General features: G+C 71.2%; 52 protein-coding genes and 1 pseudogene (2 of these 53 cut by a window edge). 17 read left to right on the top strand and 36 right to left on the bottom strand.

Annotated elements, in window-relative coordinates; genetic code table 11:
• The 4 genes from CGL27_RS44095 to CGL27_RS44080 all read right to left on the bottom strand — a co-directional run.
• Positions 1–632, bottom strand: partial view of an NUDIX hydrolase gene (locus CGL27_RS44095; RefSeq protein ID WP_078645681.1) — the 5' portion only. The gene continues 403 nt to the left of window position 1, outside the view; only the first 632 of its 1,035 coding nucleotides appear in the window; its start codon is at positions 630–632; the stop codon falls past the left edge of the window.
• A 207-nt stretch (positions 633–839) separates the two neighbouring features.
• Positions 840–1,757 carry a carbohydrate ABC transporter permease gene (locus CGL27_RS44090; protein ID WP_119993222.1) on the bottom strand — a complete coding sequence of 306 codons (918 nt, stop codon included), beginning with the start codon at positions 1,755–1,757 and terminating at the stop codon, positions 840–842.
• Positions 1,754–2,668, bottom strand: a complete 915-nt coding sequence (locus CGL27_RS44085; protein WP_119993220.1) for a sugar ABC transporter permease — start codon at positions 2,666–2,668, stop codon at positions 1,754–1,756. Before CGL27_RS44085 ends, CGL27_RS44090 begins: the two co-directional genes overlap by 4 nt.
• 12 nt (positions 2,669–2,680) lie before the next feature.
• Positions 2,681–3,964 (bottom strand): ABC transporter substrate-binding protein, encoded by a 1,284-nt coding sequence (locus CGL27_RS44080; protein ID WP_203348590.1) that lies wholly within the window; start codon positions 3,962–3,964, stop codon positions 2,681–2,683.
• A gap of 213 nt (positions 3,965–4,177) precedes the next feature.
• Here CGL27_RS44080 and CGL27_RS44075 point away from each other — a divergent pair, with 213 nt between their 5' ends.
• On the top strand, positions 4,178–6,235 hold the full coding sequence (locus CGL27_RS44075; RefSeq protein WP_119993218.1) for an NPCBM/NEW2 domain-containing protein: 2,058 nt from the start codon (positions 4,178–4,180) through the stop codon (positions 6,233–6,235).
• Between the two features lie 69 nt (positions 6,236–6,304).
• Here CGL27_RS44075 and CGL27_RS44070 read toward each other — a convergent pair.
• Positions 6,305–7,892: pseudogene (locus tag CGL27_RS44070) on the bottom strand (protein kinase).
• A 120-nt stretch (positions 7,893–8,012) separates the two neighbouring features.
• Positions 8,013–8,990 (bottom strand): ROK family protein, encoded by a 978-nt coding sequence (locus CGL27_RS44065; RefSeq protein WP_119993216.1) that lies wholly within the window; start codon positions 8,988–8,990, stop codon positions 8,013–8,015.
• Positions 8,991–9,135: 145 nt separating this feature from the next.
• On the opposite strand from CGL27_RS44065, the gene CGL27_RS44060 reads away from it, so the two are divergent.
• Both CGL27_RS44060 and CGL27_RS44055 read left to right on the top strand, forming a co-directional pair.
• Positions 9,136–10,197: a LacI family DNA-binding transcriptional regulator gene (locus tag CGL27_RS44060; protein WP_078645673.1), complete on the top strand. Its 1,062-nt coding sequence runs from the start codon at positions 9,136–9,138 to the stop codon at positions 10,195–10,197.
• A gap of 186 nt (positions 10,198–10,383) precedes the next feature.
• A complete protein-coding gene (locus CGL27_RS44055; protein ID WP_119993214.1) occupies positions 10,384–10,836 on the top strand; it encodes a hypothetical protein in 453 nt (150 codons plus the stop codon).
• A 23-nt stretch (positions 10,837–10,859) separates the two neighbouring features.
• Here CGL27_RS44055 and CGL27_RS44050 read toward each other — a convergent pair whose 3' ends face one another.
• Positions 10,860–11,243, bottom strand: coding sequence for an SHOCT domain-containing protein (locus CGL27_RS44050; protein WP_119994849.1), 384 nt, complete (start codon positions 11,241–11,243; stop codon positions 10,860–10,862).
• A 175-nt stretch (positions 11,244–11,418) separates the two neighbouring features.
• On the opposite strand from CGL27_RS44050, the gene CGL27_RS44045 reads away from it, so the two are divergent.
• Positions 11,419–12,051: a GAP family protein gene (locus tag CGL27_RS44045; RefSeq protein WP_119993212.1), complete on the top strand. Its 633-nt coding sequence runs from the start codon at positions 11,419–11,421 to the stop codon at positions 12,049–12,051.
• 44 nt (positions 12,052–12,095) lie between these two features.
• On the opposite strand, the gene CGL27_RS44040 is transcribed toward CGL27_RS44045, so the two are convergent.
• From CGL27_RS44040 to CGL27_RS44015, 6 genes are all read right to left on the bottom strand, one after another.
• The gene (locus CGL27_RS44040) at positions 12,096–13,307 is read right to left on the bottom strand and encodes a hypothetical protein (protein ID WP_119993211.1); all 1,212 of its coding nucleotides are present in this window, start codon (positions 13,305–13,307) and stop codon (positions 12,096–12,098) included.
• Positions 13,308–13,657: 350 nt separating this feature from the next.
• Positions 13,658–14,947 carry an aldolase/citrate lyase family protein gene (locus CGL27_RS44035; RefSeq protein ID WP_119993209.1) on the bottom strand — a complete coding sequence of 430 codons (1,290 nt, stop codon included), beginning with the start codon at positions 14,945–14,947 and terminating at the stop codon, positions 13,658–13,660.
• A 181-nt stretch (positions 14,948–15,128) separates the two neighbouring features.
• Positions 15,129–16,091, bottom strand: a complete 963-nt coding sequence (locus CGL27_RS44030) for an electron transfer flavoprotein subunit alpha/FixB family protein (protein ID WP_119992546.1) — start codon at positions 16,089–16,091, stop codon at positions 15,129–15,131.
• A 57-nt stretch (positions 16,092–16,148) separates the two neighbouring features.
• Positions 16,149–16,934, bottom strand: a complete 786-nt coding sequence (locus tag CGL27_RS44025; protein WP_119992545.1) for an electron transfer flavoprotein subunit beta/FixA family protein — start codon at positions 16,932–16,934, stop codon at positions 16,149–16,151.
• A gap of 239 nt (positions 16,935–17,173) precedes the next feature.
• Positions 17,174–17,680: a flavin reductase family protein gene (locus CGL27_RS44020; protein WP_078645661.1), complete on the bottom strand. Its 507-nt coding sequence runs from the start codon at positions 17,678–17,680 to the stop codon at positions 17,174–17,176.
• Positions 17,681–17,874: 194 nt separating this feature from the next.
• On the bottom strand, positions 17,875–18,234 hold the full coding sequence (locus CGL27_RS44015; RefSeq protein ID WP_237300037.1) for a thioredoxin family protein: 360 nt from the start codon (positions 18,232–18,234) through the stop codon (positions 17,875–17,877).
• A 182-nt stretch (positions 18,235–18,416) separates the two neighbouring features.
• Here CGL27_RS44015 and CGL27_RS44010 point away from each other — a divergent pair, with 182 nt between their 5' ends.
• Positions 18,417–19,148, top strand: coding sequence for a lysophospholipid acyltransferase family protein (locus CGL27_RS44010; protein ID WP_078645659.1), 732 nt, complete (start codon positions 18,417–18,419; stop codon positions 19,146–19,148).
• Between the two features lie 52 nt (positions 19,149–19,200).
• On the opposite strand, the gene CGL27_RS44005 is transcribed toward CGL27_RS44010, so the two are convergent.
• Genes CGL27_RS44005 through CGL27_RS43995 form a run of 3 tightly spaced genes read right to left on the bottom strand, consistent with a single transcriptional unit; the run spans position 19,201 to position 22,492 of the window.
• On the bottom strand, positions 19,201–20,262 hold the full coding sequence (locus CGL27_RS44005; RefSeq protein WP_203348781.1) for a low specificity L-threonine aldolase: 1,062 nt from the start codon (positions 20,260–20,262) through the stop codon (positions 19,201–19,203).
• The gene (locus tag CGL27_RS44000) at positions 20,259–21,041 is read right to left on the bottom strand and encodes an SDR family NAD(P)-dependent oxidoreductase (RefSeq protein ID WP_107439181.1); all 783 of its coding nucleotides are present in this window, start codon (positions 21,039–21,041) and stop codon (positions 20,259–20,261) included. Before CGL27_RS44000 ends, CGL27_RS44005 begins: the two co-directional genes overlap by 4 nt.
• 53 nt (positions 21,042–21,094) lie before the next feature.
• Positions 21,095–22,492, bottom strand: coding sequence for a DUF6421 family protein (locus tag CGL27_RS43995; RefSeq protein ID WP_078645653.1), 1,398 nt, complete (start codon positions 22,490–22,492; stop codon positions 21,095–21,097).
• A gap of 308 nt (positions 22,493–22,800) precedes the next feature.
• On the opposite strand from CGL27_RS43995, the gene CGL27_RS43990 reads away from it, so the two are divergent.
• On the top strand, positions 22,801–23,484 hold the full coding sequence (locus CGL27_RS43990; protein WP_078645651.1) for a glycerophosphodiester phosphodiesterase family protein: 684 nt from the start codon (positions 22,801–22,803) through the stop codon (positions 23,482–23,484).
• A 42-nt stretch (positions 23,485–23,526) separates the two neighbouring features.
• Here the strand turns inward: CGL27_RS43990 and CGL27_RS43985 are convergent, their stop codons facing one another.
• A complete protein-coding gene (locus tag CGL27_RS43985) occupies positions 23,527–24,084 on the bottom strand; it encodes a GNAT family N-acetyltransferase (RefSeq protein WP_119993207.1) in 558 nt (185 codons plus the stop codon).
• 109 nt (positions 24,085–24,193) lie between these two features.
• Between CGL27_RS43985 and CGL27_RS43980 the strand changes: the two genes are divergently transcribed.
• Positions 24,194–24,586: a VOC family protein gene (locus CGL27_RS43980; RefSeq protein WP_078645648.1), complete on the top strand. Its 393-nt coding sequence runs from the start codon at positions 24,194–24,196 to the stop codon at positions 24,584–24,586.
• A gap of 143 nt (positions 24,587–24,729) precedes the next feature.
• Here CGL27_RS43980 and CGL27_RS43975 read toward each other — a convergent pair whose 3' ends face one another.
• Positions 24,730–25,149: a PPOX class F420-dependent oxidoreductase gene (locus tag CGL27_RS43975; RefSeq protein WP_078645646.1), complete on the bottom strand. Its 420-nt coding sequence runs from the start codon at positions 25,147–25,149 to the stop codon at positions 24,730–24,732.
• Positions 25,150–25,363: 214 nt separating this feature from the next.
• Between CGL27_RS43975 and CGL27_RS43970 the strand changes: the two genes are divergently transcribed.
• From CGL27_RS43970 to CGL27_RS43960, 3 genes are all read left to right on the top strand, one after another.
• The gene (locus CGL27_RS43970) at positions 25,364–26,011 is read left to right on the top strand and encodes a DUF5134 domain-containing protein (protein WP_119993206.1); all 648 of its coding nucleotides are present in this window, start codon (positions 25,364–25,366) and stop codon (positions 26,009–26,011) included.
• A gap of 109 nt (positions 26,012–26,120) precedes the next feature.
• Positions 26,121–27,056 (top strand): M56 family metallopeptidase, encoded by a 936-nt coding sequence (locus tag CGL27_RS43965; RefSeq protein ID WP_078647815.1) that lies wholly within the window; start codon positions 26,121–26,123, stop codon positions 27,054–27,056.
• A 110-nt stretch (positions 27,057–27,166) separates the two neighbouring features.
• A complete protein-coding gene (locus tag CGL27_RS43960; protein ID WP_078645642.1) occupies positions 27,167–27,856 on the top strand; it encodes a phosphatase PAP2 family protein in 690 nt (229 codons plus the stop codon).
• A 48-nt stretch (positions 27,857–27,904) separates the two neighbouring features.
• Here the strand turns inward: CGL27_RS43960 and CGL27_RS43955 are convergent, their stop codons facing one another.
• Positions 27,905–28,582: a class I SAM-dependent methyltransferase gene (locus CGL27_RS43955; protein WP_078645641.1), complete on the bottom strand. Its 678-nt coding sequence runs from the start codon at positions 28,580–28,582 to the stop codon at positions 27,905–27,907.
• A 122-nt stretch (positions 28,583–28,704) separates the two neighbouring features.
• On the opposite strand from CGL27_RS43955, the gene CGL27_RS43950 reads away from it, so the two are divergent.
• Positions 28,705–29,673, top strand: a complete 969-nt coding sequence (locus CGL27_RS43950; RefSeq protein ID WP_119993204.1) for a pirin family protein — start codon at positions 28,705–28,707, stop codon at positions 29,671–29,673.
• A 200-nt stretch (positions 29,674–29,873) separates the two neighbouring features.
• Here CGL27_RS43950 and CGL27_RS43945 read toward each other — a convergent pair whose 3' ends face one another.
• Positions 29,874–30,950, bottom strand: coding sequence for a lysylphosphatidylglycerol synthase transmembrane domain-containing protein (locus CGL27_RS43945; protein ID WP_240450845.1), 1,077 nt, complete (start codon positions 30,948–30,950; stop codon positions 29,874–29,876).
• Between the two features lie 256 nt (positions 30,951–31,206).
• Between CGL27_RS43945 and CGL27_RS43940 the strand changes: the two genes are divergently transcribed.
• On the top strand, positions 31,207–33,969 hold the full coding sequence (locus tag CGL27_RS43940) for a cation-transporting P-type ATPase (protein ID WP_119993202.1): 2,763 nt from the start codon (positions 31,207–31,209) through the stop codon (positions 33,967–33,969).
• A 225-nt stretch (positions 33,970–34,194) separates the two neighbouring features.
• On the opposite strand, the gene CGL27_RS50515 is transcribed toward CGL27_RS43940, so the two are convergent.
• The 3 genes from CGL27_RS50515 to CGL27_RS43920 form a co-directional block, all read right to left on the bottom strand.
• Positions 34,195–34,977: a hypothetical protein gene (locus tag CGL27_RS50515; protein ID WP_162953207.1), complete on the bottom strand. Its 783-nt coding sequence runs from the start codon at positions 34,975–34,977 to the stop codon at positions 34,195–34,197.
• 384 nt (positions 34,978–35,361) lie between these two features.
• Positions 35,362–36,828 carry a HAMP domain-containing sensor histidine kinase gene (locus CGL27_RS43925; RefSeq protein ID WP_119993201.1) on the bottom strand — a complete coding sequence of 489 codons (1,467 nt, stop codon included), beginning with the start codon at positions 36,826–36,828 and terminating at the stop codon, positions 35,362–35,364.
• A complete protein-coding gene (locus CGL27_RS43920) occupies positions 36,825–37,559 on the bottom strand; it encodes a response regulator transcription factor (protein WP_078645636.1) in 735 nt (244 codons plus the stop codon). Before CGL27_RS43920 ends, CGL27_RS43925 begins: the two co-directional genes overlap by 4 nt.
• 149 nt (positions 37,560–37,708) lie before the next feature.
• Between CGL27_RS43920 and CGL27_RS43915 the strand changes: the two genes are divergently transcribed.
• Genes CGL27_RS43915 through CGL27_RS43905 form a run of 3 tightly spaced genes read left to right on the top strand, consistent with a single transcriptional unit; the run spans position 37,709 to position 40,347 of the window.
• Entirely contained in the window at positions 37,709–39,073 is a 1,365-nt protein-coding gene (locus tag CGL27_RS43915) for a ferredoxin reductase family protein (RefSeq protein ID WP_078645634.1), read from the top strand.
• 34 nt (positions 39,074–39,107) lie between these two features.
• Positions 39,108–39,569, top strand: coding sequence for an FMN-binding protein (locus CGL27_RS43910; RefSeq protein WP_119993199.1), 462 nt, complete (start codon positions 39,108–39,110; stop codon positions 39,567–39,569).
• A gap of 40 nt (positions 39,570–39,609) precedes the next feature.
• Positions 39,610–40,347 carry an FAD:protein FMN transferase gene (locus CGL27_RS43905; RefSeq protein ID WP_119993197.1) on the top strand — a complete coding sequence of 246 codons (738 nt, stop codon included), beginning with the start codon at positions 39,610–39,612 and terminating at the stop codon, positions 40,345–40,347.
• A gap of 244 nt (positions 40,348–40,591) precedes the next feature.
• Here the strand turns inward: CGL27_RS43905 and CGL27_RS43900 are convergent, their stop codons facing one another.
• Positions 40,592–41,266, bottom strand: coding sequence for a CBS domain-containing protein (locus tag CGL27_RS43900; protein WP_119993196.1), 675 nt, complete (start codon positions 41,264–41,266; stop codon positions 40,592–40,594).
• 233 nt (positions 41,267–41,499) lie between these two features.
• Here CGL27_RS43900 and CGL27_RS43895 point away from each other — a divergent pair, with 233 nt between their 5' ends.
• Positions 41,500–42,732 carry a DUF1918 domain-containing protein gene (locus CGL27_RS43895; RefSeq protein ID WP_346345772.1) on the top strand — a complete coding sequence of 411 codons (1,233 nt, stop codon included), beginning with the start codon at positions 41,500–41,502 and terminating at the stop codon, positions 42,730–42,732.
• A gap of 28 nt (positions 42,733–42,760) precedes the next feature.
• On the opposite strand, the gene CGL27_RS43890 is transcribed toward CGL27_RS43895, so the two are convergent.
• Positions 42,761–43,429: a CBS domain-containing protein gene (locus CGL27_RS43890; RefSeq protein WP_078645626.1), complete on the bottom strand. Its 669-nt coding sequence runs from the start codon at positions 43,427–43,429 to the stop codon at positions 42,761–42,763.
• Between the two features lie 302 nt (positions 43,430–43,731).
• Positions 43,732–45,222, bottom strand: a complete 1,491-nt coding sequence (locus tag CGL27_RS43880) for a SulP family inorganic anion transporter (protein ID WP_078645622.1) — start codon at positions 45,220–45,222, stop codon at positions 43,732–43,734.
• Between the two features lie 274 nt (positions 45,223–45,496).
• On the opposite strand from CGL27_RS43880, the gene CGL27_RS43875 reads away from it, so the two are divergent.
• Positions 45,497–45,886: a MerR family transcriptional regulator gene (locus CGL27_RS43875; protein WP_078647813.1), complete on the top strand. Its 390-nt coding sequence runs from the start codon at positions 45,497–45,499 to the stop codon at positions 45,884–45,886.
• Between the two features lie 25 nt (positions 45,887–45,911).
• On the opposite strand, the gene CGL27_RS53680 is transcribed toward CGL27_RS43875, so the two are convergent.
• The 10 genes from CGL27_RS53680 to CGL27_RS43825 all read right to left on the bottom strand — a co-directional run.
• Entirely contained in the window at positions 45,912–46,178 is a 267-nt protein-coding gene (locus tag CGL27_RS53680) for a hypothetical protein (RefSeq protein ID WP_205587848.1), read from the bottom strand.
• Between the two features lie 64 nt (positions 46,179–46,242).
• A complete protein-coding gene (locus tag CGL27_RS43865) occupies positions 46,243–46,755 on the bottom strand; it encodes a copper chaperone PCu(A)C (protein ID WP_119993191.1) in 513 nt (170 codons plus the stop codon).
• A 70-nt stretch (positions 46,756–46,825) separates the two neighbouring features.
• Complete coding sequence (locus CGL27_RS43860; RefSeq protein ID WP_119993189.1) at positions 46,826–49,114, bottom strand: heavy metal translocating P-type ATPase; 2,289 nt, start codon at positions 49,112–49,114, stop codon at positions 46,826–46,828.
• Positions 49,114–49,386, bottom strand: a complete 273-nt coding sequence (locus tag CGL27_RS43855; RefSeq protein ID WP_119993187.1) for a hypothetical protein — start codon at positions 49,384–49,386, stop codon at positions 49,114–49,116. The genes CGL27_RS43860 and CGL27_RS43855 overlap by 1 nt, the downstream gene beginning before the upstream one ends.
• 145 nt (positions 49,387–49,531) lie before the next feature.
• Positions 49,532–50,467, bottom strand: a complete 936-nt coding sequence (locus CGL27_RS43850) for an isocyanide synthase family protein (RefSeq protein WP_119993186.1) — start codon at positions 50,465–50,467, stop codon at positions 49,532–49,534.
• A 51-nt stretch (positions 50,468–50,518) separates the two neighbouring features.
• Complete coding sequence (locus CGL27_RS43845) at positions 50,519–51,775, bottom strand: cytochrome P450 (RefSeq protein WP_119993184.1); 1,257 nt, start codon at positions 51,773–51,775, stop codon at positions 50,519–50,521.
• Between the two features lie 12 nt (positions 51,776–51,787).
• A complete protein-coding gene (asnB, locus tag CGL27_RS43840; protein WP_119993182.1) occupies positions 51,788–53,614 on the bottom strand; it encodes an asparagine synthase (glutamine-hydrolyzing) in 1,827 nt (608 codons plus the stop codon).
• A gap of 34 nt (positions 53,615–53,648) precedes the next feature.
• Positions 53,649–55,079: an MFS transporter gene (locus CGL27_RS43835; RefSeq protein WP_205587847.1), complete on the bottom strand. Its 1,431-nt coding sequence runs from the start codon at positions 55,077–55,079 to the stop codon at positions 53,649–53,651.
• Between the two features lie 105 nt (positions 55,080–55,184).
• Positions 55,185–55,955, bottom strand: coding sequence for an ABC transporter ATP-binding protein (locus CGL27_RS43830; protein WP_119993181.1), 771 nt, complete (start codon positions 55,953–55,955; stop codon positions 55,185–55,187).
• Positions 55,952–56,541 carry the 3' portion of an iron ABC transporter permease gene (locus CGL27_RS43825; RefSeq protein ID WP_119993179.1) on the bottom strand. It continues 493 nt past the right edge of the window, so 590 of the gene's 1,083 nt are visible here — the last part of the coding sequence; the start codon falls outside the window, past its right edge; its stop codon occupies positions 55,952–55,954. Before CGL27_RS43825 ends, CGL27_RS43830 begins: the two co-directional genes overlap by 4 nt.

Raw genomic sequence — 56,541 nt, 5'->3', positions numbered from 1 at the left:
TCCTCCTCGTCGAAGAGCAGCACCCCGGCGGCCAGCGTCTCCGCCGTCGGCTCCGGAGTCTGCACGATGTCGCAGCTCCCGGCGCCGTCGCGGACGGCGTCGGCGATGTGCTGGGCGGTCTGGCGCGGGGTGATGCCGGTGGTGTCCACGACATGGGCATCGGCGGTCAGCCAGGGCAGGGCCGCCCGGTAGGGGGCGAGATGGGCCAGGCACCACTGACGTACGGACTCGTTCGCCTCCGGGTCCCCGGGTATCTCCTCGCGCCCGGCTATCCGCTCGCGAAGGATCGTTTCATCGGTGTGGAGCAGAACATGCCGCACGGGGATGCGACGGGCCGCGAAACCACCGAAGATCTCATCCCGGTACTCCTGTCTGAGGACCGTCATCGCCACCACGAGCGGACCGCCGACCTCCGCGATCAGCGCCGCTCCGGTGTCCACGACCAGCCGGCGCCAGGAGGGCAGATCCTGGTAGTCGGACACCTGTTCAAGACGTTTACGCGGAAGCATCATCCGCAGACCGTTGCCGACCAGCTCCGGGTCGTAGAACGTGCTGCCGGGCATGAAGTCCACCAACTCACGGGCCGTGGCGGTTTTACCCGCACCGAACGCACCGTTCAGCCAGACGATCACATTTCCCCCTATTCCATCGCCTCCTGACAGTTGCCCGCATCACCCTGCCACGGAAACGCCCGAAGACGACCGAGTGACGGATCGCGCCCCTCCGGACCGTATGGGCGCATGACGCGGGGTGGTGCGGTGAGGCGCGGCCGGGGGTCGTGGGGCCCTTGTGCCACAGGGGTCACCGCGGCCACATGGACCGCGGTGACCCCTGCCGTATCAGCCTTTGCTGGCGCCGAGGGTGAGTCCGGCGATGAAGTGGCGCTGCAACAGCAGGAAGACCAGCACCGTGGGCAGCGCCACGATCACCGAGCCCGCCGCGAGCAGGTTGTAGTCGGTGAAGAACTGGCCGCGCAGATTGTTGAGCGCGGAGGTGATGGGCAGCTTGTCACCGTCGGAGATGAAGACGAGCGCCCACAGGAAATCGTTGTACATCCAGGTGAATTGCAATGTGGCGAGCGCGGCGAGCGCCGGCCGACACAACGGAAGCGTGATGTTCCAGTACTGCGTCCACACCCCCGCGCCATCCACCCGCGCCGCTTCCGTGATCTCCTCGGGAAGGGTGCGCATGAAGTTGGCGAGGACGAAGACGCAGAAACCCACCTGGAAGGCGACCTGGACGGCGAGCACGGCCCAGTAGGAGTCGTACATCGTCATCGAGTCCGACATCCAGTAGGGCAGATTGATCTTGGTGAAGAGCACATAGAGCGGGGTGACGATGACCTGCTGCGGCAGCAGATTGCCCGCCGTGAACACCATCAGCAGCACGAGCCCGCCGCGCATTCTCAGCCGGGTCACGCAGAAAGCGACGAACGAGGCGAGAAACAGCGTCAACAGCACTCCGGGCACCGCGATGATGAGCGAGTTGATGAAGTACTTGCCCATTCCGGAGTCGTTGAACGCCTGCGCGTAGTAGTCGAACGACAGATGGCGCGGCAGCGAGAAATAGCCGTATTTGGCGGTCTCCTCGTAGGGCCGCAGCGAGGCGTAGATGGCGAGCAGCAGCGGGGCGAGAAAGGCGAGCGACACGGTCATCAAGAACGCGTGCAGCCCGAGCCGTCCACGGCTCACCCGGCGCTTGCCGGTGCCGGTCACCGGCGCCACGGTCCGTACGGGGGCGGTCCGGGTGATGGTCATCCCTTCTTCCCCCCTCGCAGTTCCTGCACCAGATAGGTCACGATGAATCCCATGGACACGGCCAGCAGGACGACGGCGATCGCGGAGCCGAAGCCGATCCGGCTGGCCTCGCCGATGATGTTGTCGGTGACCAGCACCGAGAGCAGTTCGAGCCCGTTACGGCCATGGTTGATGGCGTAGACGATGTCGAACGCGCGCAATGCCTCGATCACGGTGATGACACCGACGATGACATTGACCGGCCGCAGAGTGGGCAGCACGACCCGGAAGAAGGTCTGGGTCTCGCTGGCGCCGTCGATCGCGGCCGCTTCCTTGAGCGAGGGATCGACGGATTTCAGCCCGGCCAGATAGAGGATCATCACATACCCGGTGTGCCGCCAGGCGGCTGCCAGCAGCACCATCCAGATATTGAGCTCCGGGTCTCCCAGCCAGTCCACCGGGTTGTCCTTGTTGGCCAGAATCGCGTTCAGCGCGCCCTGGTCACGGGAGAAGATCAGCTGCGCGATGAAGCCGACGATGGCGAGGGAGAGCACCACCGGCATATAGAGGGTGGACTGGTAGAACCGGCTGAACCGGACGCCCTTGTCCAGCAGCACGGCCAGCAGCAGTCCGAAGGGGGTCGCGACACAGCCGAGGAAGGCCACCCAGAGCAGATTGTTGCGGACGGCGGGCCAGAACGGCGGATAGTCGGTGAAGAGGGTTTTGTAGTTGTCGATGCCGACCCATTGGATATCGCCGATCCCGTCCCAGTTGGTGAAGGACAGGCCGATGGAGGCGAGGGTCGGGCCCCAGACCAGGGCCAGGTCGAGCAGGATGGGTATACCCAGCAGCACGCCGATAACGGCGAGGTCGCGGGAGGTGAACCTCCGTGGACCCCGCCGTTTGGCACGCCGCGCGTTGATGAGCGGCACGGCGCGAATCTCCTAGTTGCCGGCGAAGATGGTCTTCTTCTGGGACTCGATATCCTTGGTCAGGGAGTCAATGTCGTCCGGCTTGTTGATGAACTGCTGAATGGCCCGGATCATCACCTGTGACGCGAAGTCCGGCCGGGTGTCGCGGTCCATGAACTGGGATATCTGCTTGGCGTTCGAAATGAGGTCGACGGCCTTCTTCTGCAGCGCGTTGTACGAGGAGGTGGACGCGCCGTCGTTGACCGCGATGTTGTTCGGGTCCCGCTTCAGGTAGATCTCCTCGGCGGCAGGTGTGGCGAGGTACTTGAGCAGCTCCTTGCCCTCCTTCTGCCGCTTGGACTTCTTCGCCAGCAGAAAGCCGTCGATGGGCGCCTCGACCGCGTCCTGGCCATAGGCGGAGTCGATCTCGGGGAACGCGAAGAAGTCCAGATCGTCGCGGTCGGCGTCGGGGAACTGCTGTCCGGGGTGGGGCAGTCCGAAGACCGCCATACCGGACTTCTTCTGCGCCAGGCTCTGGGCGGCCTCCTGCCAGGTCCGTCCGTTGGCGCCCTTCTGGTGGTAAGGCATCAGACCGCGCCACAGGTCAAAGACGTGCTTGACCCGGGGATCGGTCCAGGACTCCTTGCCGCCCATCAGGGAGACATGGAAGTCGTAGCCGTTGGCCCGCATATTGAGATAGTCGAAGGTCCCCATGGCGGGCCAGCCGTCCTTGTCACCGAAGGCGATGGCGTCGAGCCCGTCCTTGTCCATGCGCTTGGCGAGGGCCCGGAACTCGTCGAAGGTCTTCGGGATCTCATAGCCGCGCTGGGCGAAGACGCTCTTCCGGTAGAAGACCGCCCAGGGGTAGTAGTAGTACGGCACGAGGTACTGCTTGCCGTCCTTGCCGGTGGACTGCGCCTTGAGCGCGTCGGAGAAGCCGTCGAAGCCCTTCCACAGATCGCTGATCTCGGCGAGCTGACCCTGTTCGGCGAAGAACTGCATGCGGTACCCGGCGAACCACATGAAGACGTCGTCGGGGGTGCCCTTCAGATAGCGGTTGATGCCTTCCTGAAAGGCTTCGTGGTTGACGGTGTTGACCTTGACCTTCTTGTCCGACTTCTTCTCGTACGCGTTGAACACCTCGGCGAACGCCTTCCGGGGCACTGCGTCGGAGGCGTTGGAGCCGATCTTCACTTCGTTGCCCGGACCACCGCAGGCGGTCAGCAGCGTCGGGAGGGTGACCGCGCCCGCTCCGGCCGCGGTACCTCGTAGCAGCGCACGGCGGGAGATCCGATGTCCTGACAATGACGGTGCCATGTGCCCCTCCACAGAGGTCCAATCAAACACAACCGAACGCGAGTGAGGGGATCTCACCCGGCACCCAGGCGGAACGTCAAGGGTTTTGACGAGATATCGAACAACTGTTATCGCATCTCTTCCAACAGACTTCAACAGGGTCTACCGTAAACGCTCGCATGTGACGCAGCCATGACACTGCGTCACCCCCGTTGAGAACGGAGGACCCGCATCGTGCGCCACCGCTTTTTTCGCCCCTCGAAGCGAAGAGTCATCGGAGCATTGAGCGCCGGCCTGCTGGCAACCGCCGGTCTGGCCCTCCCGGCCGTCGCCCAGCCGTCGCACCCCGCCGAGGTCACCACACCGGCCTCCGGGCCGGGCGCCGCGCCCGCTGACGGGCTCGCCCTCACCCCTCCGATGGGCTTCAACAACTGGAACTCCACCCACTGCCGCGCCGAGTTCAACGAGGCGATGGTCAAGGGCATCGCCGATATCTTCGTGGCGAAGGGGCTGAAGGACGCCGGATACCAGTACGTCAACCTCGACGACTGCTGGGCGCTGCCGCAGCGCGACGCGGACGGCAAGCTGGTCCCCGACCCGGTCCGCTTTCCGAACGGCATCAAGGCCGTCGCCGACTATGTCCACTCCAAGGGACTGAAGATCGGCATCTACACCAGCGCGGGCACCAAGACCTGCAACAGCGCCGGCTTCCCCGGGGCGCTCGGCCATGAGAAGTCCGACGCCCAGCAGTTCGCCGACTGGGGCATCGACTACCTCAAGTACGACAACTGCAATAACCAGGGTGTCGACGCCAAGCAGCGCTACCGCGCCATGCGCGACGCGCTGAAGGCCGCGTCCGAGTCCACCGGCCACCCCATCGTCTACAGCATCTGCGAATGGGGCGAGAACAAGCCATGGGAGTGGGCCGGTGAATTCGGCCAACTGTGGCGGACGACGGGCGACATCAGCGACAGCTGGGGCAGCATGCTGTCGATCGCCAAGCAGAACCTGCCGCTCGCGCAGTACGCCGGACCCGGCCGCTGGAACGACCCCGACATGCTGGAGGTCGGCAACGGCGGGATGACGGACACCGAGTACCGCAGCCACTTCTCGCTGTGGTCGATCATGGCCGCACCGCTGCTGATCGGCACCGATCTGCGCAAGGCCACCGACGAGACCTATGAGATCCTCGGCAATCGCGAGGTCATCGGCGTCGATCAGGACCCGCTCGGCAAGCAGGGCACCGTGGTCTCCTCCGAGGGCGGGCGCTGGGTCATCGCCAAGGAGATGGCGGACGGCAGCCGCGCCGTCGCGCTGTTCAACGAGACCGACCGGCCGCAGCACATCGCCACAACGGCGACCGGGGCCGGGCTGCCGAAGGCGACCGCGTACCGGCTGCGCGACCTGTGGTCGCACAAGGACTACAACACCGCCGGAGCCATTTCGGCCACCGTCCCGGCCCATGGCACCGTGCTCTACCGGGCCTCGGCCGACGCGCGCTGGGCCTCTTACCCGCCCCTCGCCGAACTCGGCATCGACGGCACCGCGCTGACCGAGGCCGGAGACACCGCCCAGGTCGTCACCGCCCTCACCGACCTCGGCCGCACCCCGGCCCATCAGGTCTCGGTCCGCCTCACCGGCCCCGACGGCTGGCGGATCAAGGCCACCTCGCCGACCCGGGCCGCCTCGCTGCCCACCGGCTCGAAGCTGGCCACACGCTGGCAGGTCACCGCGCCCGCCGGGGCCACACCCGGTGCGTACGATCTGACGGTCGCCGCCGACTACCGCTCACCGAAGGGCGCCAAGGCCGCCGCGCGGCTGGTCTCGGCGGTCCATGTGGTGGTCGCACCGCCCTCCGGCAGCTCGTACGCGAGCGATCTGTCCTGGCTGAGCGCGCTCAACGGCTGGGGCCCGGTGGAGAAGAACACCAGCGTCGGCGAGAGCGGGGCGGGTGACGGCCATCCGCTCACCCTCGGCGGCACCACGTACGACAAGGGCCTGGGCGTGCACGCGCCCAGCGAGGTCACCTACTACACCGGGGGCCGGTGCTCGCGCTTCACCGCACAGGTCGGCGTGGACGACGAAGAGGGCACCGAGGGATCGGTGGCCTTCGAGGTCTGGGCGGGCGACACCAAGGTGGCGTCGTCCAAGACGCTGACGAACGCCGATCCGGCCACCGCTCTTACGGCCGCCATCGGCGAGGCGAACACGGTCCGGCTCGTCGTCACCGACGGCGGGGACGGGGTCACCAGCGACCACGGGGACTGGGCCGACGCGTCCTTCACCTGCTGAGATCTCTCCACCCCAGGCTGAAACCTCATCACCCCACGGAGATCCGCCCCTTCCCGCGGCCGCCCGGGCTCAGCACTCGGGCAGCCCGGGGAGGGGCTCGTCGTTGTTCCCGCCCTTGACGTAGACGACGCTCACATAGACATCGCGATGGCCGTTGTCGTCGTCGGTCCTGGCCCACCACACGTTCGACCACTTGCCGTAGGTCTCCCGGCGGCCCAGGTTCTCCTGGCAGAAGAAGTAGTTCACGCCGTGCTCGAGAGTGCCGACCGGCTCACCGCCATGGGTGTACGAGGTCGCGTCCCGCCACACCTCGCAGTCTTACCGCCCGCCGCCACTGCCGTGGCAGACGGGCGCGGCCTCCGAGGGCGGGGCCGATGAAGCCGCCGGGCCGCCCCGGTCGCCGTTGCCGCCGTCCGGGGTGCGGGACCCGGACGGTGAGGCCGTGTCACCCGGCTGGGCGCCATCCTGCCCGGTCGTGCCGCTCACCCTTCCGCCGCCCGGTGAGGCGGTCTTCCCAGGCCCCGCCGGGTCGCTCGGCAGGTCCTTGCCCGGCTCCGACCCCGGATCCTTCGTCGGCCCCGACGCTGTGGTGTGGTCATCCCCTGCGACCAGCCCGCCGGCGATGAGCACGACGGTGGCGGCGGCAGCCGCGATGAGCGCTCCGCGGGGCCTGCGCCTTGCGCCCCGCACATCGGCCCCGTCCCCCGCGCCCGGCTCCCCGCTCACCAGCGGCTCCACGGCGGGCGGCGGGCCGAAGCCCGGCGACGGGACGGCCGCAGCGTCCGGTGTGGACGGGGGCCGCACGCCCTGGGGCGTCCGCCCGGCGGCCACGTCCGCCAGCATCCGGCGCGCCTCGGCGGCGGACGGCCGCCCCCGCGGATCCTTGTCCATCAGCGCGTGCAACACGGGCGCCAGCGGCCCGGCCAGCCGCGGCTCGGGCATCGGTTCGGTGACGATCGCGGTGAGCGTCGACCATACGGAGGTGCGGCGGAACGGCGACGAGCCCTCCACCGCCGCGTACAGCGTCATCCCCAGCGCCCAGATGTCCGAGGCCGGGCTCGGGTCCTGCCCCTGGGCGCGCTCCGGTGCGAGGTAGTCCAGGGAGCCGATCAGCTCGCCGCTGCGGGTCAGCTTGGTGGTCGCGCCGTCCTCGGGCGCCTCCAGGCTCGCGATGCCGAAGTCCGTAAGGACGACACGGCCCGCGCCGGTCCAGCAGCACATTGCCGGGCTTCACATCCCGGTGCAGCACCCCGGCGTCATGGGCCGCGCCGAGCGCGTCCGCGACCTCGGCGCCGATCCCCGCGGCCTCCCGGGGGTCGATGGCGCCCCGTTCGTCGATCACATCGTCGAGCGACGGGCCGTCGATCAGCTCCATGACGATGAGCGGCAGCCCGTCCTCCTCGGCCACATCGTGGACCGTGATCACCCCGGGGTGCCGGATCCGGGCCGCTGCCCGCGCCTCCCGCTGCATCCGGGTGCGCAGATCGGCCAGTTCGGCACTGGACGCGTCGGTATGGGCGCGCAGCACCTTGACCGCGACCTCCCGGCCGAGCACCGCGTCCGCTGCCCTGCAGACCACGCCCATGCCGCCCCGGCCGAGCCGGCCCGTCACCCGGTACCGCCCGCCCAGGAGCCTGCCGGACAGATCGCCGCCCATGTCCACCGGTGCCACCGCTCCGCTCCCCCTCGCGCTCTCCTCGGCCCCGTCTGGCCGCTGCCGGGCTTCAGGGCTTCGGGCTGAGGGCGAACAGCTTAGGGGGAGACGGTGACAGCGGGCTCAATCGCCGGTCGGATGCGTGCCCGCCACCGGGCCGAACCCCTCCAGGCTCGCCTCCTGCGCCGCCGCGGCGGCCGCGCCCACCAGCCCCGCGTCGGTACCCATCTGTGCCGGGACGACCTCCAGTCCCTGGACGAACGACAGGGTCGCGTAGTCGCGCAGGGCGCGCCGCAGGGGCGTGAAGAGCACGTCCCCGGCGCCCGCCACCCCGCCGCCGATGACCGCCACCTCGATCTCGACGAGCGCGGCGGTCGCGGCGATTCCGGCGGCCAGGGCCTGGGCGGCCCGTTCGAAGGAGGCCCGCGCGACCGGGTCGCCGTTCCGCGCCGAGGCGGCGACGGCCTGGGCGCTGGTGTCGCCGTCCGGACCCGGGCGCCAGCCCCCGTCCAGGGCGCGGCGGGCGATGTTGGGACCGCTGGCGATCCGCTCCACGCAGCCGCGTCCGCCACAGGGACACAGGTCGCCGTTCAGCTCCACGCTGATGTGGCCGATGTGCCCGGCGTTGCCGGTCGGACCCGGGTGCAGCCGACCGCCCAGAACCAGCCCGCCGCCGACGCCGGTGGAGACCACCATGCACAGCGCGTTCTTACGGCCGCGCGCCGCGCCCTGCCAGTGCTCGGCGGCCGTCATCGCCGGCCCGTCGCCGACCAGCGACAGCGGCAGTGCGCCGGTGGTCTCCCGGACCCCGGCGACCAGCGGGAAGTCACGCCAGCCGGGGATGTTGACGGGGCTGACGGTGCCCACGGAGGCGTCCACCGGGCCCGCGCTGCCGATGCCGACGGCGGCGACCCGTGACCAGTGCGCGGTGGCCGCGAGCTCCTTGAGCACGGCGGTGACCTGCCGCATGACCGTCGCGCCGGCTTCCTGGGCTCGGGTGGCGCGGCGGGCCCGTACGACCAGTTTTCCGCTCCCGTCCACCAGAGCGCCCGCGATCTTGGTCCCGCCGATGTCCAGTGCGGCGATGAGGTCACGTGGCATAGGTGTCGACTCTCCTGGTGGGCACGCTGGTGGGCATGGACGTGTTCGGTGTGCGACAACAGTCTTCCCGCCGCTGACAACGTTGTCCAGGGGCTATGCTCGTCACTCCCTCCCCCACGACGACCAGCGACGGGACGAGCGCACTGTGACCGACACCGCCCCGGGCACCGCCACACGCCGTTACGGCACCCGGCCCACTATGAAGGACGTCGCCGCACGGGCCGGGGTCGGTCTCAAAACCGTCTCCAGAGTGGTCAACGGCGAACCGGGCGTCACCCCCGACACCGAGCGCCGCGTCCAGGAGGCCATCACCGCACTCGGCTTCCGCCGCAACGACAGCGCCCGCATCCTGCGCAAGGGCCGTACGGCGAGCATCGGACTGGTCCTGGAAGATCTGGCCGACCCCTTCTACGGTCCGCTGAGCCGCGCCGTCGAGGAGATCGCCCGGGCCCATGGCGCACTGCTGATCAACGGCTCCAGCGCGGAGGACCCCGAGCGCGAGCAGGAACTGGTGCTCGCCCTGTGCGCGCGCCGGGTCGACGGCCTCGTCATCATCCCGGCCGGCCATGACCACCGCTATCTGGCCCCCGAGATGGCAGCCGGGGTCGCCACCGTCTTCGTCGACCGGCCGGCGGGCCGTGTCGACGCCGACGCCGTCCTCTCCGACAGCTTCGGCGGTTCCCGCGACGCCGTCGCCCATCTCATCGCCCACGGCCACCGCCGGATCGGCTTCCTCGGCGACCTGCCGGGCATCCACACCGCCGCCGAGCGGCTGCGCGGCTACCACGCGGCGATGAGCGAGGCCGGGCTGCCGGTCCATGACGCCTGGGTCTCGCCCGGCGCCACCGATCCGGAGCGGGTCCGGGCCGCGGCCACCGCGATGCTGAACGCCACTGAGCCGGTCACCGCGCTCTTCGCGGGCAACAACCGGGTCACGGTCACAGTCGTACGGGTCCTGGCCGAGCGCCCCACGCCCGCAGCGCCGGTGGCCCTCGTCGGCTTCGACGACTTCGAGCTCGCCGATCTGCTCTCCCCCGGGATCACCGTCATAGCCCAGGACTCGGCCCAGCTCGGCCGTACCGCCGCCGATCTGCTCTTCCGCCGCCTCGACGGCGCGGGCGGGGACCCCCAGCGGGTCGTCCTGCCGACCCGGCTGATCCCGCGCGGCTCGGGCGAACTGCCCCCGCCCGCGACATCCACACCCTGACCGGCCGACCCCGTACGGCCTGCTTTCGCGAACGGCCGCGCTTTCCCGCGCGGCTGAGCCCATCCCCGAACGGCCCGTTTCCCCCGGACGCCTGAACGGCCCCGCTCCGGTTGCCCCGGCCCCCCACCGCCCCGAGGGTGGATGCGGAGGGCCCGGGACCCCGGCCGGCGGAACGAGGGAGATGCGATGAGCGGGCGCCGAACGCGGACGATCTGCGCGGTGAGCCTCATGGCCGTGCTGGCGCCGGCCGCCGTCGGCTGTTCGGACGACGGGGGCACCCCGTCGTCCGAAGTGTCCCGGGCCTCCGCCGCGATCGCCTCCGCGAGGTCGTCGGCCCAGGCCCAGCTGGACAAGATCAAGGGCGGCTCCCAGGCCAAGCGCGAGGTGAGGGCCGGCCGGGTGACCCGCAACGGCGCGGGACGGTCCGTGGCACCGCTGACCGTGACCAACGGGGGCAAGCACACGGCCAACTACGCCATTGAGGTCAACTTCCGCAACGCGGGCGGGGACTTGGTCGACGCCGTCGTCCTGCATCTGTCCAAGGTGCCCCCGCACCAGCCCACCAAGGCCACCGCCCACAGCCACCGCAAGCTCACCGGCCACATCACGGCACAGGTGGGCACCGCGGTGCGGTACTGATCACCGCGGTGCCGATGGTTCGTTCAAGCGGCCAGGACCTTGGCCTTGGCCCGCTCGTACTCCTCGGGCGTGAGGTCGCCGTGGTTCTTGAGCTCCACGAGGTGCTCGAGCTCCTCCGCCCGGCCGGTGGTGGCGGTCGTGCGCACGTACTCCCGGAAGTCCTTCTCCGCCTGCTCGGCACGCTTCATCTCGCGCATGCCCATCCCCCGCCCCCGCGCCACCAGGTACACGAAGACCCCGAGGAACGGCAGCACGAGGGCGAAGACGGTCCAGCCCGCCTTGGCCCAGCCGCTCAGCGAGTCGTCACGGAAGAGGTCGGTGAAGACACGGAACAGAAGCGCCAGCCAGAGGATCCAGAGAAAGACCCACATCGTGGTCAGGAAAACATTCAGCAGTGGGTAGTCCATCGTCAGCCTCCCGTCGGCCACGCCCGGCGCGGCCTTGAGCGCCCCGCCGGAGCCCACACCTTCAGCTTACGGCGCCACGGTCGGCGCAGCACCGGATGCCGTGGCGGCGGGCCGTGCGTAAAAAGGGGAGTCGGGAGGGTGATCGGGCGACGCGGGCGGGAAGGGGCAGGCGGCCATGGATCTCCAGATTCTCCCCCTGGCCGTCACCATGATGGCCGGCCCTCAGATCGTGGCCGCGGTCATCCTGGTGACCACCGCGCGGCCGGTGCGGGTGTCCCTGGCGTTTCTGCTCGGGGTGGCGGTCGCGACCGCGGCGGGAGTCGCTCTCGCCCGGGGGCTGTGCGGGCTGCTGGGGCAGGTGGTCGCGCCGGGCAGCCCGGACGATCGGGGATCGGCCGCGTCGGTCGTACAGCTCGTGCTGGTGGGGCTGTTGGCACTGGTCGCCGTCAAGAACGTGGTGAAGCGGCGGACGGTCGAGCCGCCGAAGTGGCTGGGCGCGCTGATGGAAGCCGATGCCCGTAAGGCGCTCACGACCGGGTTTCTGATCATCCTGTTCATGCCGTCCGACATCGTGGTCATGCTGACCGTAGGGGCGAATCTGGAGCAGCACCAGGCGGGGCTGGCGGCGGCGCTGCCGTTCATCGCCGCCACCGTACTGATCGCGGCGCTGCCGCTGCTGGTCTACCTCCTCCTCGGCGACCGGGCGCAACGCGCGATGCCCCGGCTCCGGGAGTGGCTCGCCACCCATAGCTGGGTGGTCAATGTCGCCGCATGCCTGATCTTCATCGTGCTCATCCTGACCCCCTGACGGCCTGGCACTCTGGCCCTCTGCCCCCTGACAGCCTGTGGCCCCTAACGGCCCCTGCCGTGCGCCCCCGTGCGGCCCGTGGCGGACAGGAGGGCGATCACCGCGAGGGCGGCCAGCAGGATCAGCACCAGGAAGAGCACCGTCAGCACGGTGGGGTGGTTCCACAGGGCGAACACCGCGACCGGCACCAGCAGGGCCGCCGTCGTCAGCCCCCGCCGGTGGTCCGCGGTCCAGATACCGGCCCGGCCGGTACGCATCCCGTGGGACGCGCCCCAGCGGGCCGCGCTGTCGGCGAGGACCTCGGCCGTGCCGCGTACCGTGCTCGGCAGCCGCCCCGGGCCGGTCAGATAGGCGCCGAGCGCGACCACGACGCCGAGCACCAGCACGGTGAGCACGGTGACCCGCAGAAAGCGCACCACCGTGTCGAAGAGGACCGAGGCAGCCTCCCTGGACAGCACGCTCACCGGCACATGGTCGAGGTAGTAGCTACGACCCACCGTGAGGGCCAGCGCCAGGGCGAGGGAGGCGAGCGCGGTGCCCAGGGCCGCGCGGGCGAGCGCCCGGCGGCGCCGGTGGGCGAGCAGCACTCCGGTGCCGCCGAGGGTCACCGTCAGCGCGGGCAGCCAGTTGCCCGCCAGGTCGAGGAAGCGCGCCGACCGTCTGATGGTGTCGAGCCGGTCGGAGTGGAAGAGGACGAGCCGCTGGTGGATGTCGGGGATGCCGGTCACCGCGGGGAGTCCGGCGTCCACCAGTTGCTGTCTGACCCGCTCCACGGCGGCGCCGACGTTGAGGGTGACGGTGTGGCCCTCGACGCCGACCGGCCCGCCGCCCTTGCCGGTGAGGGCGCCCACGACGGCGGTGTGGGCGGCCCGGTTGGCGCCGGTCCACACGGCGGGGAACTGCTCACTGCGCACGATGTGGGCCGCCACCTTCCGCACCGCCTGGTCCAGGGCCGAGTCAAGCTGCGGGGCCAGCCCCTCGATGGTGTCGGCGGCCTGTTCCGGGAGGCCGTGGGCGCGCAGCCAGGAGGCGATGTCGGCGGTGACCTCGCGGCTGTTGTGGCGGATGTCGACGGCCTGGCTGACCTGGTCCACGGCGGTGTCCTGGATCGCCGGGTCCTTCGCCAGCGGGGCGACCGTCGCCACGTAGCGGTCGGTGTCCAGGACGATGTCGTGGACCCACACCGTCAGCACGGACACCGGTACGAGCAGGCAACCGAGCAGGATCAGCAGGGCCGACACGGCGCTTCTGGCCATGAACCCATCTCCCGCCTTCCCCGGCGGGGCCGCATCCCGGGTGACACGTGCGGGTGAGCGGATCTGGCCAAGCGGATCAGCGGGCCCGGCGGCCCGGGTGGAACTGTGGGCTCCGGCGCGACGGTCTCCAGCGGACGGACGGGCTCAGTCGGGTCTATGGGCACCTGTGAGTCGACAAGTGCCCACCGGTCTGCGGGCTCCAGCGGACTGGCAGGCTTCCACCGATCAGCAGGCACCTACCGATCTGCGATCTCCAACGGACCGGCAGGCTCCAACAGACCCGCAGGCTCCGGCAGATCTGCGGGCTCCCGCCGATCTGCGGCTCCCGGCGGACCGGCCGACTGCCGAGGTCAGGATGCGGCCGGGGCCCGCCCCGCCAGCGCGTCGAGTTCGGCGCGGCCCAGGCCGGTCAGCCGCTCGACCTCGGCGCCGTCGAGGGCCCCGCAGTCCAGCCCGCGCACCAGATGGCCGCTGAGCGCCTTGGCGGTGGCCGGTTCGTCGGCGATGCCGGTGCCTCCGGCCGTACGGTCCACATACGCGGCGAGCCGCTCCGCCGCGGCCTCCAGGCCCTCGCGGTAGAACGCGTAGACGGCGGCGTAGCGGGTGGGGAGGTGGCCGGGGTGCATGTCCCAGCCCTGGTAGTACGCGCGCGCCAAGGACCGCCGGACCAGGCGGTGGTGGAGCCGCCAGGCGTCGTGGACCCGCTCGGTGGGGCCGACGGGCAGGATGTTGGTCGAGCCGTCGGAGAGCCGTACGCCGGTGCCGGCGGCGGCGACTTGCATCACGGCCTTGGCGTGGTCGGCGACGGGGTGGTCCATGGACTGGTGGGCGGCACCGACCCCGCAGGAGGCGCTGTAGTCGAAGGTGCCGTAGTGCAGCCCGGTGGCCCGCCCCTCGGCCGCGTCGATCATTCGGGCGACGGTGGCCCGGCCGTCGGAGCCGAGGATGGCCTGGGTGGTCTCGATCTGGATCTCGAAGCCGATGCGGCCCTGGGCGAGCCCGCGCGCCTTCTCGAACTCCTCGCACAGCCGGACCATCGCGGTGACCTGCTCGGCGTACGTCACCTTGGGGAGGGTGAGCACCAGGCCGTCCGGCAGTCCGCCGGCCGCCATGAGCCCGGTAAGGAAGATGTCGAGGGTGCGGATGCCCCGGTCGCGTACGGCGGCCTCCATGCACTTCATGCGGATGCCCGCATAGGGCGGCGCGCTGCCCTCCGCGCAGGCGGCCGCGAGGAGCGAGGCGGCGCGGGCGGCCGCGGCGTCCTCCTCGGCGTCGGGGCGCGCGCCGTAGCCGTCCTCGAAGTCGATGCGCAGGTCCTCCACGGGCTCGCGCTCCAGCTTGGCCCGCACCCGGGTGTGGACGGGTTCGGCGAGGTCGTCGGGGAGGCCGAGGACGGCGGCGAAGGAGTCGGCGTCGGGGGCGTGCTGGTCGAGGGCCGCCAGCGCCTGGTCGCCCCAATCGCGCACGGTGGCGGCGGTAAGGAGGTCGGCGGGCACGTAGACCGTGTGGACGGGCTGGCGGGTGCCCGGGTCGCCGGGATAGCGGCGGGCGAGCTCGGCGTCGACGTCGGCGAGGGAGTCGGCGATGGACGCCCGTACGGCACCGGGCAGGCTGGTCGGCACGGTCTCCTGAGGCTTCATGTCCGCTCCTCCGCCCTTCCCACCGCATCCAGCTTGTTTCCACGTTACGGAAAGAATGATCCGTAGGGCGAAGTTATCCGGGCGCTCGACGGCTGGTCAACACCCCCTTCGGCGGACGTGAGGCCCTGTACGCGCATCGCGTACAGGGCCTCACGGAATGTCCTGCGGGGATCGCGGAGGATCAGCCCTTGCGGGTCTTGACCTCTTCGGTCAGCTGCGGGACGACCTCGAAGAGGTCACCGACCACGCCGTAATCGACCAGATCGAAGATCGGAGCCTCCGCGTCCTTGTTGACCGCCACGATCGTCTTCGACGTCTGCATACCGGCCCGGTGCTGAATCGCACCCGAGATACCCGCCGCCACATACAACTGCGGCGAAACCGTCTTACCCGTCTGACCGACCTGATTGGTATGCGGATACCAGCCCGCGTCCACCGCCGCACGCGAAGCACCCACCGCCGCACCCAGCGAGTCGGCCAGCGCCTCCACGACGGGGAAGTTCTCCGCACCCCCCACACCACGGCCACCGGAAACCACGATCGCCGCCTCGGTCAACTCCGGACGCCCCGTCGACTCACGCGGCGTACGCGACACCACCCTCGTCCCCGTCGCCTGCTCCGAGAACGACACCGACAACGCCTCGACCACACCCGCGGCCGGAGCAGCCTCCACAGCCGCCGAATTCGGCTTCACCGTGATCACCGGCGTGCCCTTGGACACCCGGGACCTGGTCGTGAAGGCGGCGGCGAACACCGACTGCGTGGCCACCGGACCCTCCCCACCCGCCTCCACATCCACCGCATCGGTGATGATGCCCGACCCGATACGGACCGCGAGCCGCGCCGCGATCTCCTTGCCCTCCGCGGAGGACGGGAACAGCACCGCGGCCGGGGACACCGCCTCATACGCCGCCTGGAGCGCGTCCACCTTCGGCACCACAAGGTAGTCGGCGAACTCGGGCGCGTCAGCGGTCAGCACCTTCACGGCGCCATGCTCGGCAAGGGCGGACGCCGTGTTCTCCGCACCCGCACCCAGGGCGACGGCGACGGGCTCACCGACGCGGCGGGCCAGGGTCAGCAGCTCCAGAGTGGGCTTGCGGACGGCACCGTCCACGTGATCGACATAGACAAGGACTTCAGCCATGGGAATCGCTCTCCTGCGACATGCGAAATGCGAAAGAAATGGGGGCGAGGGAAGGGCTCAGATGAACTTCTGACCCGCCAGGAACTCGGCGAGCTGCTTGCCGCCCTCGCCCTCGTCCTTGACGATCGTGCCCGCGGTACGGGCCGGACGCTCCGTGGCACCGTCCACCGCGGTCCAGGCACCCTCGAGACCGACCTCGTCCGACTCGATCTCCAGGTCCTCCAGGTCCCAGGACTCCACCGGCTTCTTCTTCGCCGCCATGATGCCCTTGAACGACGGGTAACGCGCCTCACCCGACTGGTCCGTCACCGACACCACCGCCGGAAGCCGCGCCTCCAGCAACTCCGTCGCGGTGTCACCATCACGGCGCCCCTTGACCGTGCCGTCCTCGACCGACACCTCCGACAGCAACGACACCTGCGGCACACCCAGCCGCTCCGCCAGCATCGCCGGAAGCACACCCATCGTGCCGTCCGTGGACGCCATACCACAGACCACCAGGTCATAACCGGTCTTCTCAACGGCCCTGGCCAGCACCAGCGAGGTACCCAGCGCATCGGTACCGTGCAGACCGTCGTCCTCGACATGCACGGCCTTGTCCGCACCCATCGACAACGCCTTGCGCAACGCGTCCCTGGCATCCTCCGGACCGACGGTCAGCACAGTGATCTCGGCGTCGTCAGCCTCATCGGCGATCTGGAGCGCCTGCTCGACCGCATACTCGTCCAGCTCCGAGAGCAGGCCGTCCACATCGTCACGATCGACGGTCAGATCCTCGGCGAAGTGCCGATCGCCGGTGGCATCGGGCACATACTTCACACAGACAACGATCCTCAAGCTCACGCCGGCTCTCCTACTGCATCGTCTCTACCAAGCTGCCTTGTTGCTGGCAGCATAGGCGCCTTCGGGGGCGGGACCCGGGCGGTACCGCGGGCGGTTTCCTGCCGGGGCGGCCCATGCACCGCAGCAAAATATTACTCGTCAGTACACCCAGCTCATTCCCCGGATGCAAGCCGCGTGAACTGTGACCTTGCCAACGCGGCGATCAGCGGGAGGAGCGCACGCCGGCGGGAGGGCGCGGCTCAGTCGCGCAGCGCGTTGAAGCGCCCCTGGTGGTACAGCAGCGGACGGCCTGCCCCGGCCGCGGTGCCCGTGGTCACCTCGCCGATCACCACCCGGTGGTCTCCGGCGGGTATGCGGGCCACCACCCGGCACACCAGCCACGCCAGCACGCCGTCGAGCACCGGTACGCCCTCCGGTCCCGAGCGCCATCCGGTGGCCGGTCCGAAGCGGTCGGCGCCGCTGCGCGCGAAGGTCGCGGCCAGCTCCCGCTGGTGCTCGCCCAGGATGTGGACACCGACGTGCTCGGCCTCGGAGAGCACCGGCCAGCTCGAGGAGCCGCTGCCCACGCCGAAGGAGAGCAGCGGCGGCTCGGCGGCGACGGAGGCGAGGGAGGTGGCGGTGAAGCCGACGGGGCGGGTGCCCTGGGCGGTGATCACGGCGACGCCGGAGGCGTGCCGGCGGAAGACGGAGCGGAAGAGGTCGGATGTCGCGAGCGAGGACGTACCGAGGTCGTGCGTTGCCGTCATGGAGTTGTCCTTCTGCCGGAGGTACGGGCGGGAAGCGGTGCTTGTCGTCGTTCGCTCACCCGCCCGGACACCGTGCGCCGACGGTCCGCACCGGGGTCTCGTGCACACGTCCGCAGAGAAGGAGTCCAGGCCGCATGATGTTCACCCTGGCCACGTCGGGTGCGGAGCGTCAAGTGGGTCCGGGGCGCGGTGGCTCACACGGCATCACCCAGAGCGGCGATGACATCGGCCCGGCGCGGCTGCCCGGAGGCCCGCCGCACGATCCGCCCGGCCGCGTCGAGCACCAGCACGGTGGGGGTACGGGCGATGCCCAGGGCCCTGACGAGCTCCAGCCGCGACTCGGCGTCGACCTCGACGTGCGCCACCCCGTCCACCATCGCGGCCACCTCGGACAGCGTCCGCCGGGTGGCCCGGCAGGGCTGGCAGAAGGCGCTGGAGAACTGGAGCAGCGTCGCCCGCTTCCCCAGCTCCGCGCCCAGCTCGGCGGCGCCCAGCCGCCGGCCTCCGTCGCCGTCTCGCACCTGTCTCCTCCCGATCGGACCTCCCCCGTGCAGCGTTACGGGCGGCCCGGAGATTCCCCGGAGGCCCCCGACGTGATGAGGATCTCCCGGCCGGGCGGCGCCGTCCGGTAGCACATCGAGACGACATCGGGCACCATCTGCCAGAAGCCGGAAACCTACGGCCGCGTAACTTCCGCCGGGAGAACCCTCCCAGGGCATACGACGAAGGGTCCTCAATGGCAGAGCTCGTCTACCCGCCGGTGATCGGCATGGCCCGCACCATGTTCAAGGCGCTCGATCTGCGCTTCGACATCAAGGGCACAGAGAATGTCCCGCAGGCGGGCGGCGCGGTTCTGGTGAGCAACCATATCGGCTATCTCGACTTTGTCTTCTGCGGGCTGACCGCCCGTCCGGCGAAGCGGCTGGTGCGGTTCATGGCGAAGGAGTCGGTCTTCCGGCACAAGGTCTCCGGGCCGCTGATGCGCGCGATGAAGCACATTCCGGTGGACCGCGCGGCGGGCATGGACGCGTACAAGCACGCGCTGAAGGCGCTGCGCTCCGGCGAGATCATCGGGGTCTTCCCGGAGGCGACGATCTCGCGGTCGTTCGCCCTCAAGAACTTCAAGTCGGGCGCGGCCCGGCTGGCCCAGGAGGCGGGCGTCCCGCTGCTGCCGATGGCGCTGTGGGGCACGCAGCGGCTGTGGACCAAGGGTCAGAAGCGGGCGCTGGGCCGCCATCACTTCCCGATCACGATGCGGGTCGGCGAGCCGATGGAGGCCGACCCGACCGAGCCCTCGGACACCCTGACGGAGCGGCTGCGCGGCCGGGTGCAGGAGCTGCTGGAGGCGGCGCAGCGGGCATATCCGGTGCGCCCCAAGGGCCCGGACGACACCTGGTGGGTCCCGGCCCATCTGGGCGGCACCGCTCCCACCCCGGCCGAGGCGCTGGCCCTGGACCGGGGCCGGTAACGAAACCCCTGCGGGCGGGCCCCGGCGGCCCGCCCGTACCGCACCCAGGGCCCTAGCGGCCCATCTCCTCCTTGACGGCGGTGATGAAGCCGTCCACGTCCTCCTCCGTGGTGTCGAAGGAGCACATCCAGCGCACATCGCCCGCGGCCTCGTCCCAGAAGTAGAAGCGGTAGCGCTTCTGGAGGCGCTCGCTCACCTCGTGCGGGAGGCGGGCGAAGACCGCGTTGGCCTGGACCGGGTGGAGGATCTTCACTCCGTCCACCGCGCGCACGCCGTCGGCCAGCCGCTGAGCCATGGTGTTGGCGTGGCGTGCGTTGCGCAGCCACAGGTCGCGGGCGAGCAGGGCCTCCAGCTGGACGGAGATGAACCGCATCTTGGATGCCAGCTGCATGGACAGCTTGCGCAGATGCTTCATGGCGCTCATCGCGTCCGGGTCGAGGACGACGACGGCCTCGCCGAAGAGCATCCCGTTCTTGGTGCCGCCGAAGGACAGGATGTCGACGCCCGCCGCGTTGGTGAACGAGCGCATCGGCACGTCCAGGGACGCGGCCGCGTTGGCTATCCGGGCGCCGTCGAGGTGGACCTTCATCCCGCGCTCGTGGGCGTGATCACAGATGGCGCGGATCTCGTCCACCGTGTAGACGGTGCCGAGCTCGGTGTTCTGCGCGATCGAGACGACCTGCGGCATCGCCCGGTGCTCATCGTCCCAGCCCCATGCCTGGCGGTCGATGAGCTCGGGGGTGAGCTTGCCGTCCTCGGTGGGGACGGTGAGCAGTTTGAGCCCTCCGACGCGCTCGGGCGCCCCGCACTCGTCGACATTGATATGGGCCGTGTCGGCGCAGATGACCGCGCCCCATCGGTCGGTGAGCGCCTGCAGGGCGACGACATTGGCGCCGGTTCCGTTGAAGACCGGGAACGCCTGTGCGTGCGGGCCGAAGTGGCTGCGCATGACGAACTGCAGATGCGCGGTGTAGTCGTCCTCGCCGTAGGAGACCTGATGGCCTCCATTGGCGAGCGCGAGTGCGGCGAGGATCTCCGGGTGGGCGCCGGCGTAGTTGTCGCTGGCGAAGCCGCTCACCTCGGGGTCGTGGTGGCGACGGGCGTCGGTCCTCACGGCTTGGGGGTCAGCCACAGGCGGGTTCCGTTCACTTCCTGGGCGGGCCGGTCCCAGAGTCCGGTGATGGCCTCGGCCAGCTCCTTGACGTCCGTGAAGCCCGCGAACTTCGCGTTGGGGCGCTCCGCCCGCATGGCGTCGTGCACCAGTGCCTTGACCACCAGGATGGCAGCGGCCGCCGAGGGGCCGCCCTCGCCCCCCAGTTTGCGGAAGGAGTCGGCGAGCGCGAGCGTCCACGCCTCGGCGGCGGCCTTGGCGGCGGCGTACGCGGCGTTGCCCGCGGTGGGCTTGGCCGCGCCCCCCGCACTGATCAGCACATAGCGGCCCTTGCCGCTGCGCAGCAGGGCGTCGTGGAAGGCGAGGGAGGTGTGCTGGGCGGTCCGGATCAGCAGATTGTGCAGGGTGTCCCAGTCGGCGAGCGGGGCGTCGGCGAAGGTCTTGCTGCCGCGCCAGCCGCCGACCAGGTGGATCAGCCCGTCGACCCGGCCGAACTCCTTCTCGGTGCGATTGGCCCAGGCGCGGGCGGCGTCGAGGTCGAGCAGGTCGACCGTCTCGCCGGTGACGCTGGCGCCGCCGTGCGCGTAGCGCGCCGCGTCCACGGCCTCGGCCAGCCGCGCCGGGTCGGAGTCGGAGGCGACGACGGTGGCGCCGGCCTCGGCGAGGCGGAGCAGCGTGGCCCGGCCCGCGGGGCCAGCCGCGCCGGCCACCGCCACCACCGCACCGTCCAGCGGCCGCTCGCCCGGTTCGTTCGGGCTGGGGCTCGACGTCGGTGTGGTCATGCTCGCTGCCTCCTCGTCCTTCCCCGCTCGGCGGCTGTCCGCCGTCGCGGGGCTCATGCCGCCGCCGGTAGGTCGCTGTCGGCCGTGATCCCCTTGGTGGAGGCGACCACGTCACGCAGCTTCTTCGCGAGCGCCTCGTAGAACATGCTCAGCGGAAACTCGTCGGGGAGCACGTCGTCGACGAGCTTGCGCGGCAGCTGGGTCAGGTCCAGGGCTTCCGGGCCCTTGGCCCAGACCGAGCCGGGGTGAGGTGCGAGATACGTCGACACCAGCTCGTACGCCTTGAACCAGTGGACCAGTTTGGGGCGGTCGATGCCGTCGCGGTAGAGCTTCTCGATCTCGCCGCACAGCTGGTTGGTGACCTGCGAGGCGCGGGACCAGTCAATATGCAGGGTGTTGTCCGTCCAGCGTACGACGTCGTGCTGGTGGAGGTAGGCGAAGAGCAACTGGCCGCCGAGCCCGTCGTAGTTGCGGACCCGCGCGCCGGTGACGGGGAACCGGAACATCCGGTCGAAGATCACGGCGTACTGGACGTCGCGGCCCTGGGGGACCCCCTCGGCCTCCAGCTTCACGGCCTCCTTGAAGGCCGTGAGGTCGCAGCGCAGCTCCTCCAGCCCGTACATCCAGAACGGCTGCCGCTGCTTGATCATGAAGGGGTCGAACGGCAGGTCGCCATGGCTGTGGGTACGGTCGTGGACCATGTCCCACAGGGCGAACGCCTCCTGGCAGCGGCGCTGGTCGGCGAGCATGTCCCCGATGTCCTCGGGGAGTTCGAGCCCGAGCGTCTGGACGGCGGCATCGCTGACCCGGCGGAAGCGGGCCGCCTCGCGGTCGCAGAAGATGCCGCCCCAGGTGAACCGCTCGGGGGCCTCGCGGACGGCGATGGTCTCCGGGAAGAGCACCGCGGAGTTGGTGTCGTAGCCGGAGGTGAAGTCCTCGAAGGCCAGGCCGCAGTAGAGCGGGTTGTCATAGCGGGTGCGCTCCAGCTCGGCCAGCCAGTCCGGCCAGACCATGCGCAGCACCACGGCTTCCAGGTTGCGGTCCGGGTTGCCGTTCTGCGTGTACATGGGGAAGACCACGAGGTGCTGGAGGCCGTCGGCGCGGGTGCGGGCGGGCTGGAAGGCGAGCAGCGAGTCGAGGAAGTCGGGGACGCCGAAGCCGCCCTCGGCCCAGCGGCGCAGATCCGCGACGACCGCCCGGTGGTAGTCGGCGTCGTGCGGCAGCAGCGGGGCAAGCCTCTCGATGGCCTCGATCACCCGGGCGATGGTCGCCGCGGCGGTCTCGCGGGTGGGTGCGCCCTCGGCGTCGAAGTCGATGGAGCCGTCCTTGGACTGCCACGGGCGAAACGTTTCGACGGCGTCCTTGAGGGTCGGCCAGGCCGGATGTTCGACCACACGCTCTGCTGACAGAACGCCACCTTCAGCTATCGGGGACGAAAGAATTTCCGTCATGACCACTCCTTCACCGGAGAAACTTGCGTACAACCACCGTATCCATCGGAGCCTCCTTCGCTCAAGCGACGGTACGGGAAATCATCCTGCGCCACACCCGCACCACCGCAGTTTTTCCTGCCCCCATCGGCCCGGCTCATGCCACGGCCCCGCTTGAGCAGTCCTGTCATGAGCGGCCGGTATGGTGTGCGCCGGTCCGGCGGCCCGCCCGCCGAGAGCCGACGAATCTGCCTCCCCACTGCCTCCCCCCGACCCGACGAGACGACCCGACGAAGGCCGTCAAGGGCCGTCAGAAGAGCGAGACAGCGTTGACTTTTCTCACCATCGGACACCGCGGAGTGATGGGCGTCGAGCCGGAGAACACCCTCCGATCCTTTGTCCGCGCCGAGCACGAGGGCATGGACGTCATCGAACTGGACCTGCACCTCAGCAAGGACGGCGCGCTCGTGGTGATGCACGACGCGGACGTCGACCGCACCACCGACGGCAAGGGCCCGATCGGCGACTTCACCCTCGCGGAGCTGCGTGAGCTGGACGCCGGGGAGGGTGAGCGGATCCCGGTCTTCGAGGAGGTCGTGGACGCCGTCAAGGCACCGCTCCAGGCCGAGATCAAGGACACGGCGGCCGCCCGGGCGCTGGCGGAGGTGCTGACCGGCCGCGATCTGCTGGACCGGGTGGACGTCCTGTCCTTCCACGACGAGGCGCTCGCCGAGATCCGCACCCTGCTCCCGACCGCCCGCACCGCCCTCGTGGCCAGCCGCTACGGCCTCGATGTGATCGACCGGGCGCACGCCGTCGGCGCCGGGATGCTGGTGCTCAACATCCGCAGGGTGACCCTGGAGCTGGTGGAGCGGGCGCACGCCGCCGGCCTCAGGGTGATCGGCTGGACCGTGAACACCCCCGACCAGCTGAAGCTGGTCCGCGGCCTCCGCCTGGACGGCGCCACCACCGACTTCCCGGAGATCCGGCGGGCGGCGCGCTTCACGGCGTGACGCCCTCACCGGCCACCTTCACCCGTACGGCGTAAGCGGCGCTCAGTCGAGGGGCTTGACCAGCAGCTCGAACTCGAGGTCGGCGCGGCGCGGCACACCGACCCGCTCATCGCCGTACGGGAACGGGGTCATCTCGCCGGTACGGGCGTAGCCGCGCCGCTCGTACCAGGCGATCAGCTCCGCACGGGCGGTGATCACCGTCATATGCATCCGCGTCGCACCCCACTCCGCCCGCGCGAACCGCTCGGCCTCGGCGAGGATCGCCTTGCCCAGGCCCCCGCCCTGCAGCGCGGGCCGGACCGCGAACATGCCGAAGTAGGCGTGGTCACCACGGTGCTCGAGCTGGCAGCAGGCGATCAGCTCACCGCCCCGCTCGACGATCACCATGCGACTGTTCTCGTCCCGCACCACGGCCGCGACGCCCTCCGGGTCGGTGCGCCGCCCGGCCAGGAGATCCGCCTCCGTGGTCCATCCGGCGCGGCTGGCGTCTCCGCGGTAGGCCGACTCGATCAGCGGCACCAGCGCCTCCACATCGGCCTCGGTGGCCGGGCGGAAGGCGAGCGGGGCGATGGCTCGTACAGTGGCGTCCGCGGTGTCCATGGCGTCGGAAGGGTCCCTTCGGGGGCGGGGGCGGGGGATCGGTCGGCGGTGGTGGCGGCAAAGTGACCTTAACCTGCCCCAAGCGGGTCGGGTTGCGTAAGGTCGCGGCATGGTTCACGTACTGAGCAGCCGCGTTCTGCTGCGGCCGACGGACCCCGAGCGCTCCCGGGCGTTCTACGGCGAGGCGCTGGGTCTCGCGGTCTTCCGGGAGTTCGGGACGGGCCCCGAGCGGGGCACGGTCTACTTCCTCGGCGGGGGCTTCCTGGAGGTCTCCGGCCGCTCCGACACCCCGCCCGCCCCGGGCCTCCAGCTATGGCTCCAGGTCGCGGACGCGGCGGCGGCGCACAAGGAGCTCACCGCGCAGGGGGTCGAGGTGCTGCGCCCGCCGAAGAAGGAGCCGTGGGGGCTGGTGGAGATGTGGATCGCGGATCCGGACGGACTCAAAATCGTGATCGTGGAAGTGCCGCAGGACCATCCGATTCGCTACCGTCCGGGGATCTAGCGGCAGACACGACAAAGCACCCGCCCGGCGCCACGTGGATCGCGGATCCGGACGGCGTGCGGCCGCCCCGGCGCCGTCCGCCCGCCCTCCCCGGCTCGCGGTGGCCGGGGGTGGTGGGGCGGACGGCGGGCGGTCCCGGGGGATCAGCCGGGCTGGCTGTTCTCCTTGTGCTCGCCCCAGCCGTGCCAGCGGTCGATCTCGATCCAGGCGCTGACCCTGCCGCGGTCCCGCTGCGGGTAGTCCTTGCCGAGGTATTGCCGGGACAGCCGGTCGATTCCGGACAGGTCCTCGTCGTCCTGAAGCTCGACGACCCGGCCGATGAGGCTGATGTGGTTGTACCAGTTCGCCTCGTCGAGCACGGTGAGCGTGACCCTGGGGTCGTTGCGGATATGGCTGAGCCGCTTGCGGCCCTCGTCCAGGTTGACCAGGATCCGGCCGTCGTCCCAGAGGTACCAGGTGGCCGTGGACACCGGCTGGCCGTCGGACCGGATCGTCGCGATCACGGCCGGGTTGGGCTTCTCGAGCATGGCGACCGCGGCCTCGGGAAGCGGTGGATTCGACACGGGCTCTCCTCCTCGTAGAACGGCTGTTCACGTCCCGTGGTGCGGCGGGGGCAGCTTGATCCACGGGCCGCACCTCTCACGGTGCCATACCGCGCCTCGCGCTCCTTGCCACTCCGCGCGCCTCGCGCTCCCCCACTGCGTCCATGCGCTCCCATGTGTGGCGCCGCGGCAGGGGATGTCTCCTGGTGTTACGTCCCCCTTCGGGAGGTGTGCCGTGCACGGAGCTCCGCTCGTCGGCTGGCTGCTGGTCGCGCTGTGCGCGGCCACGGGTGCCTACTGTCTGCTTCAGATGCGCGGTGAGCCGCCCGGGCCGGGGCGGCGGATAGCGGGCGCCGAGGCGCTCATGGGGTGGGGGATGGCGGCGATGGCGGTGCCCTCCACCGTGCTGGACCCGCGGCCATGGGGTCCAGCCGCGTTCGCGGCGGTCTTCGCCGTGGCCGCAGTAAGGGCTCTGCTGCCGGTGCGCGGCGCGGGGCTTCCGGGGCACCGTCTGCATCACGCCATCGGGGCGCTCGCGATGGTCTATATGGCGCTCGCGATGATGGCAGGCACCACGGGCGGCCACCATCACACCGGCCAGACGGCACCGGGCCGGATGGCGGGCGGAGTGCCGCTGCTGACCGGGGTGCTGCTCGTGTACTTCGCGGTCTACGTCGTACGGTCCGGGCTGCGGCTCGTACCGATGACGGACGGCGCACTGGACGGCGCCGGGGTCCGAGCCGTGGACGATGCGGACGCCGGCGCCGGGGCCCGCGCGGGGGCGGGCTCGTCCGGTACCGGCTGGTCACGGCGGCCCGAGCTGCGGCATGCCTGCAGGCTGTCGATGGGGATAGGGATGTGCGCCATGCTGCTGGCCGTGTGAACGGGCGGCGGGCCGGGCCGTAGCCACGCCCGTAGCCGCACCGTGGTATGCGTCACTTCCCCGTCGTGAACGTACCCGGCCCGAGCTTCGCGATCATAGGGTGACCGCCATGTTGGTCCCGTTCGCGCTGATGGGCCTCGGCGCACTGGCGGCGGCAATGGCGCCGCGCCTGCTGTCCCGCTCCGACTGGATCGACCGCGAACCTGTCCTCGCCCTGTGGGTGTGGCAGTGCGTGGTCGTCGGGGTGCTGTTGTGCTGCGCGCTGACCATGGCGCTGACCGCCGCGGCCGCCTGGGAGGCCGTGCGCGGCAATGTCTTCGCCCCCGCGCCCAAGGGCGTGGTGGAGGCGTACGCGCTCTCCGGCTACGGGCCGCTGGCCGCGCCCATCGCCCTCGTGCTCGCCCTCGGGGCCGTCTGGAGCGCGGTGATGCTCACCCGCGAGATCGGCCGCGCCCGCGCCTGGCGCAGGCAACACCGGGCCGAACTCCTCGTCCGCTCCCCCGTCTTGCCCGGTGAGGAGCCCAGCGGGGAGCGTCTGGTCGTCCTGGAGGGCGACAAGCCGGACGCCTGGTTGCTGCCGGGCACCACACCCCAGCTCGTCATCACCACGGCGGCGCTGCGCCGCCTCAAGGGCCGTCGGCTGGACGCCGTCATCGCCCATGAGCAGGGCCACGCCCGCGCCCGCCATCACTGGCTGCTGCACTGCTCGGGCGCGCTGGCCACCGGCTTTCCGCAGGTGACCATGTTCGCGGCGTTCCGCGACGAGGTGCACCGGCTGGTCGAGCTGGCCGCCGACGACTCCGCGTCCCGGCGCTTCGGGCGGACGACCACCGCGCTCGCCCTGGTCGAACTCAACGAGGACCGCGGGGTGTTCGGCCCCGGCCCCAGCGCGCTCGCCCAGGTCCCGCAGCGGGTGGACCGACTCCTGGCCCCGGCCTCCCGACTCTCGGTGGGGCGCCGCTGGCGCCTTACGGCCACCGCGGCGCTCGTCCCGGTCGTCCCGCTCATGGTCACCCTCGTCCCGGCACTGCGGGTGCTGGGGTAGCCGTTCCGGCACAGGGCTCCTGGCCCTCGGCCGCCACAGGAGTCTCCCAGCTCTCAGCCGTCACAGGGGCCTCCTGGCCCCGAGGCCCGCCCGTCGGCGATCATCGACCCATGCAGTCGGCAACCCTTCACCACCGAGCCGCCCGCACCGCGGCCGTGTTCACCGCGCTCTTCCTGGTGCTGCTCGCCCTGGTGGCCGCCCATTGGGGGCCCCTGGGGAGCGTCGACCGGGAGATCGTCGTCGCCCTGCACCGCTCCGCCGTGGAACACCATGGCTGGACCCGGGCCAACAGAGTGCTCACGGACTGGATCTGGGACCCCTGGGCGATGCGTGCGCTGCTGGCCGTGGCCGTGGGGTGGCTGCTGTGGCGGCGGGAGCGGCGGCTCGCCCTGTGGGTCGCCGTCACGGCGGCGGCGGGCACGGCCCTGCAACAGGCGGTGAAGGCCGCCGTCGACCGGGAGCGCCCCCGGTGGCCGGATCCAGTGGACTCGGCGCACTACGCGGCCTTCCCCTCCGGCCACGCTCTGACCGCGACCGTCGCCTTCGGGCTGCTGCTGTGGCTGATGACGCTCCACAGGGCGTCGGCGAAGTGGCTGCGGCTCATGGCCGCCGTCGCCGCCGTGTCCGTGCTGGGCGTCGGCTTCACCCGCCTGTATCTGGGCGTCCACTGGCCCAGCGACGTGCTGGGCGGCTGGCTGCTGGGCGCGGCGCTGGTGTACGGGGCGATCGCCTCGTACGGCTACGCCCGCAGCCGTACGAGCGAGCGCGAGGCGTCCCCCGAGGGAAGAGTGCGCTCGTGACCCCCGAAACCCCGTCCGACCAGCGGGAACGGTAGCCGCACCCGGGTGCTAGCCGAGCCGCACCCCTGCCAGGATCCCGTGCGCGACCGGCAGGCGCAGCGAGAGGTAGCCGCTCGCGGGGTCGGAGAGGTACTCCCGCATCTCCCGGTGCATGTCGAAGCCGAAGTCCATGTCCATGTCGTCCACGAGCACCAGCGCGCCCCGGCGCAGCCGGGGCTCCACCACCTCGAGCACCGTCCGGTTGAGGTTCGGCCAGCCGTCCATCAGCAGCAGGTCCACCGACCCGGGCAGGTCCCGCAACGTCTCCCGCGCGTCGCCGACGCGGACGGTGGCGATGTCGGAGAGCCCGGCGGCGGCGATGGCCTCCGTGGCCTTGGCCACCTTGTCCGCCTGCAGCTCGGTGCCGATCACCTGCCCGCCGCCGTTGTCCCGCACCGCGCTGGCCAGGTAGAGGGTGGACACGCCGAAGGAGGTTCCGTACTCGACGACGGTCCGCGCGCCGGTCGCACGGGTGAGCAGGTAGAGCAGCTCACCGCCCTCCTTGGACACCGACATGGAGGCGTCCTTGAACGTCTCGGCCATCTGACTGGCGTCCAGCTCGGCCCAGGCCGACTTGGGGTCGGTCACACCGGTCTCGGCGAACGCGCGCTCATCGCCTTCGCGCTCGGCCTCCAGCAGTCCGTCCAGGACGGTCGCCACGAGCTCGGTGTGCAGTGTGGACGGCATGCGATCTCCTTCAGGGTCGGTGCGGTCACCGGATAGATTCTTCTTCCGGCGGCGGTCCGACGGCCCCCTAAACATCCCCCTGGCTCCCCCTGAGCTGCCCGCGGCCATGGGAGAGTGCGGTCATGAGCAATCTCGACCTGAGGCCCGCGGCGACCGTATGCGGCGGCCGCGATGACGTCACCGCCCAGCCGGTTCGCGAACTGCTGGCCGCCAAGCAGGTCCCGCTGGGCGAATCCACGATGGTGCGTCGGCTGCTGCCCAGCCTCGGGCGGCGCATGGTCGGCGCCTGGTGCTTCATCGACCACTACGGCCCGGACGACATCGCCCAGGAGCCGGGCATGCAGGTCCCTCCGCATCCGCATATGGGGCTGCAGACGGTCAGCTGGCTGCACGACGGCGAGGTGCTGCACCGCGACAGCGTCGGCAGTCTGCAGACGGTGCGCCCCGGCGAGTTGGGGCTGATGACCTCGGGCCGGGCCATCGCACACTCCGAGGAGTCCCCGCGCGAGCACGCCCGCCTGCTGCACGGGGCACAGCTGTGGGTCGCGCTCCCCGACGGCGACCGCCATATCGCCCCCAGGTGGGAGCACCACGCCGAGCTGCCCCGGGTGACCGGCGGCGGAGGGCTGCGGGCGACGGTCGTCCTCGGCGAACTGGACGGCGCGGCCTCGCCCGGCACCACGTTCACCCCGCTGATGGGCGCGGACATCGCCCTCGCGGCCGGCACCGACACCCGGCTGCCGGTGCGTCCCGACTTCGAGTACGCGGCGCTCACCATGTCCGGTGAGGCCGAGGTCGACGGGGTCCGCCTCGCCCCCGGCTCCCTCCTCTACCTCGGCTGCGGGCGCACCGAACTGCCGCTGCGCGCGGATGTGGACAGCGCGTTCATGCTGCTGGGCGGGGAGCCCTTCGAGGAGAAGATCGTGATGTGGTGGAACTTCATCGGCCGGTCCCATGAGGACATCGCACAGGCCCGCGCGGACTGGGAGGCGGGCACTCGCTTCGGTGAGGTGCACGGCTTCGACGGCGACCCACTGCACGCCCCCGAACTCCCCCCGCTGCCCCTCAAACCCCGCGGCCGCACCCACTGACCTGGGATATCCACGGTCCCCGGCCCGGCGTCGAACGGAGTGGTCGAGACCGTGTGATCAGCACCGCTCGCTGGTGGCTCACCGGGTCCGTGCCCGGGTGAGCCGCCGGCGCCAGGCGACGGGGGGCCGGTCGTGTGCCTGGGGTAACCAGGGCGGACGAGGTTCTCGTGGCGCCCCATGACGACGACCCAGCGGCGCTCTCATCCGGTACGCCGGTCAGATCCGGCTTGGTGGTCCGCGCGTCGTGAGCTGAAGGTCAGGCCGAGCCAGCACGCCCAGCCGATGGGTTGCAGCGCCCAGTAGCTCGCGATCCTGTAGAGCAGCGTGAGCGCGATTGCCTGCTCGGTGCGCAGCCCGTACAGCACGAGCATCGCTGTCAGACTGGCCTCCACCACACCGAGACCGCCCGGCGTCAGCCGCAGGCTGCCCGTCATCTGGGTGAGCGTGTACGCCACGAGGATCCCGCGCCAGGGAACGCCGATGCCCAGCCCCCACGCGCAGGCGAGGAGGCAGGCCGCGTCGCACCCCCAGTTGAGTAGCGCAAGGGTGAAGGGCCGCCACCATGGGCGCAGCCCCGGTCGAACGGCATGGACGTGCCGGACGAGGGCAAGCAGGCTGTCCTGGATGTCCCGCAGCTGCTGGGAACGTACCCCGAGCCGCCGCCAGAACCGCCAGACGCGGCGGCGTACCGGCGCGCAACGGGAGAGGCCGGCCACAGCGCCCACCGTCACGCCGAGGACCGCCGCGAGCCCGAGCACCACGGGCCGCAGCGCGCCGAGCCCCGCGGAGCCACTCGCCAGCGCACCGGCCACCAGCAGCGCAAAGAGCGCGGCCGCCGACAGCACTCCCGAGACGGCCAGCACCGCTCCCGCGAGTACCTGTCCCACACCCCTGCGCCGGAACTGCGTGAACATCCATGCGGCCGCGAACGCCGCCCCGCCCGGCAGTGCGCCGGCGACGGCGTTGGCCGCCAGCACGATGGTCCCGACGACCCTGAGGCGCAAGCGCTCCCCGCCCATCCGCAGCAGCCACTGCTGCAGTGCGATCAGAGCGCCGAGAGACGCTGCCTCGAACCCGGCGACCAGGACCAGCCGGGGCATCCGGACCGCGGCGATCAAGCGCGAGGCCGCAGCCAGATCGTGCCGCCGGTACACCGCGACGACCGCCGCGATCACCACCAGGGCGACGGAGGCGAGCCACCACAGCCGACGTGGCTTCCTGAAGGGTGCGGTGGCGAAGTCCTCACCATGCTCGGGGTCCTTGTCCGCGCCGTCCATGTCGGCCACCGTACGGCGCCACACCGCCCTACGAGATGAGGCGTAAGCGAACCGTCCTTGTACCGGGGCCGCCGGCGGTCCCCCGTCGTGCGCGCAACTGTCCGCGGGAAGCGGAGCCGGGACGGACCACTCATCTGTCGAACGTGCGGTCGGAAAGTGCAGCGACCTGCCTGCCCCGGGGCGCGCGGGCAGGCACGGGCCCCAGCCGAGGTGTCGTTCCGCCGGCGGACTCCGAACCGGCCCTAACGTCTGCTGAGTGAAGAGTCGACACGAGGCGTGGGTGAGGCCGGCGGGGCTCGACCCCGAGGAGGCGGCGGAGCTGCTCCTGCGCGATCTGCACAGTTCGCGAGCCGGTTTGACCTCCGTCGAGGCCGGGCGGCGACTGCTGCAGTACGGCCGCAACGAGCTGCGCAGACGCGGCGGCCGACGCTGGCCTCGTGAACTGGCGCTCCAGTTCACGCACCCGCTCGCCCTGCTGCTGTGGCTAGCCGCAGCGCTGCTCGTCGCCGTGGGCTCGAACGTCGTGGCCGCCGCAGTCGTCCTCATCATCTTCCTCAACGCCGCGTTCGCGTTCGTCCAGGAGGTACACGCCGAACACGCGGTCGAGGCACTGGCCGCCTATATCCCCCAACGGGCGAAGGCTCGCCGCGACGGTGTCCTGCGAGAGATCGATGCCACCGAACTGGTCCCGGGCGACATCATCGCCATCGAGGCGGGTGACCGGATCGCCGCCGACATCCGCCTCCTGAAAGGGGCCATCGAGGTCGACATGTCGGCGCTGACCGGGGAATCTGTGACCACCCTGCGCTCGGCCTCGATCCTGGACGTGGATGTCCCCGTGCTCACGGCGCACGATCTTGTCTTCAGCGGCACCAGCTGTACGGGCGGCGAGGCCCACGGCGTGGTCTTCGCCACCGGTATGAACACCGAGCTCGGCCGCATCGCCGCGCTCTCCGAGCAAGTCAAGCAGGATCCCAGCCCCCTCGAGCGCCAGGTGCGGCGGGTCGCCTGGCTGATCGCGATCGTCTCGGTGGCCCTGGCCCTTGCCTTCATCCCCCTGGCCACGCTCGGCATCGGACTGTCCCTGGTCAACTCCGTGGTCTTCGCCGCCGGCCTGCTGGCCGGCATGGTCCCCGAGGGACTCCTGCCCGTCATCACCCTCGCCCTCGCCGTGGCCGTCCGCGCGCTCGCCACACGCGGCGCCCTCGTCAAACGGCTCAGCGCCGTGGAAACACTCGGCTCGACGGACGTCATCTGCACCGACAAGACAGGCACCATCACCGAGAACCGCATGCGCCCCACCCACGTGTGGACCGCCTCATGCCTCCTCGAACTGGACAACACCTCGGTGCGCCAGCACGGCACCCCGGCCGACCCGGTTCAGGCCACGGTCGGGCGGATCGCCGCCACCTGCAACAACGCCCGCCTCGAACCCGGTGAGGAACCCAGCGGCGATCCCACCGAGATCGCTGTCCTGCTCGCCGCCCGAGAGCTGGGTGCCAGGCTCGCAGCCACCGAGCGGGAGGCCGACCGCGCCTGGCAGTTCCACTTCGACCCCGAACTCAAGCTGATGTCGACCATCGACCGGCACCACGGCCGTCTCGCCATCCGTACCAAGGGAGCACCCGAGGCACTCCTGCCGCACTGCACCACCTTTCTCGGCCCCCGGGGGCAGCAACTGTCGCTCACCGATCCCGACCGTCAGCGCATCACCTCTCAGGTCGACGCGTTCGCGGCCGACGGCCTGCGCGTACTTGCCCTGGCCGAACGGGAACTGCCCCCCGACCGCAGGCCGCCGCACCGACGAGGCGACGCCGAGACCGAACTTTGCTTCGCCGGACTGATCGCCATGCTCGACCCGCCGCGCCCCGAAGTCGCCGAAGCCGTAGGCGACTGCCACACCGCCGGCATCCGCATCATCATGATCACCGGCGACCACCCGCTCACCGCCACCGCGATCGCCCAACGTGTCGCCATCACCGGCAGCAACCCCACCGTGGTCAGCGGCCAGCAACTGGAAAAGCTCGGCGAGAGCGAGCTACGCACCCTCGTCAGCCGGACGCACGACATCGTCTTCGCCCGCGCCTCCCCGGAGGCCAAGCTCCGCATCGCCGACGCACTGCGCGAGGAGGGACACGTCGTCGCCATGACCGGCGACGGGGTCAACGACGCCCCCGCGCTACGCCGCGCCGACATCGGCGTCGCCATGGGCCGCTCCGGCACCGACGTCGCCCGCGAAGCCTCCACCATGGTCCTCACCGACGACAACTTCGCCTCGATCGCCACCGCGGTACGCGACGGCCGTCGGATCTACGACAACGTCCGCAAATTCATCATCTACATCTTCGCCCACGCAACCCCCGAGGTGACGCCGTTCCTCTTCTTCGCGCTCGGCGGCGGCCTCATTCCACTCCCCCTGACGATCCTGCAGCTCCTCGCCTTCGACGTCGGCAGCGAGACGCTCCCCGCTCTCGCCCTCAGCCGCGAACCCGCCGAACCCGGGCTCATGGACCGCCCGCCCCGGCCCCGATCCGAGGGCGTCATCCAGGCTCCGATGCTCATCCGCGCCTGGCTCTTCCTCGGCGCGCTCGTCGCGGCACTCCAGATGACAGGCTTCTTCTACGTCCTCACCAAGGCCGGCTGGAGTCTCGGTGACCCGACCGGGCCAGGGCAGCCCCTGCACCACGCCTACCAGCAGGCCACGACCATGTCCTTCCTTGGCATGATCGCCGGACAGATCGGCACCGCCTTCGCCGTCCGCACAACCCACGCCTCGCTCCGCTCCGTAGGCGTCCTGTCCAACCGCTACCTCCTCGCCGCCATCGCCGGCGAACTCCTGCTCGCAGGCGTCTTCGTCTACGCCCCGCCGTTCCAGAAACTGCTGGGAACCGCCGCACTCCCGGCGGGTGATCTTCTGTTCCTGCTCCCCTACCCCTTCATCGTCTGGGGCGCCGACGAACTCCGGCGTTACCTGATCCGACGGCACAACTCCCGTTCTCCCCAACGGGGACAGCCGTAACGCTGCACCCGCCGCCAGTCCGCTCGTGTTTCGCAGGACTTGATCTTCATATTCGGCGGCACCCAGGCGGCGAGGACTGCCTGCCTTTCTTCGGGTTGTGCCTGTTCGTTGTTTACGGCGGTGATGCGGGCCGAGGTCTCCTCGCCGAGCTTGACGTGGCGGCCGAGGGTGCCCAGGTGCTTGTGGCGGGACTTGGCCTGCAGTTCCGGAGCAGAGCGGCCCTTCTCAGCGAGGTGTTTGAGCCCGGAGTGCCGCAGCTGGTGCAGCGTGTAGCCCTTGCCGTGCGGGGCGTGCAGTTCGGATGCCTGCTTGAACAGGTACTCCGCGCGCGGATAGGACAGTCGGCTCCGGCCCGTGATGGGGTCGATGTCCGCCAGCGCGGGCGGTCGGCGGCCGGTACCTGGCGCACGGCGGTCGGCGGTCGGCGGTCGGCGGTCGGCGGTCGGCGGTCGGCGAGGAACATCGGACCGGTCGCCCGTCCCTGGAGCAGGCGCGGCAACAGCCGGGCGGTGGGGGTCTCCCAGTGCACGTACGCGTGTCGCCGCCCTTCTCCCCGACCCGGCCGCGGCGGAACTCCATGTCGATGTCGGGCACGTCGAGCTCAAGCAGTTCGTCCGCTCGGGCGCACGTCTCGTAGGCCATGCGCCACAAGACCCGTTCACGCAAGCCGAAGCGGTCGTCGGTGAACAGCCGTTCCAGCCGGGTCCAGGGAACGGCCTTGTCACGGTCGCGGGTCACCTTACGGCGCTCCAGCCGCCCGCCCGGGTCGGCGGCCAGCCAGTCCTGCCGCCGCGTGTACGCGGCGAAGGAGTTGAGCGCGGACAGGTGCTTGTTCCAGGTGTTCGCCGCCCCCTCGTCCCAGCGGGCCATGACCGCCTCGTAGACCTCGGGGATGAGGTCGCCGGTGGCGAACTGGTCGCCGACGAGCGCGCGGAGCCGGACCAGGGTCTCGGCGTAGGGTGGTGCGGTGCCGGGGTCGTCGCGGAAGCGGTCGAGGAACCGGTCCACGGCGGCCGCGAGCGGAACCGTGCTCCCGCTGCGCGGGAGGGGGGATCACGGACACGGTGCGGCGCCTCCGGCGATGTGACACAGAACGTTGCCGAGTCGCCCCCACCGGCGGAATGGATCTCCGCAGGTCGCACGCCCTGTGCCGCGCTCTGGTGGCGGCGGCGCATGCTCCACGCGACGCCCTCGGGAGTGTTCATTGGCTCAGGAGAACGATCCGAAGGACTCCCTGCTCCTGTCCGTTCTGCCCTTCGCGGTGATGGCGGTCGTGGCCGTGCTGGACCTCACCTCGGGGCCGGGGGTGGGACTTCTGCCTCTCGTGTCGCTGGGACCGGCCTTCGCGGGGCTCACCGGGGTGGCGGCGCACGGTCGCCATCCGTCTCCCGTTCAGCCCGGATCGAGCGCCGCGGTACGGCGGGGAAGCCGGGCCCGGAAGACGGTGGCGCCCGGCTTGCTGGTCAGCGTGACCGTGCCGCCGTGCGCCGCGACCACGGCCCGGACGATCGCCAGCCCCAGCCCGGTGCCGCCCGCCGCCCGGGACCGGCCGGGATCGGCGCGGGCGAACCGCTCGAACACCTCGTCCTGGAGGGCGTCCGGGACGCCCGGTCCGTCGTCGGACACCGTCAGCTCGGCCCAGTCGGCACCGGCCGTCGCGAGCCGTACGGTGACCCGGGTGCCGGGCGGGGTGTGGGTACGGGCGTTGGCCAGCAGGTTTCCCACCACCTGCTGGAGACGGTGCTCGTCGCCGAGCACCGTCACCGGCTCCTCGGCCAGCTCCAGCCTCCAGCGGTGGCCGGGCCCCGCGGCCCGTGCGTCGCCCGTCGCGTCCAGCACCAGCCGGGTCAGATCGACTGTTCGGCGGGCCAGCGGCCGTCCCGCGTCGAGCCGGGCGAGCAGCAGCAGATCGTCCACCAGCGTGGACATCCGCTGCGACTCGGCCTGGATCCTCTCCAGCGCGTGCCGCACCTCATCCGGCACCGGATCCGGATGGCGCAGCGCCAGCTCGGCGTGTCCGCGGACGGAGGCCACCGGCGTCCGCAGCTCATGGCTGGCGTCGGCGGCGAAGTGCCGCAGCCGCTCCTCGCTCGCCTGACGGCGGGCCAGCGCGTCCCCGACGTGGCCGAGCATCCGGTTGAGCGCGGTGCCCACCTGGCCCACCTCGGTACGCGGATCGGTGTCCGGCACCGGCGGTGGCATGGCCACCTCACCGCTGGCCAGCGGCAGCTCCGCCACCCCGGCGGCGGTCATGGTCACCTGCCGCAGCGGCCGCAGCGACAGCCGCACCCACAGTGCCCCGGCCACCCCGGTGACCAGCAGCGCGCTGCCGAACACCACGGTCTCCACGATCTCCAGCCGGTGCACGGTCTCCTCCACCGGACGCAGCGGCAGCCCGGTGACCAGAACATCCCCGTCGTCCCCGTGGACCGCGACCACTCGGTAGCCGCTGAGCGCGGACAGCCGCACGCTGTGGCCGTCGCCGTCCACCGGCACTGCCGCCAGGACCCTCCGGTCAGCGCCGGTCAGGGGTACGGCGGCGTCCGTCTGGTCGCGTACCACCGCGGCATCCGTCGTCGTACCGCGCAGCAGCCGGGCGCCGAAGGTGCGGTCCGACTGTCCACGGGTGTCGGGCGCGTTGTCGGCGTCCGGGCGCCGCTCACCGTGCTCCAGGCTGGCCGGGAACCGGCCGCCGGCCGCCGTGAGCTGCTGGTCCAGCCGGCGCACCAGAAACCCCTCCAGCGCGAACACCGTGGTCAGCCCCACCGCCAGACTCGCCACCGCCAGCAGCACCACCAGCCCGGCGGTCAGCCGGGCACGCAGCGTACGGGGCAGCCGCCCGGGCAGCCACCGCCTCATGAAACCTCCGCCTTGAGCACATAGCCGACCCCGCGCACCGTGTGGATCAGCGGTGCCCTCCCGGCGTCGACCTTCTTGCGCAGATAGCTGATGTACAACTCGACCACATGGGCCTGGCCGCCGAAGTCATAGCTCCACACCCGGTCCAGGATCTGCGCCTTGGACAGCACCCGCCGCGGGTTGCGCATCAGGAACCGCAGCAGTTCGAACTCGGTGCGGGACAGCTCCACGGCCACACCTCCACGGGTCACCTCCCGCGCCTGCTCGTCCATCACCAGATCGGCGACCACCAGCCGGTCGTCGCCCGGCTCCCGCGCCATCCCGGCCCGGCGCAGCAGCCCGCGCAGCCGGGCCAGCACCTCCTCCAGGCTGAACGGCTTGGTCACATAGTCGTCGCCGCCCGCCGTGATGCCCGTGATCCGGTCCTCCACCGCGTCGCGCGCGGTCAGGAACAGCACGCAGACGTCCGGCAGCTGCGTCCGCATCGCACGCAGCACCGTGAGCCCGTCGGTGTCCGGCAGCATCCAGTCGAGCACCACCGCGTCCGGGCGGAACGCCCGCACGGCGTCCAGCGCGGACCCGCCGTCGGCGGCGGTGCGAACATCCCAGCCCTCGTAGCGCAGCGCACCCGACAGCACCTCGGTCAGATCGGGTTCGTCGTCGACGACGAGGACGCGGACCCGGTCGCCGTCGGGCCGCAGCAGAAAACGGCTGGTGGAGTGCGTATCCATGATGCCTCCAGCATCCCTCGCGGTGCGCGCTGCCGAGACCCGCCCTTCCTCTGAGTTTCCTCTGAATCCGAACGCGTTCCGCTCGGGTTCAGAGGGTCCTCAGAGCTTCGCGGGTGACGCTGACCAGGCACGTCGCCGAGAGGACTCCTATGACCAGCACGACGCCACCGACCCCGGCCAGGACTCGCCCGTCCCGGTCGGCACCGCGCCCGCCCAGCCCCGTCCCGGCGCTCGCACACCTGATGATCTGGGGCGGGGCCGCCACCGTCCTGGCGCTGTGGTGGAGCGACACCCCCTCGGTCGTCGGCGCCGCCGGCTGGCTGACCGGCGCGGGGCGGATCACCGGGCTGCTCGCCGGTTACACCTGCGCGATCCTCCTGCTGCTGATGGCGCGCGTACCGCTGCTGGACCGCGCCATCGGCTCCGACCGGCTGGCCCGCTGGCACGCCCTGGGCGGCCGCTACACGATCTCGCTGGCCTGCGCCCACGTCCTGCTGATCATCTGGGGGTACTCGCTGGAATCGCACACCGGTGTGGTGGACCAGACCACCACCCTGGTCCTCCACTACCCGGACCTGCTCAAGGGGACGATCGGCTTTCTGCTGTTTCTCCTCACCGCGATCGTGTCCGCGCGCGCCGTGCGCCGTCGCATCTCCTACGAGACCTGGCACCTTCTGCACTTCGCGACCTATCTCGCGGTCTTCCTGGCCTTCGGGCACCAGCTCTCCGACGGAGCCGACTTCACCGGAAACCGACCCGCCCAGCTGGCCTGGTACACCCTCTACATCGGCGCGGCGGCACTGCTGGCCTGGTACCGGTTCGCCGTTCCGGTACGCCGGGCGCTGCGCCACCGGCTGTACGTCACCGAGGTCCGGCCCGAGGCTCCGGGCGTCATATCGGTCTACCTCTCCGGCGACCGGCTGGACGAGCTGGGGGCCGAGCCCGGCCAGTTCTTCCGCTGGCGGTTCCTCACCCGCGGCCTGTGGTGGGCCGCCAACCCCTACTCCCTGTCGGCCGCGCCGCACCCCGCGTACCTGCGGATCACCGTCAAGGCGTCCGGCGGCCACAGCGCGGCGCTCGCCCACCTCCAACCCGGCACCCGGGTGCTCGCCGAGGGCCCGTACGGGGCCTTCACGGCACGCCGTCGCCGCACCCGCAAGACCCTCCTGCTGGGTGGTGGCGTCGGGATCACCCCGCTGCGGAGCCTCTTCGAGACGCTGCCGGGCGAGGTCATGCTCATCTACCGGGCCCGGCGCCCCGAGGACCTGGCGCTCCGCGCCGAACTGGACAACATGGCCGCCGCGCGCGGGGCGATCGTCCACTATGTCGTCGACGAGCCCGCTGTCCACTCCTCCCCGCTGACCGCCGAGGCGCTCCGCGGCCTGGTGCCCGACCTCGGCGAACGTGACGTCTACCTGTGCGGTCCGCCCGGCATGACGGAGGCCGCCCGGCGCGCCCTGCGCGACGCCGGGGTGCCGCGCCGCCGCGTCCACCACGAGTCGTTCGCGCTCTGACTCCGATCCGCTCCGCATCCGAAGGAGACCCGCTGTGCGCAAGGCCGCCATCACCACCGTCTCGACCGTGGCGGGCATCGTCCTGCTGCTCTCGCTCAAACCGCACCAGGCCCCCGCCACGGCCGCCGCGCCACCGCCCCGCGCCACCGCGTCCGCGGGGAGGCCCCCCACCCCGACCGGCGGCCAGTCCTCGGGCGGCGACCAGTCCCAAGGCGGCGCGTCCGGCACGTTCACCGGCAGCGTGATCGACACCACTTACGGGCCGACGCAGGTCGCCGTCACCCTCGCGCACGGCCGGATCACGGCTGTCAAAGCACTCCAGACGCCCTCGGACCGGCCCCGGTCCCAGCAGATCGCGTCCTACGCCGTACCGCAGCTCACCCAGGAGGCGCTGAGCGCCCAAAGTGCCCACATCGACGCGGTCTCCGGCGCCACCTACACCAGCGAGGGCTACACACGGTCGCTGCAGAGCGCGCTGGACAAGGCCAGTGGCTGAGCCCGCCCCCGGGCGCGGAACGCGCCGCGCCGAGCACGTCATGGGGACGGTCGTCTCCTTCGACATCCGCGATCCGGCCACCCCCGCCATCCACCGCGCCCTCGACGCCGCCGTGGCGTGGCTGCACCGGGTGGACGAGGTCTTCTCCCCGTACCGCCCCGGCAGCGTGATCAGCCGCCTGGACCGGGGCGAACTCACCCCGGAACGGTGCGGCCCCGAGGTGGCCGAGGTGCTCGACCTGTGTGAAGAGGCGGCACACGCCACCGGCGGCTGGTTCAGTCCCACTCCCGGCGGCCGGCTCGATCCCTCCGGAATGGTCAAGGGCTGGGCGATCGAGCGAGCCTCGCGGATCCTCCACGCGGCGGGCGCTCACAACACCTGCGTCAACGGCGGCGGCGACATCCAGCTCCGCGGCGAGGCCGCCCCGGGCACCCCCTGGCGGATCGGCATCGCCCACCCCACCCGCCCCGGGGAACTGGCGGCCGTCGTCACCGGGCACGATCTGGCCGTCGCCACCTCGGGCACGGCCGAGCGCGGTGCGCACGTGCTGGACCCGCACACCGGACGGCCCGCCACCGGTCTGCTCTCGCTCACCCTGACCGGCCACCACCTCACCCGGACCGACGCCTACGCCACGGCCGCGTTCGCCATGGGCGCCGGAGCCCGTGGCTGGGTCGAGGCACTGGACGGCCACGAGGCGCTGGGCATCACCACGGCGGGTGAGATCTGGCGCACCCCGGACTTCCCCGGGGCGGTCCTGGCCGAAGCCGGGCCATGACGGGCGGCGTCCGCACCGGCCGGTCCCGAAGCGGCGCGGCCGTCGGCCGGTTCAGCCACGAGGCAGCCGTCGGCTGGTTCAGCCATGGGCCGGGCCGGGCGCTGCGCGCCCATGGGGCGGGCGCTCCGGGAAGCGAGCTGCCTCTGTACGCGCATGACGATGTGCCCGAGGCCGGAGAGCGCGCAGGCGATCGCGGGGTCGACGCCTCGGACATGCGGCATCCCCACCGCATGTCGGGGGCATCTCAGGCCGCGGCGGCGGAACCCTCGGTGTCATCGGTTCCGTAGGCGATGCGCTCGGTGACCGACACCACTCCGTCCACGCCCCGGCACAGCCGCACGATGACCGGGACCAGACTCCTGGCCTCGACCGATCCGTCCAGTGTGACCTCGCCCTCCCGTACCTCGACCGTCACGGCCGAGGGCGCCAGACGCAGGGTCCGTCGCAGCAGATCCCCCTCGATCTCGTCGCGAATCGCGTCGTCGTGGCGCAGGAATACCCGCAGCAGGTCACCACGGCTGATAATGCCGAGCAGTTGGTCGGTCTCGTCCACCACGGGAAGCCGCTTGATGTTCCCGTCCGACATCACGCGAGCCGCCTCGACGACCGTCCACTCCGGACGCGCGCACACCGCGGGCGCCGACATCAGCTCCTCCGCCCTCGCCCCCTCCGCCTTCGCGCGCTCCCACGCCTCCAGATGCGGGAGGGGCAGCCGACCGGACGGGTCGGTCTGGCCGGACGACTTGCGCAGCAGATCGGCCTCGGACACCACGCCGATCGGGCGCCCGGAACCGTCCACGACCGGCACGGCGGTGACGTCGTACTCAGTGAGGAGCCCCACGAGTTCCTTGAACGGCAATTCGCGTGGTGCCTGGACCACCGGACGTGTCATGAGCTCTCCGACCGTTCTGTGGTGCATGTCCCGACTCCTTTCGGAGACTCGCGGCGGGGTCGGCCGGTGTTTCCTTGTCGAGCCTGCCAGCTCGTCCCCACCGCCGGATGAGCCTCATGGCTCCCTCTCCCGGCCGCACGGCCCACAACGGGGCACGGCCCACAACGGGGCCATCCGGCCCTGGCTCAAGAGCTGGCCGTCCCAGGACGCCGCTCGCCGACCGTGGCACGTTGGAGTTGAGGCAGAGAGGTGGGATGTCGATGCGTGCCCAAGTCGGCGACCAACTGGTTGTCGAAAGCCCCACTACCGGTGCCACCCAACGGGACGGTGAGATCGTCGGGCTCCGCCATGACGACGGAACACCGCCCTATGACGTGCGGTGGTCGGACTCGGACCAGATCACCCTTGTGTTCCCCGGACCGGACGCACACATTCACCACATCGAGCACGGGCCGGAAGGACACCTGGAGGAGACCGGCCATCGAGGAACAGGAACAGCGCGCAGGACCACTCGAGCGCTCTCCGAACCGGTGGTCATGGCTCTGGTGCAGGACGCCGCGGCCGCCCCGTCGATGCACAACGCCCAGCCCTGGCGATTCCAGTACTCCCGGCGCAACCGCGTCTTCCATCTGCGGGCCGACCTCCGGGGCGCTCTGCCGCACAGCGACCCCGTACTCCGGGCCCTGCACATCGGCTGTGGCGCCGCCCTGATGAACCTGCGGGTCGCGGTCGCGCACGAGGGCTGGCAGGCGACCACCCGGGTGCTGCCCGACCCCAGCGACCCGATGCTGCTGGCCTCCGTGACACTGACCGGCCCGCTCGGCGACGAGGACGATCCGGCCGCCCTGTACCCCGCCGTGCACACCCGGCACACCAGCCGGTACCCCTTCGCCGAGACGCCGCTGCCCGACACGGTGCTGACCGCCCTCGCCGAGGCCGCACACCGGGAGTACGTTTCGCTGTCCTTCGCCTCCGGCTTGCATTTGCAGTCCGTTATGGACCTGGCGCTGGAAGCCGAGGCCCGCAACCTCACCGATGCCGGCGCCACCGCGGACCTGGCCCGCTTCACCCGCAGGGCGGGCGATACGCGGCCGGCCACCGAAGGAGTCCCGGAATACGCCTTCGGGCCCCGCCGCCGCATCGGCAAAGCCCCCATGCGGGACTTCGCCGGCGGCAAACCGATCCCCGGTCGGCCGACCGTCGATTTCGAAACCGCCCCCCACCTGGCGCTGCTGAGCACCGCACGCGACCAGCCCCTGGACTGGCTGCGCACCGGCCAGGCGATGGAACGGGTCCTGCTGCGCGCCACCGTCGAGGGCGTCTCGACCTCGTTCATCACCCAGGCCCTCGAATGGCACGACCTGCGCCGGCCGCTGCGCGACCCGATGTCGGGCAACGCGTATGTGCAGATGGTGCTGCGGCTGGGATATGGCCGGCCCGGCTCCCAGACCCCCAGGCGGCCGGTCCACGATGTGCTGGACATCGAGCCATAGCCACACCGGCACGATCCGGAGCACCCCGTCAGGAGGTGCCCGCCGTCTCCCCGCGTCCGACACCCCGGAAATGGCACTCGACATCCACCACGCCCTCCACGGCCCGGGCGAGGCGCGCGGCCACAGGGATCGGCGCGGTGTCGCGGAGCTGCCCGCTGAGCGTGACAACTCCCTCGTCCACCCGGACGTGGATGCCGCTGTCGCCAGGAAAGAGATAGGCCACCACCGTGCGGCGGACCTCCTCCTCGATGTCCTCGTCCGGACGGAGGAAGACCTTCAGCAGATCACCCCGGCTGACAATTCCCAGCAACATCCCCTCGGCATCGACCACGGGAAGCCGCTTGACCCCTCTGACGGCCATGATCCGGGCCGCCTCGGCCAACGTGGCGTCCGGGTGCACGCTCACCGCCGGGGAACTCATCAGCCCCTCCGCCGTCACCGCCCCCGCTTTGGCGAGGTCAGGGAGGCGCCGCAACTGCTCGAGGCGGTCCGGGTCACTGTCCCGGAACTCCTCCTTGGGCAGCAGATCCGCCTCGGAGACGACGCCGATGACACGCCCCTCACCCTCCAGCACCGGCATGGCGCTCACCCGCCACTGCCCCAGCGTCTGCACCATCTCCTTGAACGGCGCCTCACGCCCGACAGCCACCACCGTCCGGGTCATCACATCACTCACGATGTGCGGAGTCTCGGACACACGACCATCCTCCTTCTGCCTCGTCCGCCCCGCGGCGCCCCGACGCCCCACCACTTCCACTCTCCGGCCGGGGAGTGTCCTCCGGCCACCGGAGAGCGCATCGTTCAGCGAATCAGTCCCTGTGTGTGCGGGCGCGGCCGTTATGGTCGCCCTGAACTCAGCCTTCGAGGTCATCGCGTTCGGCCTACAGGGGAAAAGGATCACCTCACAGCTGCTGGACGTCGCCCGTATCGCGATCGCGCTGCAATGGCCGCCTGGGCTGCTGTGCTGCCGAGGCAGCCTTTCGGGGTGGGATGGTCGGGTCAGCGGCTGGGTGTGAGTTCGCCACTGAGCTTGCCGTGGAGGTAGGCGCTCGGCTCGTTCAGGCCGGTGATCCGGACGCTCTTGCCGCGCTGGGCGTACTTGGTCTCGATCGCGTCGAGGGCGGCGACGGAGGAGGCGTCCCAGATGTGGGCGGCGGACAGGTCGATGACGACCTTGTCGGGGTCGGTTGTGTAGTCGAACTGGCCGACGAGATCGTTGGAGGAGGCGAAGAACAGCTCGCCGGTGACCCGGTAGACCACGGTGGCGTGGTCGGGGTCCGTGACGGCGGTGACCTGGGCGAGGTGGGCGACGCGCCTGGCGAAGACGACCATCGCGGTGACCGAGCCGACGACCACACCGATGGCCAGGTTGTGGGTGACCACGACGACCACGACGGTGATCGCCATGACGGTGATCTCCCCGGCAGGCATCCGCCTCAGCGTCTTAGGGGCGATGGAGTGCCAGTCGAAGGTCGCGAACGACACCATGACCATCACGGCCACCAGGGCGCCCATGGGAATGTCCGAGACGACCGGGCCGAAGACGATGCACAGCACCATCAGGAACGAGCCCGCCAGGAACGTCGACAGACGGGTGCGGGCACCGGAGACCTTCACGTTGATCATCGTCTGGCCGATCATCGCGCAGCCGCCCATGCCACCGAAGAAGCCGGTGACGATGTTGGCGATGCCCTGACCGATGGACTCACGGGTCTTGTTGGAGCGGGTGTCGGTGATCTCGTCCACCAGCTTGGCCGTCATCAGCGACTCCATCAGGCCGACCAGGGCCATGGCGAAGGCGTAGGGCGCGATGGTGGTCAGGGTGTCCAGGGTGAACGGCACATCGGGCAGGCCGGGAACCGGCAGGGAGGACGGCAACTCGCCCTTGTCGCCGACAGTGGGCACCGCGATCCCGGCCGCGACCGTGACGACGGTGAGAATCACGATCGACACCAAGGGCGCGGGGATCACGGTGGTGACCTTCGGGAAGAACACCATCAGTGCCAGCCCGGCCGCGATCAGCGGGTAGACGGCCCAGGGCACATCGCTCATCTCGGGGACCTGGGCCATGAAGATCAGGATGGCGAGGGCGTTGACGAAGCCGACCATCACCGAGCGGGGGACGAACCGCATCAGCTTCGCCACCCCCAGCGCGCCCAGCGCCACCTGGAAGACACCGGCCAGGATCACGGTGGCGACCAGGTAGCCCAGGCCGTGTTCACGGTTCATCGGCGCGGTCACGAGCGCGACGGCACCGGTCGCGGCGGAGATCATCGCCCGGCGCCCGCCGACGATCGCGATGGTGACGGCCATGGTGAAGGAGGCGAACAGGCCGATGGCCGGATCGACCCCGGCGATGATCGAGAACGAGATCGCCTCGGGGATCAGCGCGAGCGCGACCACCAGGCCGCCCAGGACCTCGGTGCGCCAGACCTTCGGATCGTTCAGCCAATCGGGCTTCAGGTCACGCAGGCGCGCGGCTGGGGACACAGCGGAACCAGACAAAGGGAATATGAACCTTGTACTCGGGCACAGCCCTTCCGGCAATGCCAGGGCGTGCGGGAACGGCGCGGAGTGCCGGGCCGGCGAATCGGATCTTCGCCGGGGGCGACGTCGGCCCCGACAGCAACGGCAGGGCAGCAGTACCTCGCCCTCGCCACCAGCGACTCTACCCTAACGTTAGGGTAGAGATCAGCCGGGCCGCGAGGGGACGCGGGCCGGGGATGAGAAGAGCCGAAGGGTCACGAGCGTGGACGGCAAGCACATGCAGATCGGCGAAGTCGCCGCGCGGACCGAACTGTCCTTGCGCACCATCCGGCACTACGAGGAGACCGGCCTCGTGGTCCCCTCGGCCCGCTCCCAGGGCGGCTTCCGCCTCTACACCGAGGCCGATGTCGCCCGTCTGATGGTCATCCGCCGCATGAAACCGCTCGGCTTCACCCTGGATCAGATGCGCGACCTGCTGGAGGCCACCGACCGCCTCGACTCCGGCGCCGAGCTGCCACCCGATGAGCGGGAGGATCTGCTGGAGCGAGTACGCGGCTTCCAGGAGGCCGCGCGACAGCGGGTGGCGGACCTGCGGACCCAACTGGCGCGAGCGGAAGAGTTCGCCGCCACACTGGGCGAGCGTCTCACCTCGGCGCAGCATCCCTGACGACGGGGCTGCAGCGTTTGCTCGTTCACCACTCCGCAGGCTGCCGGTGCGGCCGGAAGGACGTCAGCATGTCGGAGTCCGAGCACGAGCTGGCCGAGGTCCAGCGTGAGCACTGCCGCTCCAGGCGATCGGGGCCCTCGACGAATGGCTGCGCGGCCGGGTCCGGATCGGTCATCGCCAGCACCGCGTACGAGGTCCGCACCAGGTGAAAGGCGCGGCTGGACTCGTCGCTGGGCAGCGCCTCGGCACAGAATGCCCATGCCTTCGCCGGGACGCTCGTGCTCCCGGTCATCATCTTCAGCGTCGTCCTCGCCAGGACTCACCAGCATGCCGATCCGGGTGCCACCCGGGCGTGATCACCTGTCGCCGGGGCGCACGACGACGGCGTTGGCCTCGACACGTCCGCTGTGTTCGAAGCGGAGGGTGAAGGGCACCAGGTCTCCGGCCCGCCAGCGGGCCGTGGCCGGGACGGTCACATCGCTGGTGAACGGTGACATGTCGAGCGTGCCGCCCGCCGGAACCGGCAGGGAGTCCGCGACCTGCCGGGAGGCGGCTCCCCGCCCGGTCATCCGGTGACGGCTGAGCGAGATCCCCTCGGCGACCGCGGAGGAGGTCACCTCGACCAACCGGTCCTGCCCACCGCCCGTGTTGGTGATGCGGAAGAACGCGGCGGTCCGGGGCACTCCCGGGGCGGGGAGGAAGAGCTGTGCGTCGGTGACGCCGATACGCGGGGGCCTGCCCGCGCTGCCCGAGGCGGTCCACGTGGCGAGACCGCCCAGTGCGAGGACACAGGCGCAGAACGGAGCGGCCGCGGCCCGCAGGGAGTCCGTGAGGCGACGGCGGGTGGGCGTCCAGGAGGGGGTCGTCATCGGGCGGGTCTCCACCTCGGTGTCGGGTCGCAGATACGGGCGGGCAGTCCATCAGCGGCGTACATGGGCGTCACAGTGGCTTCCGGGCGGCAGGCGCGGCGGGCCGGGAGGGGCGTGGGCCGGTCGGCGACGGCTGCCAGGCGCGTAGTCGCAGGCTGTTGCCGACCACGAGCAGCGAGCTGACCGACATCGCGGCCGCCGCGAGCATGGGGTTGAGCAGGCCGACCATGGCCAGGGGTACGGTCACGACGTTGTAGCCGAACGCCCAGAGCAGATTGACGCGGATCGTGCCGAGCGCACTGCGGGCGAGGCGGACCGCGTCCGCCAGCGTCTCGATGTCACCGCGTACCAGCGTCACGTCGGCCGCCCCGATCGCCACATCCGTGCCCGTGCCCATGGCGATGCCGAGGTCGGCGCCGGCCAGGGCGGCCGCGTCGTTGACCCCGTCACCGACGACGGCGACCCGGTAGCCCTGCTCCCGCAGCTCCCGGACGAGGGCGGCCTTGTCCTCCGGGGTGCAACGGGCCCGCACCTCCTCGATACGGAGGTCGGCGGCGACGGCGCGGGCGGGCGCCTCGCGGTCGCCGGTGGCGAGCACCGGCCGCACGCCCAGGCGGCGGAGCCGCTCCACGGCCCGGTAGCTTCCCGGGCGCAGCACGTCTGCGACCTCGATCAGTGCCTCGGCCTCACCGTCGACGCGGACCACGACCGGTGTACGGGCGGCGGTCTCGGAGGCCGACAGCGCTTGAGCCAGTGCCGGGGGCAACGCGTCGTCCGGGGCCAGGACTTCGATCACCCGGTCCGCCACCCGCCCGCGCACGCCCTTGCCCGGCAGTGCGACGAAGTCGGCCACGGCCGGGAGGGGGTCTCCGGGATCGGTGCGCCGGGCGTAGGCGGTGATGGCACGCCCCAGCGGGTGTTCCGATCCCTGTTCGACCGCGCCCGCCAGCCGGACCAGTTCCTCCTCGCCGAGTCCGCCCGGTGCAGCCGTGACCCGGGCGACGCTCATGTGCCCGGAGGTGAGGGTGCCGGTCTTGTCCAGGACGACGGCGTCGATGTGCCGCAGCCCCTCCAGCGCCTGCGGTCCGCTGACCAGGACGCCCAGTTGAGCGCCCCGGCCGGTCGCCGCCATCAGCGCGGTGGGGGTCGCCAGGCCCAGCGCGCAGGGGCACGCCACGACCAGGACGGCCACGCTCGCGGTGATCGCCGCCTGCGGCTCGGCACCGGCCCCGAGCCAGAATCCGAGGACCGTGACGGCCACGGTGAGCACGACCGGGACGAAGACGCCCGCGGCCTTGTCCGCGAGCCGCTGCGCCCGTGCCTTGCCCGCCTGGGCCTCGGTCACCAGCCGGGTGATCCGGGACAGTTGCGTATCGGCGCCCACCGCGGTGGCCCGTACCAGGAGCAGGCCCCCTGCGTTGACGGCGCCGCCGATCACGGGCGTACCGGGGCCGACTTCCACCGGCTCGCTCTCCCCGGTGACCAGGGAGAGATCGACGGCCGAGCTGCCCTCCACCACCGTGCCGTCGGTGGCCAGACGCTCCCCGGGCCGGGCGACGAAGACCTGGCCGACCCGCAGTTCCTCGATCGGGACCAGGCGCTCGCCGTCGCCATCGCGTACCGACACCTCCTTCGCCGCCAGCCGGGCCAGGGCGCGCAGTGCCACGCCGGTCCCCCGCCGGGCCCGTGTTTCCAGGAAGCGGCCGGCGAGGACGAACAGCGGTACGCCGACGGCGGCTTCCAGATAGATATGGACGACGCCGTCCGAGGCGGTGGGCACCAGGCTGAAGGGCATCCGCATGCCGGGATCACCGGCCCCGCCGAAGAACAGCGCGTAGGAGGACCAGGCGAAGGAGGCCGCGACACCCAGCGAGACCAGGGTGTCCATGGTCGCCGCCGAGTGTCGCAGGCCGCGCGCCGCCCGCAGGTGGAAGGGCCAGGCTCCCCAGACGGCGACGGGCGCGGCGAGCACGAAGCACAGCCACTGCCAGTTGCGGAACTGCAGACCGGGGACCATCGACAGGACCAGCACCGGGACCGCGAGCAAGGCCGTGCTCACCAGCCGGTCGCGTTCCTGCCGGGCGTCCCGCGCCTCGTCCCCGTCCTCGCGCCGTTCCTTCGCTGGCGGCTCGGGCAGCGCGGCGGTGTAGCCGGCCTGCTCGACGGTGGCGATGAGCTGGTCCGGGCCGACCTCGGGCGGGTGGTTCACCCGGGCCCGGCCGGTGGCGAGGTTCACGCTGGCCGTGACCCCGTCCAGCCTGGCCAGCTTCTTCTCGACACGCTTCACACAGGCCGCGCATGTCATGCCGCCGATGGCGAGATCGGTCACGACGGCCGCCGCTGCCGGTTCGCCGGCCATCAGCGTCCACTCCCCTGGTCCGTGTCCATGCCACCCATGTCCATGCCGCCACCGCCGTGGCCGTCTCCCGAGCCGCCGTCTCCCGTGCCGCCGTCTGTCGTACTGGTGCCGTGCATGCCGGGGGCGACGGGCCCGGCGCCCGCGCCGACGGCGTAGGAAGCGGCGAACGCCATCACCAGCAGCAGAAGGAATCCGCACAGCGCCGGCGGGGGCAATGCCCTGGTCAGGAACGCACCCGGCGTCCGGCGGGCAGATGGGCGGGGCTGCGCCATATGAGGAAACTCCCGATCGCTCCGTACGGCTTCAGCGGATCCGGCCGTACCGGTAGAGGAGTCGGGACGACCGGCACCCGAGTTCCGACGCCTTGCCGTGATGCGCGTCACGACACCAGGCTCGCCTGGCGAACGCGTGACCTGCTCAGCCCTGTTCATAGTGGCTCGGACTGCCGTCACGGTGGACGAGACGGCCGAGCTGCTCCGCGCGGGCGCGGGGCATGAGAGTCCAGGTGCCGTCGGTGCGGTGCAGGGCGGCCGAGTGCCAGGGGGTGGTCCAGACGTCGGCGGCGTCGAGGAGGCGGATGCCGAATTTGGGGGCGCCGATGGGCTGGGGGTGGATGGACAGCCGTACGGAGCCAGGGTGGTGCTCGGCGATCAGGTCGCCCCAGGCCCGGCTGCGCTGGATGACGCCGTAGGCACGTGTGCGGCATGCGCGTTGGAGGGCGGAGCGGGTGCCGGTGAAGTCGGCGGTGTCCTCGACGAGGAACCGGGTGATGCCCCGGTAGAGGGCGAGGGTGTGGTCCTCGGAGCGGACCTCGGCTCGCAGCGCCTCCAGGGTGGGCGCGTACCGCTCGTGCACCTGGGCGCGCTTGGTGTGGTGGGGCAGGTCGCCCAGGACGTCGCGCAGGTCGAAGACGGCGAGGCGGTGCAGGTCCAGCTCCCTTATGAGGCGTCTGAGTCCGTCCGCGTAGGCGTCTATGTGGTCGTCCGGGACGCGGATCAGGTCGCCGAAGACATGGCCGTCGGAGCAGATGATCACGCGGGCGCCCGGCGGGTGGACCCGCTCGATCTCCTCGCACAGGGTGTTCAGGAAGCCGAGGGAGAGTCGTTCGCCCTGGTCGGGGAGGTGGCCGAGGACCTTGGCGGGGTTGGGGGACTTGCAGGGGAAGCCGGGCAGGGTGAAGACCACGGGTTCTCCGGCGCGTACGAACCCGGCGATCTGGCGCCGCTGCTGCGCGAACGCCTCCGCCGCCGCGGGCGAGGGGTCGGTCGTGCGGTGGTACGGCAGCAGCAGGTCCAGGATGGCGGCGCTCATGCTGCTCGTGGAGCGGGTGTCCGGTGCGGTCGTCAGCGGCATGAGGTGGGTTCCTCCGTGAAGGTGTGCGCGACGCGGGCATGCGGGCATGCGTCAGACGCGTCGGTCGTAGCCGACCGGCAGGTGGTTGGTCCCCCGGCCGAGGACGGCCGGGATCCACTCGATGTCCCCGTCTTCGATGGCCAGGTGCGCTCCGGGGAGGCGGGCCAGGAGGGTGCCCAGCGCGATCTGGAGTTCGGCGCGGGCCAGGGCCGCGCCGGGGCAGAAGTGGATGCCGTGGCCGAAGGCCAGGTGGGGGTTGGGTGAGCGGTCCAGGTCGAGGGTGTCGGGGTCGGGGAAGCGGCGTGGGTCGCGGTTGGCGGCGCACAGGGAGATGATCACCGAGTCCCCGGCCGGGACGTCCGTGCCGTGCAGGTCGCTGTCCTGGTCGAAGAAGCGCCAGGTGGTCAGCTCGAAGGCGCTGTCGTAGCGGAGGAGTTCGTCGACGGCGCGGGGCATCAGCTCCGGGTTGTCGCGCAGCCGGGCGAGTTCGGCGGGGTGGCGGAAGAGGGCGATCAGGGCGGTGGTGATCTGGTTGGTGACCGGTTCCTGGCCCGCCACGAGGAGCTGGAAGATCATCGAGTCCAGCTCCTCCTGGGAGAGTTCGCGGCGGTCACGGGCCACGGCCAGGCGGCTGAGCAGGTCGTCCGCCCCGTGTTCGCGCTTATGGGCGACGACCTCGGCTATGTAGCTCTGGAGCCCGTGCAGGCGGGCCTCGTACAGCGGGCGTCCGGGGTCGGTCGGTCCGACCGGCTGGACGACCTTGCCCCAGTCGCGGTCGAAGCGGGCCGCCAACTCCGATGGCAGGCCGATGACTTCGGCGAGGACCTGGAAGGGGAAGCGGGCGGCGAAGCCGGTGACCAGGTCCGCGGGGCCGGTTTCCGGGAGGGCGTCGACGAGGGTGTCGGCCAGCTCCTGGAGGCGGGGCCTCAGGTGCTCGACGCGGCGCGGAGTGAAGGCGTCGGTGACGAGGCGCCGCATGCGGGTGTGGTCCGGCGGGTCCTGGTGGAGGAGGTGGACCTGGAGCTGGGAGTGCTGGGGCTCGGGCATGATCGAGGCGCGGGCGCGCCAGCGGTCGTTGCCCCGGTCGTGGTTCTTGCCGAGGCGGTCGTCGCCCAGCGCGGAGTGCGCGGCGTCGTAGCCGGTGACGAGCCAGGCGGATACGCCACTGGGAAAGCGGACGCGGTGCACCGGGCCGGTCTCGCGCATCCGCTCGTAGAGGGGATACGGGTTGCTCTTGTAGGGGCAGCCCATCAGCGGCACGGGCTCGGGCAGGGCCTCGGGGGTCGTCCCGGATTCCTGGAGGGTCATGGAAGGTGCTCCTCAGAGGGCGAGTTCGGGCTGGTAGTGGTCCAGCCACAGGGCGAGGTCGACGACGCGTTCGAGACGGAGGCGGTGGCCCCACTCCAGTTGGCCGGGCGGGGTGTCGAGGCAGGGTTTGACGCGGGTCTCGTCGACGAGGGAGCGGACGGTGTCGTCGGCGAGGGCGTCGCGGGCCATGTTCTGCAGGCCGCGGTTGTAGTCGGGGTGATGGGTGGCCGGGTAGTGGTTCTTGGGGCGGTGCAGCACCGAGTCGGGGGCCAGTCCGGTACCCGCGGCGCGCAGCAGGCTCTTCTCCCGGCCGTCGAAGTTCTTCAGGGTCCAGGGGGTGGTGAAGGCGTACTCGACGAGCCGGTGATCGCAGTAGGGGACGCGGACCTCCAGGCCCTGCGCCATGCTCAACCGGTCCTTGCGGTGGAGGAGTTGACGCAGCCAGCGGGTGAGCGACAGGTGCTGCATCTCGCGCTGCCGGTGCTCGGTGGGCGTCTCGCCGTCGAGGTGCGGTACGGCGGCCAGGGCGGTGCGATAGGTGTCGGCACGGAACTCGCCGATGCGCAGGTCCAGTTCGGGGTTGAGCGGCATCGCGGCCTCGTCGCCGGTCACCAGCAGCCAGGGGAACGTGGACGCGGCGAGCGCCTTGGGGTTGTGGAACCACGGGTAGCCGCCGAAGACCTCGTCGGCCGCCTCGCCGGACAGGGCGACCGTGGAGTGCTTCCGGATCTCCCCGAAGAGGAGGTAGAGCGAGGTGTCCATGTCGCCGACGCCGATCGGCGAGTCGCGGGCCACGACCACGGCCTTGCGGTGCTCGGGGTCGAGCAGGGCATGCGGGTCCAGCACGACCGTGCTGTGGTCGGTGCCGATGAACGCGCCCGCTTCCGTGGCGTACGGGGTGTCGTGGCCGGTGCGCAGAACATCACCGGTGAAGCTCTCGGCCTGGTCGCTGTAGTCGACGGCGTAGGAGCGGATACGGGCGCCCGGGCCCTCGCGCAGCCGCAGTTCGTCGGCGAGCAGGGCGGTCAGGACGGTGGAGTCGATGCCACCCGACAGCAGGGAGCACAGGGGGACGTCGGCCTCCAGCTGAGCGCGGGCGGCGGCGCTCACCAGGTCGTGCACGCGGGCGACGGTCGCGTCCCGGTCGTCCGGGTGGGCGTCGGCCGCCAGCCGCCAGTAGCGGCGCTCGCGGATGCCGTCCCGGTCCAGGAGGAGCAGACCGCCGGGCTCGACCTCCCGCACGCCGGACCACACCGTCGGACCGGTGTTGAACAGCAGGCCGTACGCCTCGCGCAGCCCGTCCGCGGCCACCCGGGGCCGTATCTCCGGGTGGGCGAAGAGCGCCTTGGGTTCGGAGGCGAAGGCCAGACCGCCGTCCACGGCCGCCCAGAAGAGGGGCTTGACGCCGAGCCTGTCACGGACCAGGAGCAGCCGCTGTGCCCGCTCGTCCCAGACGGCGAACGCGAACATGCCGTCCAGGTGGTCGGCCACCTCCTCGCCCCACTCGGCGTAGCCGCGCAGCACCACCTCGGTGTCACTGCGGGTGCGGAACTCATGTCCCCGGCCCTTCAGTTGTGAGCGGAGTTCGTGGTGGTTGTAGATCTCGCCGCTGTAGGTGAGCACGGTCGTCGGGGCATCGGGCCGGTCGGTCATCGGCTGGACGCCACCGGCGACGTCGATGACGGCCAGGCGGCGGTGGCCGATCGCGGCACGCGGGCCGAGCCAGACTCCGTCCGCGTCGGGGCCGCGCGGGGCCAGGGTGGCGGTCATGGCGTCGATGACCGGGGCCTGGGTGCGGGGGTCCTGATGGAAGGACACCCAGCCGGTGATTCCGCACATGGGTACGACTCCTCGGTGAGGGTGGGGCGGTGGCTCAGCGGGGTGCGGCGGGCGCCGCGTCGGTGGTCTTCTCGGTGAGGTTCGCGGGATAGCGGGCGGGCCGGGCGAGCAGCGGTACGGCGAGGCAGGCGGCGAGGGCGGCGAGGACCAGACCCGCCCGTACGCCGTCGTCCTGGCCGGCCGGGCCCCAGGCCGCCGTGGCCAGGGCCGGTCCGAGCGTGAAGCCGAGGCTGCGGGCGAGCTGGACGGTCGAGCCGACCGTGGCGGCGCGGCCCGGCGGGGCGGCGCCCATGACCAGGGCCTGCGCCGGGCCGCCGTTCAGGCCCATGCCGAGTCCGGCCAGGACGAGCCGCCAGGCCACGTCGGGAGGGGACCAGCCGTCGCCCAGCGGGACGAGCAGCAACAGGCCGCCGGCGGTGAGCGCGGCGCCGGTGACCGCGACGGGCCGGGCCCCGTACCGGTCGGCGAGCCGTCCGCCGAGCGGGCCCGCCAGCCCCATGCCGAGGGGGAAGGCGAGCACCGTCAGGCCGGTGGTGGTGGCGCTGACGTCCTCGTCGCGCTGGAGGTGCAGGGCGACCACGTAGTGCATGGCGGCGAAACCCACCGCCAGCGCCAGCACCGCGCCGTGCGCCCGCAGCAGCCCCGCCGCCCGCAGCACACCGGCCACCGGACGGCCGCCCGGACCCCGCAGCCACCACCACAGCGGCGGTGCGGCGACGAGGGCGAGCGGCAGCCAGGCGGGTGTGTCGGAGGCCAGGGTCAGGGACAGCAGCAGGATCGTTACTCCGGTGGCTATCAGGGCGGTGTCGCCGAGGAAGCGCCGGTCCGCGCCGCGCAGGCGGCCGTCCCGGGGCATCGCCCGCCACACCACGGCCAGCGCCAGCAGACAGAACGGGATCTTGACCAGGAAGATCCAGCGCCAGCCGAGCTGGTCCAGGAGCAGACCGCCGACCGCCGGTCCGGTGACGGCGCCCAGGGGGCCGAGGGTCGCGGGCACGCTCATCGCCCGCCCGCGCAACTCGGGCCGCACCGAGCGGATCGCCAGCACCGGCATCAACACGAACAGCACCGCACCGCACGCGCCCTGCCCGATCCGGGCGGCGATCAGCCAGGCGGCCCAGGGGGACGCGGCGGCAAGCGCGCTGCACAGCGCGAAGCCGCCGGTGGCGGCCATCAGCGCGGGGCGGGTGCCCACGCCGTCGAGCCAGCGGCCGACGGGCAACAGGAGTGCGACGACGGGAAGTTGGTAGCCCAGTACCGCCCACTGGGCTGTCGCCGCCGGTACCCGCAGGCCCTGGGAGATGTCCGCGAGCGCCACGTTGACGATGTTCATGTCGAGCATCGCCACGAACGCCAGCGCGCCCGCCACCGCCACCAGGAGCCAGCGGTCGTGGACTTCGGGTGGATCCGCCGGACGCTCGGTAACGTCCCCGGGCTGATCCGCACCGGAAGCGTCGTCGGTCATACGCCCCTCCCTCTGGCAGGTCGGCCGCCGAGCGACGGCCTCGCTGTAGAAGTCGGGCGAACCGCGGAGTGAGTTCCCGGATGTATCAGGAAAAACGGCAGGATTTCATAGTTCCCGGTGGTCGAAGGCGATCAGCGGGTCCCCGGTCAGCGGGTGCTCGACCACGGCGGCGCGCACGCCGAACACCTCGGCCAGCAGGGCCGGTCGCAGCACCTCGCGGGGCGTTCCGGAGGCGACCACGCGGCCCTCGTCCAGGACATGCAGCCGGTCGCACACGGAGGCGGCGGCGTTGAGGTCATGCAGCGACACCAGGGTCGTACGGCGTCGGCCACGCAGCAGGGCGAGGAGTTCGACCTGGTGGCGGACGTCGAGGTGGTTCGTCGGCTCGTCCAGGACCAGGACGTCCGTCCGCTGGGCGAACGCACGGGCCAGCAGCACGCGTTGGCGCTCGCCGCCGGACAGCTCGGTGAAGTGGCGGTCGGCGTGGTCCCCCATGCCGACGTCCGCGAGGGAGCGCTCGACGATGTCCCGGTCGGCGGCGTCCTCCCCGGCGAACGCCCGCTTGTAGGGGGTGCGGCCCATGGCGACGACCTCACGTACGGTCAGCTCGAAGTCCCCGCCCCGCTCCTGCGGGAGCGCGGCGACGTGCCGGGCCGACCGCGCGGGGCTCAGCTCGCGGATGTCGGCGCCGTCGAGCAGGACACGTCCGGCGGCGGGCTTCAGATGCCGGTACACGGTCCGCAGAAGAGTGGACTTGCCACTGCCGTTGGGTCCCACCAGGCCAGTGATCTCGCCTTCGGCCGCGATGAGGTGGGCATCGGCCACGACCGTACGTCCGGCATACGCGACCCGCAGGTCCTCGATGTCGATCCTCAACTCCCGCTCCCCAAGCGCCGGTCCAGCAGATACAGCAGCGCCGGAGCGCCGATCAGCGAGGTGACGACCCCGACCGGCAGTTCCTGCGTGTCCATGGCCGTGCGGCACACGATGTCGACCACCACCAGCAGCAGCGCACCGAAGAGCGCCGACACGGGCAACAGCCGACGGTGGTCGCCGCCGACGACCAGACGGCAGACGTGGGGGACCATGAGGGCGACGAAGGCGATGGCCCCGGAGACCGCGACGAGGACGCCGGTGAGCAGGCTGGTGACCGCGAACAGCTCACGGCGCAGCCGTACGACGTCGATGCCGAGCCCGGCCGCCGTCTCATCGCCCATCAGCAGCGCGTTCAGGCCCCGGGCCCGGGCCTGGAGCAGCAGCAGGACCGCCGGAACCGCCACCGCCGGGGCGGCCAGCAGCGCCCAGCTCGCGCCGCTCAGGCTGCCCATCAGCCAGAACAGCACACTGTGGGTCTGCTGCTCGTCCCCGGCCTGGAGGACGAGGTAGCTGGTGAAGCCGGACAGGAACTGCCCGATGGCCACCCCGGCGAGCACCAGCCTGAGCGGTGCGAATCCGCCGCCAC

It is taken from the genome of Streptomyces sp. 11-1-2 (assembly GCF_003595545.1).
Lineage (GTDB): Bacteria > Actinomycetota > Actinomycetes > Streptomycetales > Streptomycetaceae > Streptomyces > Streptomyces hygroscopicus_B.
This window is presented reverse-complemented; position numbering and strand designations above follow the sequence as displayed.

Bases quoted from the DNA above. Each gene is read 5' to 3' on its own strand.
- CGL27_RS44090 (WP_119993222.1), bottom strand. From the start codon at position 1,757: ATGACCATCACCCGGACCGCCCCCGTACGGACCGTGGCGCCGGTGACC.
- CGL27_RS44080 (WP_203348590.1), bottom strand. From the start codon at position 3,964: ATGGCACCGTCATTGTCAGGACATCGGATCTCCCGCCGTGCGCTGCTA.
- CGL27_RS44065 (WP_119993216.1), bottom strand. From the start codon at position 8,990: ATGCCACGTGACCTCATCGCCGCACTGGACATCGGCGGGACCAAGATC.
- CGL27_RS44055 (WP_119993214.1), top strand. From the start codon at position 10,384: ATGAGCGGGCGCCGAACGCGGACGATCTGCGCGGTGAGCCTCATGGCC.
- CGL27_RS44050 (WP_119994849.1), bottom strand. From the start codon at position 11,243: ATGGACTACCCACTGCTGAATGTTTTCCTGACCACGATGTGGGTCTTT.
- CGL27_RS44045 (WP_119993212.1), top strand. From the start codon at position 11,419: ATGGATCTCCAGATTCTCCCCCTGGCCGTCACCATGATGGCCGGCCCT.
- CGL27_RS44040 (WP_119993211.1), bottom strand. From the start codon at position 13,307: ATGGCCAGAAGCGCCGTGTCGGCCCTGCTGATCCTGCTCGGTTGCCTG.
- CGL27_RS44035 (WP_119993209.1), bottom strand. From the start codon at position 14,947: ATGAAGCCTCAGGAGACCGTGCCGACCAGCCTGCCCGGTGCCGTACGG.
- CGL27_RS44030 (WP_119992546.1), bottom strand. From the start codon at position 16,091: ATGGCTGAAGTCCTTGTCTATGTCGATCACGTGGACGGTGCCGTCCGC.
- CGL27_RS44020 (WP_078645661.1), bottom strand. From the start codon at position 17,680: ATGACGGCAACGCACGACCTCGGTACGTCCTCGCTCGCGACATCCGAC.
- CGL27_RS44010 (WP_078645659.1), top strand. From the start codon at position 18,417: ATGGCAGAGCTCGTCTACCCGCCGGTGATCGGCATGGCCCGCACCATG.
- CGL27_RS44000 (WP_107439181.1), bottom strand. From the start codon at position 21,041: ATGACCACACCGACGTCGAGCCCCAGCCCGAACGAACCGGGCGAGCGG.
- CGL27_RS43995 (WP_078645653.1), bottom strand. From the start codon at position 22,492: ATGACGGAAATTCTTTCGTCCCCGATAGCTGAAGGTGGCGTTCTGTCA.
- CGL27_RS43985 (WP_119993207.1), bottom strand. From the start codon at position 24,084: ATGGACACCGCGGACGCCACTGTACGAGCCATCGCCCCGCTCGCCTTC.
- CGL27_RS43980 (WP_078645648.1), top strand. From the start codon at position 24,194: ATGGTTCACGTACTGAGCAGCCGCGTTCTGCTGCGGCCGACGGACCCC.
- CGL27_RS43965 (WP_078647815.1), top strand. From the start codon at position 26,121: ATGTTGGTCCCGTTCGCGCTGATGGGCCTCGGCGCACTGGCGGCGGCA.
- CGL27_RS43960 (WP_078645642.1), top strand. From the start codon at position 27,167: ATGCAGTCGGCAACCCTTCACCACCGAGCCGCCCGCACCGCGGCCGTG.
- CGL27_RS43955 (WP_078645641.1), bottom strand. From the start codon at position 28,582: ATGCCGTCCACACTGCACACCGAGCTCGTGGCGACCGTCCTGGACGGA.
- CGL27_RS43950 (WP_119993204.1), top strand. From the start codon at position 28,705: ATGAGCAATCTCGACCTGAGGCCCGCGGCGACCGTATGCGGCGGCCGC.
- CGL27_RS43945 (WP_240450845.1), bottom strand. From the start codon at position 30,950: ATGGACGGCGCGGACAAGGACCCCGAGCATGGTGAGGACTTCGCCACC.
- CGL27_RS43925 (WP_119993201.1), bottom strand. From the start codon at position 36,828: ATGAGGCGGTGGCTGCCCGGGCGGCTGCCCCGTACGCTGCGTGCCCGG.
- CGL27_RS43920 (WP_078645636.1), bottom strand. From the start codon at position 37,559: ATGGATACGCACTCCACCAGCCGTTTTCTGCTGCGGCCCGACGGCGAC.
- CGL27_RS43915 (WP_078645634.1), top strand. From the start codon at position 37,709: ATGACCAGCACGACGCCACCGACCCCGGCCAGGACTCGCCCGTCCCGG.
- CGL27_RS43905 (WP_119993197.1), top strand. From the start codon at position 39,610: ATGGGGACGGTCGTCTCCTTCGACATCCGCGATCCGGCCACCCCCGCC.
- CGL27_RS43900 (WP_119993196.1), bottom strand. From the start codon at position 41,266: ATGCACCACAGAACGGTCGGAGAGCTCATGACACGTCCGGTGGTCCAG.
- CGL27_RS43895 (WP_346345772.1), top strand. From the start codon at position 41,500: ATGCGTGCCCAAGTCGGCGACCAACTGGTTGTCGAAAGCCCCACTACC.
- CGL27_RS43875 (WP_078647813.1), top strand. From the start codon at position 45,497: ATGCAGATCGGCGAAGTCGCCGCGCGGACCGAACTGTCCTTGCGCACC.
- CGL27_RS53680 (WP_205587848.1), bottom strand. From the start codon at position 46,178: ATGACCGGGAGCACGAGCGTCCCGGCGAAGGCATGGGCATTCTGTGCC.
- CGL27_RS43865 (WP_119993191.1), bottom strand. From the start codon at position 46,755: ATGACGACCCCCTCCTGGACGCCCACCCGCCGTCGCCTCACGGACTCC.
- CGL27_RS43860 (WP_119993189.1), bottom strand. From the start codon at position 49,114: ATGGCCGGCGAACCGGCAGCGGCGGCCGTCGTGACCGATCTCGCCATC.
- CGL27_RS43855 (WP_119993187.1), bottom strand. From the start codon at position 49,386: ATGGCGCAGCCCCGCCCATCTGCCCGCCGGACGCCGGGTGCGTTCCTG.
- CGL27_RS43850 (WP_119993186.1), bottom strand. From the start codon at position 50,467: ATGCCGCTGACGACCGCACCGGACACCCGCTCCACGAGCAGCATGAGC.
- CGL27_RS43845 (WP_119993184.1), bottom strand. From the start codon at position 51,775: ATGACCCTCCAGGAATCCGGGACGACCCCCGAGGCCCTGCCCGAGCCC.
- asnB (WP_119993182.1), bottom strand. From the start codon at position 53,614: ATGTGCGGAATCACCGGCTGGGTGTCCTTCCATCAGGACCCCCGCACC.
- CGL27_RS43835 (WP_205587847.1), bottom strand. From the start codon at position 55,079: ATGACCGACGACGCTTCCGGTGCGGATCAGCCCGGGGACGTTACCGAG.